Source organism: Mycobacterium sp. 1164966.3 (genome assembly GCF_001665395.1).
Taxonomy (GTDB): Bacteria; Actinomycetota; Actinomycetes; order Mycobacteriales; family Mycobacteriaceae; genus Mycobacterium.
The window spans coordinates 340512-396348 of the sequence record NZ_LZSG01000044.1 but is presented as its reverse complement, the minus strand read 5'-3'; the positions used below and the strand labels follow the sequence as shown (position 1 = coordinate 396348).

Sequence of the window (55837 nt, the reverse complement as noted above, 5' to 3'; positions counted from 1 at the left end):
TGGCTCACGGTCATCTTCTGCAGCCACCTACGGGTGTAGTGGAACACCTCGACTTCGATGGGTTCGACGTACTGGCGCAGCATTTCGTCGATATCGCGAACCGAGACCTGCTGGCCGCGCTGGATGAACCCGACCTTCTCCATGGTCGGCAACAGCAGGTCGTAGTTCTTGTCCCGGGCCAGGCGAATGGTCATCCCGAGTTCGATCGGATAACCGCCGGGCAACGGTGCGACGGCGCCGAAGTCGATGACGCCCATCCTGCCGTCGGGCAGCAGCATGAAGTTTCCGGGGTGGGCGTCGCCGTGCAGCATTTCCAGCCGGCGTGGCGCATCGAACGTGAGCTCTAGCAACAGCGTGCCGACACGGTCACGCTGCTCGCGGGTTCCGTCGCGGATGATGTGGGCCATCGGGATGCCGTCGATCCATTCCTGGATCACCACCTTGGGCGCGCTGGCCACGATGTGCGGCACCAGGAAGTGCGGGTCTCCTTCGTAGGCCTTCGCGAAAGCGCGTTGGTTGTCGGCCTCCAGCCGGTAGTCGAGTTCCATCTCGGTGCGCTCGATCAGCTCGTCGACCACACCTTGCACGTCGGCGCCGGGGGCGAGCTGCTTGAGCACCCCGACCAGGCGCTGCATGGTTTTCAGGTCGGCGCGCAGCGCCTCGTCGGCGCCGGGGTATTGGATCTTGACGGCCACCTGGCGGCCGTCTGACCACACCGCTTTGTGCACCTGGCCGATGCTGGCCGAGGCCACCGGCGTGTCGTCGAACGAGCTGAACCGGTCCCGCCATTTGGTGCCCAGCTGTCCGTCGAGCACCCGGTGCACCTTGTGGGCCGGCAGCGGCGGCGCATCCTTCTGCAGCTTGGTCAGCGCTTCGCGGTAGGGCTCGCCGAACTGCTCGGGAATCGCGGCTTCCATCACCGACAGCGCCTGGCCGACCTTCATGGCCCCGCCCTTGAGCTCACCCAGGACGGTGAACAGCTGATTGGCGGCCTTCTCCATCAGCTCGGCGTTGACCTCGTCTTTCGACTTGCCGGTCAGCCGCTTGCCGAACCCCAGGGCAGCGCGGCCGGCCATGCCGACCGGGATACTGGCCAGCTTCGCATTGCGGGCAGCGCCGCCACGTTTGATATCTGACACACACCCATCATCCATTACGGCCGGCGCCGGATGGCCGCAAGTACGGCCGGCAGACGCATAAGCACCCGCAAGCCCGGCGTGTCGGGTGCTTTCGCGTCTGCTCGGCATACAATCCTGCAACTCAATCGACCCGGAGGGTGGTACCGCAGAAAACCATGTCAGCCAAGCAAACTCAGCACGACGCCGCCGACGCACTGTTCAGAGCGATCATCGAGACGCTGGACAAACATCGCAACGAGCACACCCTCACGGAGATGGTGCTGGACGACCTGGCCAGGGCGTATGCGTCGATCTCCACGAACGTCCCGGAACAGGGGCGCCAGGGTTGACCCGCAGGCGCGCACCCGCCTCAACATGAGCACAAGGGGTGCCTGGTCCAGCGCCGGGCGACGATCGAGCCGGCGTTGAGGTCGAACTCCAGCGTCGCGTTCAGCGCCGACGGCGGCCCGGGATCGGGCACACCCGGCTGTCCGCGCACCGCGGCGATCACGCGGTTCACCTGGCTCAGCGCCAGCGCCGCGGTCGCCAGCAGCGTGGCCCGGTCCGCCACGCCAACGGTGTCGCGCAATTGAGCGGCGATAGCAGGCCACGCTGCGTCTCGATCGCTACGGTGCAGGTCCGCGCAGTTCAGGCAACTTGTCTCGCCCGGGATGACCAGCGGCCCCACCAGGCCGGTGCCGTCACGCACCCGCACGGGCAGATGCGGGACGCCCTCGCTGTGCAGATCGCGGACCATGCGCGGGTCGGCGATTAGGTAGTCCGTCAACACCACCAGGTCCACCTCGGCCGGGGTCACCGCGGCATGCGGCTGGCTGGTGTGCCTGATTCGGGCCCCGGAGCAGCGCAGCGCCTCGACCAGCAGGTCGGACAGCGGCCCGCGGCCGTGTACCCGGATCGAGGCCGCCCGGCCGTGCCGGCCAACCGGGCTTCCCTGAGTGGCGACACCGGCGTCGACCAGCTGCGCGACCAGGCCGGTCAGGCCGTCGGTGTCCACCGAGGCGCCACCGGCGGCCCGCCGTCGCAACTCGGTTATCGCCATGGGTGAACGCATGGACCGCAGCAGGCTGGCCAACTCCGGCGCGGTCAGGCCGCACGGTGGACGAACCAGCACCGCGCGGCGGGGATCCCAGCCCACCTGCACAGCGCCGTCCGGTCGAAGTAGCACCGGCATCGCCGGGTTGAGCGCATAAAGCGAGGGCACCGGCCGCGGCATGACTCGAGACTTTGCCACGGCCGGCCGCGCGAGCCGCTCAGCTATCCACAGGACCGCCGGGCTCGGGGTTGTCGCGGTCGCCTTCGCGCTCGAGTTGGGCGATCGCCTCGTCGATACCGCTGGTGTCGCCGCCGACGATCCGGTCGATGAACCCGGCCGGCTCGTCGAGGTCTTCCGCGGTGGGTAGTAGATCCGGGTGTTGCCAGACGCCGTCGCGGGTATCCGCGCCGACGGCCTGTGTCAGGCGGTCCCACAACTCGGCGGCTTCGCGCAGCTTGCGTGGCCGCAGCTCCAGCCCGACGAGGGTGGCGAAGGTCTGCTCGGCCGGGCCGCCGCTGGCCCGACGCCGGCGCAGCGTCTCGCTGAGCGCGGCGGCGCCGGGAATCCGGTCGCCCAACGCCGCGGTCACGACCACCTGCACCCACCCCTCGATCAGCGCGAGCAGTGTCTCGAGCCGTTCCAGCGCCTGCGTCTGCGCCGGGGTTGCCTTGGGCTCGAACACGCCCTGACCCAGCAAATGCTCGATCGCCGCGGGATCGGTCAGCGACGACGGATCGAAGTCGCGGGCCAGCTCTTCGATTCCGCTCATGTCGATCTGCATGCCCTTGGCGTATGCCTCCACCGCGCCCAGCAACTGACTTGACAGCCAGGGCACATGGCTGAACAGCCGGTGATGAGCGGCCTCGCGGGCGGCCAGGAATGTCAGCACCTCGCTGCGCGGCCGCTCCAGGCCCGTGGCGAACGATTCGACGGCGTCCGGCATGATCCCGGCCACGCCTTTGGGGCCCAGGGGCAGACCGATCTCGGTGGACGTCAAAACTTCGCGGGACAACCGGGCCAGCGCCTGACCCAGCTGCGAGCCGAAGGCCATGCCACCCATCTGCGACATCATCGACATCAGCGGCCCGGCCATGCTCTTGGCTTCCTCGGGCAACGACGACGCCCACACCGTGGAGATCTGTTCGGCCATCGGATCGCACAGCCGTTTCCAGGTCTCCAGGGTGTTGTCGACCCAGTCGCTGGGACTCCACCCGACGGCTGTCGTGGTGCCCGCGGGCAATGCGGTGGCCCCGTCCAGCCAGGTTTCGGCGAGCCGTACCGCATCGCCGATCGCCGAGTTCGTCGTGGCAGATATGGGCGCGACGAACCCGATCGAGCTGGTGGCGACTCGTCGCGCCAGGTCGTAGTTGACCGGTCCCGACGCCTGTCCCCCGGCCATCACGGTGCCGGCGTTGCTGAACATCTGCCCCAGCTGGGTGAAGATCTGGCCCAGGTCGCCCATGCCGAAGTCCCCGCTGAATCCGAACGCGGCCAAGGGGTCCTGGGCGCCGGAACCGGAATCGGGATCTTTCTTCCGGTGTTCCCCTGACTCGTCTTTTGACGAGTCGTCTCCAGAGGAGAAGCCGAAAGGCGGGTCAGCCATAACGTCAACGGTACTCAAGGGTCGCCCGGAAAGCGCGACGCCGGGTCTGCTTGTAGCTGAACGACCGTCCGGCGGCGCCGTCTAGTCTTGGCGGCGTGAACAGGCGGATTCTGACCTTGATCGTCGCGCTGGTGCCGATTGTGGTCTTCGGCGTCTTGCTCGCGGTGGTGACGGTGCCCTTCGTGTCGCTGGGTCCGGGCCCCACGTTCGACACGCTCGGTGAGTACGACGGCAAGCAGATAGTCCACATCGAAGGCACCCAAACTCACCCCACTTCCGGGCACCTGAACATGACGACGGTGTCCCAGCGTGACGATCTGACCCTGGGCGAAGCCCTCACCTTGTGGCTCTCGGGAGACGAACAGCTGGTACCGCGCGATCTGATCTACCCGCCGGGCAAGTCGCGTGACGAAGTCGACAAGGCGAACAACGCCGATTTCAAGCAGTCCGAGGACAGCGCCGCGTACGCCGCTCTGGGCTACCTGAAGTACCCGTCCGCAGTGACCATCGCCAAGATCACCGATTCCAGTCCGTCGGCGGGCAAGCTGAAAACCGGCGATGCCATCGACATGGTCGACGGCACCCCGGTGGCAAACGTCGAGCAGTTCACCACGTTGCTGAAGAGCACCAAGCCCGGCCAGGTGGTGACGATCGACTACCGGCGCAAGAACGAGCCGGCCGGCGTCACGCAGATCACCCTGGGAACCAACAAGGATCGCGACTATGGCTTCCTGGGTGTCTCGGTGCTGGATGCGCCGTGGGCGCCGTTCGTGGTGGATTTCAACCTCGCCAACGTCGGCGGACCGTCGGCCGGTCTGATGTTCAGCCTGGCCGTCGTCGACAAGCTCACCAACGGCGATTTGGCCGGGTCGATGTTCGTCGCTGGAACCGGCACCATCTCCGCCGACGGCAAGGTGGGGCAGATCGGCGGCATCACGCACAAGATGGTCGCGGCCCGCGCCGCCGGAGCCACGGTGTTTCTGGTACCGGCAAAGAACTGTTACGAGGCCGCCTCGGACAACCCGTCCGGCTTGCGCCTGGTGAAGGTGGAAACCCTCGGCCAGGCGGTGGACGCACTGCATGCGATGACGTCGGGCGGCCAGCCCCCGAGTTGCTAGCGCGCCGACGATGCAGACCGCGTAGCGGTCTGAGGAGAAGGCGGGCAATCAGGTCGAGCCCATCAGCACAGGACTCGTGGTGCGTAGAGTTGTGACCGTCTGGAAAATTCTCTAGCAACCGGCCGGGGAAGAGCAGGGAGCGTAGCCAGTGGGAATGCGGCCCGCCGCACGGATGCCGAAATTGACTCGTCGTAGCCGGATTCTAATCGTGATCGCGTTCGGCGTGATCGTGTTGCTGCTGGCGGGGCCGCGGTTGATCGACGCGTATGTGGACTGGCTGTGGTTCGGTGAGCTTGGCTATCGCTCGGTGTTCACCACCGTGCTGGTGACGCGCTTGGTGGTTTTCCTGGTGGCCGGTCTGCTGGTCGGCGGCATCGTGTTCGGCGGCCTTGCGCTGGCCTATCGCACCCGCCCGGTCTTCGTCCCGAGTAACGAGAACGATCCGGTGGCGCGCTACCGCACTTTCGTGCTGTCCCGGCTGCGGCTGGTGGGAATCGGAATCCCGGCGGCGATCGGGCTGCTGGCCGGCATCATCGCGCAAAGCTACTGGGTTCGTATCCAGCTGTTCCTGCACGGCGGCGACTTCGGCATCAGAGATCCGCAGTTCGGCAAGGACCTCGGTTTCTACGCCTTCGAATTGCCGTTCTACCGGCTGGTGCTCAGCTACCTGTTCGTCGCGGTGTTTCTGGCTTTTGTGGCGAACCTGTTGGCGCACTACATCTTCGGCGGTATCCGGCTGGCCGGGCGTACCGGCGCGCTGAGTCGCTCGACGCGTATCCAGTTGGTCAGCCTGGTCGGGGTGCTGGTAGTCCTCAAAGCCCTCGCCTATTGGCTGGACCGCTATGAGCTGCTCTCGCACACCCGTAGCGGCAAGCCCTTCACCGGTGCGGGGTACACCGACATCAACGCCGTGTTGCCGGCCAAGCTGATTTTGATGACGATCGCGCTTATCTGCGCGGCCGCGGTTTTCTCCGCGATTACGTTGCGGGACTTGAGGATTCCCGCGATCGGTCTGGTGTTGCTGCTGCTGTCGTCGCTGATCGTGGGCGCCGGCTGGCCTCTGGTGGTCGAGCAGCTCATCGCCAAGCCGGACGCTGTGCGCAAGGAAAGCGAGTACATCAGCCGAAGTATCACCGCGACTCGACAGGCCTACGGCCTGACCGACGACGTGGTCAGCTACCGCAGCTATAGCGGTGACGCTGCCGCAACGCCTCAGCAGGTCGCCGCCGACCGCGCCACCACCTCCAACATCCGACTGCTCGACCCGACGATTGTGAGCCAGACGTTCACCCAGTTCCAGCGAGGCAAGAACAACTTCTATTACTTCCCCGAGCAGTTGTCCATCGACCGCTACCTGGACCGCAACGGCGCCCTGCGCGACTATGTAGTGGCGGCCCGCGAACTCAACCCGGACCGCTTGGTCGACAACCAGCGGGACTGGATCAACCGGCATACCGTATTCACCCACGGCAACGGCTTCGTGGCGTCGCCGGCCAACACGGTGCGTGGCATCGCCAACGACCCCACTCAGAACGGCGGTTATCCCCAGTTCCTGGTCAACGTCGTGGGTCCCAACGCGGCGCCCACCGGGCCGGTCCCGCTGGACCAGCCGCGGGTCTACTTCGGCCCGGTGATCTCCAACACCGCCGCCGACTACGCGATTGTCGGGAAGAACGGCGATGACCGCGAATACGACTATGACACCAACACCGACACCAAGAGATACACCTACACGGGGGCTGGTGGCGTCCCGATCGGCAGCTGGATATCGCGCAGCGTTTTCGCGGCGAAGTTCGCCGAGCGAAACTTCTTGTTCTCCAGCGTAATTGGGTCCAACAGCAGGATCCTGTTCAACCGTGACCCCGCGCAGCGGGTAGAGGCGGTGGCGCCGTGGCTGACGGCTGACAGCGCGGTGTACCCGGCGATCGTCAACAAGCGGCTGGTGTGGATCATCGACGGGTACACCACGCTGGACAACTACCCGTACTCCGAACTCACCTCGCTGTCGTCGGCGACGGCGGATTCCACCGAGGTGGCCTTCAACCGGCTGGCCCCCGACAAGCAGGTGTCCTACATCCGCAATTCGGTGAAGGCCACGGTGGACGCCTATGACGGCACCGTGACGCTTTATCAACAAGACGAGCAAGACCCGGTGCTCAAGGCCTGGATGAAGGTCTTCCCCGGAACGGTCAAGCCGAAGAGCGAGATCACACCCGAGCTCAGGGATCATCTGCGCTATCCCGAAGATCTGTTCAAGGTGCAGCGGATGCTGCTGGCCAAATATCATGTGCCGCCCGATCGTCCGGGGACGTTCTTCAACTCGTCGGATTTCTGGGACGTGCCGCTGGATCCGAATCCGACCGCCAGCAGTTATCAGCCGCCCTATTACATCGTCGCGAAAAACATTCTGAAGAACGACAATTCGCCGTCCTATCAGCTGACCAGTGCGATGAACCGGTTCAAGCAGGACTTCCTGGCCGCCTACATCAGCGCCAGTTGCGATCCCGCGACGTACGGGAAGATCACGGTGCTGACCATCCCGGGCAATGTCAACGGTCCCAAGCTGGCCAACAACGCCATCACCACCGATACTGCTGTGTCCCAAGATCTCGGCGTGATCGGGCGGGACAACCAGAACCGGATCAAGTGGGGCAATCTGCTCACATTGCCGGTAGCCCAGGGTGGGCTGCTGTACGTCGAACCGGTCTATGCCTCCCCGGGCAGCAGCGACGCCGCCTCGTCGTATCCACGCCTGATCCGGGTGGCGATGATGTACAACGACAAGATCGGGTACGGACCCACCGTGGGCGAGGCCCTGGACAGATTGTTTGGGCCGGGAGCGGGTGCCGCCGCGACCGGAATCGAACCCACCGAGGGCGCCCCTCCAAAGCCGCCGGCGAATGTTCCGGCGCCGGCGGCTGGGCCGGGTCCACCCGCGCCGCCGACGGCAGTACCGCCTGCTCCTGAGGGAACAGTGACGTTGTCTGCAGCCAAAGCCGCTGCGCTGCAAGAGGTTGAGGCAGCCATGAGTGCGGCGCGGGAGGCGCAGAAGAAGGGTGACTTCGGTGCGTACGGGGCGGCGCTGCAACGGCTCGACGACGCGATCAACAAGTTCAACAACGCCAAGTAGCCTCTGTCGCGAGCGTGCGTGTTTGTACACCGACACGCCGTAAACCGCGGCAATTTGCGCACGCTCGCGGCAGGCTACCGCTGCATTCGGCGGGCAACCTCGCCATAGCGTTCAAAGCGCTCGCGATCGCCCAGCGCGTTGTACAGCACCAGACGGGTGGCGATGCCGGCGTACTTGTCGGTGAGCGCGTCGGCGAGGCCGTCCCAGGTGGACTCGGTGGCGAAGACGGCGATGTGTTCGTCGGTGATCTGTGCGGCCATGCCGGCGAAGTCCCCGGCCTTCTGCTTTTCCCGAATTCGTGCGGTCGTGCCCTCGAAACCGGCCTCTTCCCAGATGAACGAATAGTTTGGAGTGCTGCCGTAGAAGCTCATGCTGGCCCGCACCAGCTCTCGTTGGTTGGCGCGCTCTTCGTCGCTGTCGCCGACGATCGTCATCACCGGCACTATCATCGCGATGTCCGACGGCGAGCGCCCCGCTTTCGCCGCGCCCTCTGCGACCTCCGGCACCACATGCCGAGTGAGATAGCCGGGCTCGCCGAGCGGGTGGACATGCACCCCGTCGGCGACTTCGCCCGCCATCCGCAGCATCCACGAATTCACCGCTGCGACATCGACTTTGGGATCAGGCGCGTCAATGGGGCCGGCACTCCATTGCGGAGTGATGTAGTCGAGATCGTAGAACTGCCCGTGGTGGTCGAGCGATCCGGTTCGGAATGCGTCAAAACACGCTTTCACGGCACGCACATAGTCGCGCAACCGCGGACCCGGGTGCTCGAACGGCACGCCGTATCGCCGCACGACGTGCGTGCGCACCTGCGTGCCCAGACCGAGCCGGAACTTCCCGCCGGTAGCTTCCTGCAGCTCCCATGCCGCGGCCGCCGTGACGAACGGGCTGCGCGGAAATGCCACCGCGACGCCGGTGGACAGCTCCAGACCCGGCGCGGCCTGCGAGGCGACGGCGGCGTTCAAATAGGCCGTACGGCCGGTTTCGGTGAACAGCAGGCCGGAGAAGCCGGCGGCCAGCGTTCGACGGGCCAGTTCACCGATCCTGCCCAGCGGCTGTGGAATCGTCATCATGTCGACCTGCACGGGGGAACAGTATGCCTGAAACGGTTGCCGAGCGGAGCGGACCCATGCGTGCTCTATGAAAAGCGTTGGGCGGCCGGGAATAACGGCGACCGCGCGGTGCGGGCGGAGGGCCGATGTCGGATTCTGTGGGAAAGACGGCCGCAAACCCGGCGGTGGGATGGCTGCACACCGCGCAGACTTGGCCATAGCGGAAAGGAGCAGAAAAATGGACATCTATGAAGCGCTGTACACCACCAGGATGATGCGTCGGCTGCACCCGGATCCGATTCCGCTGGACGTGCAGGCGCGCATCCTCGATGCGGCCGTTCGCGCACCCAACGGCGGTAACACCCAACGCTGGCACTTTGTGGCCGTTGACGATCCAGAACTCATTCGTGAGTTTGCCCAGCTGTTCCGGCAGGCCCGCGCCCTCGAATACGAGAAGTTCCGGACTGGGACGGGACCGATGGTCGCGGCTGCACCCGGTGCCGATCCGGCCGCTCACGCCGAAACGATGCGCCGCATCAAAGGCTCGGGGGACTACCTGGCCGACCACTTCGAAGAAGTTCCCCTGTTGCTTTTCGTCTTCGCCATCGACGACCTCGGCGGCGCCAACATCTATCCGGCGATCTGGAGTGTGTTGCTTGCCGCCCGTGCGGAGGGCGTCGGAGGTGTAATGACGATGGTGCTCAACAATTTCCGGGACAGGGTCAACGAGTTGCTGGGCGTGCCGGTTGAGGAAGGCTGGAAGATGTCGGCCATGCTGACCCTCGGGTACCCACGGGGGAAGTGGGGTGTCGCCGCCAATCGCCGTCCCGTGCACGAGGTTTCATCTCGCAACCACTGGGATTCGCCGTTCGGTGTGGACGTACCGGAGCCGCTGTGGCCGCCTCATGGCGACACGACGACCGGTTTGGCCGCGGCGGGTTAAACGGTCACTGGAACAGGAGGTATGTGACATGGCAGACCCGACTGGAGTCGGAGTCAGCGTCGTGCAGCCCGGCGACGGCGACTATGCCGCCTTGCCGGGCTTCGGGGCGATCTTCAAGTTGTCCAGCAAGACCAACGGGGGCGAGGTGTCCATCGTCGAGCATCCATTCGAGGTGGGCTTCATTACCGCGGCGCATCGGCATACCCGCGAGGACGAACATTCGTTCGTGCTGACCGGTGAGATCGGGTTTCGCTCCGACGACAGCGAAGTGGTCCTAGGCCCCGGTGGCTATATCACCAAGCCTCGCGGACAAATGCACGCGATGTGGAACGCGGGCAACGAACCCGGTCGAATCGTCGAGATCATCACGCCGGGGGGATTCGAGAATTACTTCAGAGAACTCAGCGAACTGCTCGGTGACAGCATTGGCGGCCCGGTCGGCAGGCCGCTTCATGAGCTGCCCGAGTTCGGCGAGCTCGCGGAGAAGTACGGGCTGACCTACGGCGACCCGGAATGGATGGACGACATCGTCCGCCGCTACCGGCTCAATCCGCCGTCGCACTGAAGCCGCCGAGCCGCGATTTGGTAGCCCGCCTAGCGTTGGGTAACCTTGCGTTTACCGACGCGGGGTGGAGCAGCTCGGTAGCTCGCTGGGCTCATAACCCAGAGGTCGCAGGTTCGAATCCTGTCCCCGCTACCAGCGGAAATGGCCCCCGGAGACTTCTCCGGGGGCCATTTTCATGCTGGTGTGCACGGGTTTGGGAACGTCAGCTTGGGCAGGGTGCCCAGTTCGGTGTGCGACAGGTCTCCGCTTTCGAGCTTTGACCCCGAGCCTGTGAGACGCCCATGATGGCAGCGACGTCGGCCTAGCGGGCATGCCCTTGCGCCTTGCGGATGTCGGCAGGGCGCTGCGCCTGCCCGGCGTCATGCATTTCCTTTCGCGCCGCATCGGCGCGGGCTGGATCCAGGAGCCCCTGCGCGATGGCCTCCGCGCGAATCTCACGCCAGTTGCGTGCCATGCTCAATCACCTCCCTCAGACACCATCCAGTTCTCGTATCGCTGTTTGCGACCGGAATTTTTTTCGTACGGCCCCCCTGTGGGTGTGTTTCAAACTCCCTTCAAGCCCGAATTTGGGCGGCAGGTCGCTAAAACCTAGCGGAGACAATCACGGGGAACACGTCATCAGCATCGCCAATAGCCATTGACGTGAGTCCCGTTTTTCTTCGTATAACCGTTGACCCACGTGCAGCCGATGTTGGGGGCATTCACATTAGGGGGATTCGGCGTAGCAATACCGACGGGCGGGGGCGAAACACCCGGCGGGGGCACAACGGGCGCAGGACTGGCGGAAGCAGACGAAGTGGGCGTCACCGCCGTGCAGTACTACGACTGCCGATAATCGACGCATAGTTGCCGGTCGACGTGTGTCCATTGGCCGCCGGTGCATAGGGAATAGGTTCCGCCCGGTTCCGAGCTGATTGCACGTTCTGGACAGTCGGCGCGAGCAGTCGGAGCACCGAAGCAGGCAGGAACGCCGCACGCCAGAACGACACAAACCTGAACCATCGCAGCGATACGCATGGCCGAAAACTACCCGTCACGTCCGAAAACTACCCATACACGGTGCGACATCTGAGAAACCAAGAAAGTTGGAAACGAGACTTGACGGTCAAGCCGATCATTCCTGCGACTTGAACGAGCGGCAGCGGGCATTGATGCTCATGGGCCGCGGACGGCGGCGATCGGGTCCTATGACCGCCGGTTCAGCGGCCTCAGCGGTCCTAACCAGCGGGGCTTATCGGACCATTTTCCGCGGATCCGGGAACCCCATTTTGATGTAGCCAGGTGCGCGCTTTCGTAGAGAAGAGGCGAGTACCGGCGTGAGTTCGTCGTAGTAGTCGTGCACAGTCGCGGTGGTCTTTGCGACGTGGGGGCGGGTGATGCGCCCGACGTACTGAACGAGCCTGTTCTTGAAGGTGATCGGGGCGGCTAGAAACAGCGTGTCCAAGACCGGGCAATCAAATCCCTCACCGATGAATGAGCCTGTGCCAATTATCAGCAAGGGCTCGGTGTCGGCGGTGTGGTTGGCGAGTTGTTCGGAGATCTCCCGGCGCTCCCGCGCCTTCATTTGGCCGCTGAGTACGACGACCGACTTGCCGGCTGCGCGGAGACGCTCGGCGATTGCTTTCAGGTGGTCGATCCATGTGGTGAGTACAAGGATGTTGGCACCATCGCGGTGAGCGGCGAGGACGTCGGTGACGATCTGCTCGAGCCGGGCGTCATCGGCGATCAATGCTCGATAGATCTCGGCCATTCCGCCCGGCGCGTTGGGATCGGCTTCGCCGGTGTAGCGGAACCCAGTCCGGTGAAGCTGGAGGACCGGGTGTGGTGCAATCAGGCCGGTGTCCGCTGAGGGGAGCTGGCCGGCGGCATGAGCCTCAAGAGTCACGTGATGTGATCCGAGTTGGTGGTAGATCAGACCCTCAAGCCCATCGCGGCGCTCGGGTGTGGCGGTGAGTCCGAGCCAGTATTTTGCAGGTATTCGATTGAGTACCTGGAAGAATGCGCTCGCGGCGATGTGATGGCATTCGTCGACAATCACGAAACCGTAATTCGCCGTAAGGTTTTCGATGTTATCACGACGGGCAAGTGTAGGTAAGAGAGCGACGTCGATGATGCCGGTGGTTTTGGATCGGCCGCCGCCGATCTGTCCGCACTTGAATCCGAGATGCTTCTGCAGCCGATCACGCCATTGGTCGGCGAGTGCTTTGCGGTCCACCAGGATGAGGGTCGAAGTGGCACGGGAGGCGATCGCGGCGCAGGCAATCACGGTTTTACCTGAGCCAGGGGGTGCGATAAGCACACTGGAGTCTTCTTCGACGAGCTCTCCGGCGGCGGCGGCCTGTTCGGTCCTGAGCGGCGTCGCGCAGCTGAATTCGTGAGTATCGCCGACAGCGCGGTTGTCGTCGATGCGCAACGTGCTGTCGGCTGAGTCAACCAGGTCCGATAACAGCGCGTACAGCCCGCGCGGCAAGACGAGATTGCCCTCGGCCGTCTCGTCATAGCTGTGCAGAAAACGCGGCGTGTCCCAAGTACTGCGTCGGGCCCTCTGCCGGGCATCGAACTCCGGATTTCGAATGGAGGCTGCGTGTTTGACGGCCGCAATCATGGCTGGACCCAGGTCATTGGCGGTAAGGATCAGCCGAGATGCGAAGGTTGCGTGGATGATCGGCGCTGGCCTCGGCACGATTTTCGAAGAGGTGGGTAGTTGCAGCCGGCGTACTTGATGGCCGAATTGAGGATCGGGCAGAGTTCGAGCTAGTGCCGCCACGTCTTTGTGCGACAGCCGCGCAATGCTCGACAGGTAGGCCCATTGGTCGTCGAAGGGTTCCAAGGTGGCGGGGTCAAGAAACAAGGTTGTGCCGTGCTGGCGGCGTTTGCCATTGAGCGGTGCGGCGATGAGATTTCCCATGCCGCGGCCGCTGTGGACGTCTTGAGAAGGGAACAGCCGGTCATAGCTGCTGAGACGCATACTGCCGCGCAGTTGGAAAGCCTCGCTGAGCAGGCTGGTAGCGATACTGCGCGCTGTTGCCGCCGAGACGGCCTGAGCGAAAAAGATCCACACGTGAGCTCCGCGCCCCGACTGCGACACCTCCAACGCAGCCGGAACATTATGGGCGCGTGCGGCTTTCATATAGGCCAGTGCATCGAGCATCGCGGCCTCCTTGTCAAAGTCGGCCACAACCCACCAGCAAGTGTCATCGTCGCCCAGTGGATACAGGCCGACGTGGATTTCGCCCCGTAGATGCTGGTCGATCACGTCGGCGCTAAGGGGAAGATAATTCGCATCCGAGCGCTTCATGCCTTTTCTCCAATAGCCGCGGATAGCCGGCATCCAACCGGATCGGCCGTCCCGCCGGTTCTCCCAACGCAGAGCGTAAATATCAGAGCGACAACGAAATAGATCGAGATAGAACCGAATCTTGTCCTCGGGTGCCGAGGCCATGTTCACCGGCGACTCCGGTGCACCGGAGAGGGTGGCTTGATCCGGGGCCGCCGCCCGAGCCTGCTCTTCACTCAGTTTCAGCAGGCGACGCAGACGGAGATTGTCTGCGCGCAACGTCTCGAGCTCACCTGGAAACGGTTCTTCCACAACCACAGTCTGCCTCGCTCGCTGCATGGGTCATGCAGGTCGCACATGCTCAGCGAGACGCGTTAGCTGACGGCTCGGATGAGCTCAACCGCTTCGGTCATCGCGTATCGCTGAGCCAGCCGACTCAAGATCTCCTCAGGTGTCAGCGGTGGCTCGGAAAACCTGGCGGCCATGCTCTGGACGGCTCGGAGCGCAACGTCTGGTGAAACCGATACGGTGTCGGCTGCAAATTCGGCGGGGGATACGACCTTGATGTGCGTGGGGATCTTCGCAATCGGGAAGTCCTTGAGATTGTCGGTGACGATGGCGCCCGCTCCACCAACGAGCGCTGCTGCTGCGACGTGTTCATCGTCGGGGTCTGGCAGATTGAACGTGCCGTCGTGTGGTTCCCAATTTTCGACCAGAGCATCGTCGAAAGCGGTTGACATCTGCTCGATCAGGTGACGGGCTCGTGCGGCGGCGGCGCGCGGTTGTTCTCCTCGGTTGATCAACTTCTGCGTCTCGTGATATTCGAGTTCAGCCAGAATTTCGCTAGACCACAGTGGTCGATACAATCCTTCGATTGCGAGCGAAAGCAGGAAATCGCGCTGCAAACTCGGCCATAACACCGAGGTGTCGAGGAATGCGGCGAACATCGCCGCTCATGGTGTCAGCTCCGCCGCGGCGCCGTCTTTCGGCGCGCCGCCACAGCCCGGCGCGCTTCACGCAGTTGCTTTCGGATCGTTTCCGGCTCGTCATTGCTGTCGATGTCAGCGGTCGCAGCCAGCGCGTTGTATTGACGCTTCCGGCGCTCCGCACGATACGACAGCACATCGTCGAGCAGGAGTCGATGCCGGTTGCCGATTCGTTCGGCAGGCAAAACATCGTCATTGATCAGGCGTACTACGGTTGGGCGACTCACGCCGAGTAGATCGGCCGCTTGCTGCGTGGTCAGTGTCATAGTTTGCGGCGCGATGGTCACCGCCTTGCCCGCGTGGAGCGCAACCACCACCTTCGTTAAGGCCCGATGGACTGCTTCGGGCAGCTCGATTCGGTCATGCTCGTCGATGCCGATCAAGGCGTAATTCGGAGACACTGCGGTACCGCGACGACGCTCGTGAGCTGCCAGAAACCCGATCACCGGCGCGAGTTCCTCAGGGTGATCAGGCAAAAACGTCGCGGTCTCGACCATCTCAGCGCCCACTGGACTTACCAGCCTTTCGAACAAAACGAAACTGCTTTCGCAACGTTCGAATAATACCTCAATCATCAGCTAGCACCTACTCACTTCATCGAGTAGTAGCCGCACTTGTCATATCAATGCCGAGGTTTCGCGCCTGGAAGCGCAGCGACGTATCCGACCCCCACCAGCTCCGGCAAAGCTTTGTGGACGCATTTCTGAACGATGGCGGCAATGAAGATGCGCACACAGCCACTAGCGCGCTGTACCTGCGTCGAGTGTGACCGACTTCAACCGGGAACAGTGACGCAGTTCATAGCCTCCTGAGCCTCGATTGGGTCATCCTGAGCATTCGTTTGCATATCTATCTAATGGCTGGGAGCGCGATGGCCAACCATGACTTTGTCTATGACCTGACCCTTGACGAGGCGCGTCGACGCAGCGCAGTGCTTGAAGCGATAGGTGGCCATTGGGACCCCGTCGTCGTGCTGGCCGAGGAACAGAAGGCCTACGACATGCTGTACTCGGACCTGGACGAGGAGCAGCAAAGGGTCTACGGCGAGTTGGTCCGCGCCGGCGTCCTGCCCGATCGGACGACTGATCGTGTTTCCGATTGATCCGACCGCCGAGCGCAACCGCCGCGCCTGGCTGCCCTGTCCGTGTTGCGATCACGGCGCCAAATGTCGCGATTGTCGGGGCTTCCAAAACTGCGCTACCCACTGGCAATACCTGCTGAGCAATCAGGGGACGTTGGTGCACTTGCAATGTTCGGATTGCGGCCATCTCTGGTCCACTGACACGCATCGCCACGCGCGCGGCCTCGGCCGCTAGGGCTTTCGGCCCGGGGCGGTTGGGGATCAGCGAAGGGCGGCGTTGCTTTCGATACCGAATTGTCCGAGTCGTGCGCCGCGCAGAGCTTCCCGCGTTAGTCTTTGCCGATGATCGCGGGCGATATGGCGCCTGACTTCACTTTGTACGATCACACCGGTCGGCCTCGGACACTTTCCGCGCTGCTTTCGGAAGGGCCGGTTGTCCTGTTCTTCTTCCCATTGGCGTCCTCACCGATCTGTACGGCTCAGGCCTGTCATTTCCGGGACCTGAGCAACGAATTCGCGACGGTGGGCGCCCACCGGGTGGGCATCAGCACCGACACCGTCGACAAGCAGGCCCACTTCGCCCAGCAGCGCAAGTTCGACTATCCGCTGCTCTCCGACGCGGACGGCGTGGTGTCCGAGCTCTTCGGGGTGCGCCGCGGCAGGCTCGCCAAGCTGCGTAGATCCGCTGTGGCGCGTGAGGCGACCAGGCGAGGCCGGCATGCTCGGCGCCGCGGCCTGCTGGCCCGGCTGCTGCCGGTCAGACGGACCACCTTCGTCATCGACACCGACCGCACCATACTCAAGGTCGTCTCCAGCGAGCTGCGCGCATCTGTGCATGCCGACCAGGCATTGTGGTTCTTGGAGAACCGCAACATCCCGCACCAGCGCACCGACGCGTATCAGCAGTCGGAGGGCACGGGTGAACCGATCGGCGACTTGTTCACAGAACCGGAAACCGCGGACGGGCCGAGCCTCGTCCGGCCGTACACGCTGACGGCAGGGCGTACCGACTCCGGTGTCGAACTGGCACTCGAGGCGCCGGTTGAGGCGCTCAATGACCCAGCGAAGCCGCCGCGCTGGCCGAGAAATGATGTGCGGCGCCAAATCTTGACGTTGTGCGTACTCAGCCCTTCGGTCGCAGAGATCGCCGCTCGGCTGTCCTTGCCGCTCGGTGCGACGCGCTTCCTGGTCGGCGATCTGGTGACACAGGGGTTTTTGCGGGTGCACGCCCCCCCGGGTGACTCGATGACAATCGACGACCGACGTGAGCTGATAAGCAGGACCCTGCGTGGCCTACGAGCGCTATGAGGGCGCCGCCTCGACGACGCGACGGGGTAGCTACAGGCCAAAATGACCCTCGGATGTGTCGGCGCCGTCAGTCCGCCCCGAGCACGCGCTGCTCGAAGAGGTCGGCACCGCGCTTCACCCCGCCGGTGGCGGCGAAACCCGCCGCCACCCGTCGTGCGCCAGCGGTCATCGTCATCGCTTCTCGCACCTTTGTACGGAGACGTTCGGCCGAAAGTTTCTTCGCGGGCAGACGAGTGCCGCACCGGGCAACCTCGACGCGCCGCGCGGTTTCGAATTGGTCGCGGCCGTAGGGCACCACACACACGGGTACGCCACGGGCCAGTGCCTTTTGAGTCGCGCCCATACCGCCATGCGTTACCGCACAAACGGCACGGTCGAGCAACGGGCCGTGCGGGACAAAGTGGCAGACCGTCGCATTAGAGATCGTCGAAACTTCGGCTGGTTGTCCGGCCGGGACGGTCGCGACCACATGTACCGGCTCATCCGCCAGCGCGGCTATCGCGGTCGGCACCAGCTTTTCGTCGCCCTGTTTCTCGGAGGACGTCGTGACAAGCACGATGGGACGGTCGATCGAGGCCAGCCAGTCGGGCGCGGTGCCGGGTCCCGGATCAAACGGGCATGGGCCAATCATTTGCACCGCGTCGCCCCAATCGGCCTGCGGATACTCGAATGGCTTGCCGCTCGCGACCAGCATCAGCGGCGCGCGACGCCAGAACTCATCCATAGAACCGACCCGCCGCAGCTGCAGTTCGTCGCGAATCTTGTTGAGGGGCGGCAATCCACTGTTCACCGGACCACTCACTGCTGCGCGGACAACTGCGTCGCGAATTCGTCCGAATCGGTTCGGCAACGGCTTCAGTCCCGGCCCGAAGGGGGGCATCCCATCGGCGCGCAGCAGGGGCGTGAACGGCGAAAAACAGGCCCACGGGATGTCTCCGGCCTCGGCGGCCGACAACGCACCCCAACACAGCACGTCGACAAGCAGTGCATCAGGGCCAACGCGCGCAACCGCTTCCGCGAGATCGGCGACTTCGTGCGGAGCCCGGCGGCCGAACACGGCGAACGCCCGCTTTAGCCCGGCTCCGGGGCTCTTGGCCTTCCAGTCGTCGTGCTCGATCCCCTCGATCCGGGAATCGATTGCGTCCGTGCTGAAGCCGAGCCGCTGCCCGATCTCCACACCGACGGCAAGCGTGCGCAGATGAACCGCGTGGCCACGGCTAGCCAGTTCTGACAGCAGCGCGCTCATCGGCAGCAGGTGACCAAGTGCGGGCGAGGTGTAGGCCAAGATTGTTGACATCTACGCCAGCCCTTCTGCGTTTGCTGTGCCGGCCATCAGGCGGGCTTCGGCGAGACGCCCACGGGCGTCGAGCTTTTCGCAGAGCGCGAGGTATTGCGCCGCCAACTCCGCATACCCGTCCGAGTCGGCCTCAGCTTGGGCCAATAGGGCCCGCGATTTCAGCCACCACAGGTCTGCCGCGGGAATGCCGGGGCGCCGGACTTGCCAGTCGTCGACGATGCGGTGCGCTTCGGCGAGGTCGGCGGCGGCTCCTCGTTCGATGAGCAGCGTGACGAAAGCCTCACTGCAACAGCATGTTTCGATCAGAACGCCGTCGTCGATGTGGAGTGCGAACAGAGCGCGCAGATCCGCGATTCCGTCGTCCAGGCGCCCTCTGGCTGCGGCGTCCAATGCGAGATCAGCACCCACGGCCGTCATCGTGTTGGTCATCACGTGGTGCTTCGCGTGGCCGGTTCGAGCTCGCTCGAGTACATCGATAGCCTCAGCACGTGACGCGGGGCGCGCGCGTAATAAGGCAGTGCCGTAGGCGAACTGCGCTGCGATGATGCCGCTGATGTCTCCGAAAGACTCGGCGCGATGCAACGCCGCGCGCATTTCGTCAACCAGCTCATCAGGCTGGTACAGACCCAGCGCAATCATCTGAGCACCGAACGAGAGGATGATTGCGTAGCTGACCGGTGGCAGTACTCGAGCTCGCTCGATCGACTCTCGAAGATCTTTTCGGCCTTTCGCGTAGTCGCCGCGACAAATCTCTATGACACCCCGAAAGGTGAGAGCTCCCACAAATTCGATTGTGGGTTCGTCATGGGGACGTGCCCGGATCGCGTCACTCACTGCGAGGGCGGCATCGAAGTTTCCACAGCCGTAGTACGCCCACTCCACGGCAGTGAGAATAATGTCGATCTCGGGCACGTCGTCCCAGTCGATGCCGCCAAGCATGTCCTCGACTTCCGACGCCAGCGCGACAGCTTCCGGAATTCGGATGTCGTTGTGGCAGAACGATATAATTCGGCCGGCAGTGGCGATGGCGAAGGACCTCAGGTCGCCGGCCGGTAATGAGAGTTCACGGAATTCCCGATACTGCTCGTCGGCATCACGGTCGCTGCCGACGAAGAGCGCCGTCGAGATCAGCATCGTGCGCGGGGCAATCCGCATGCCGACGATGTCCCTGTGGTCCTCGGGCAGCCGGTCGGCGAGATCGCGCGCGCATTGCCATTGGGCGCGCGCAGCCAGCATGTCGCGCGGACGAAGCCATTCTGCCGCACGCATGTGCCACTGGTATGCGTTGGCGAGTTCTCCTGCTGCTTCGAGGTTTGTTGCGATCAGCGCTGCGTTTTCGTCGGCGGCGGTGGGGTCGCGCGCCTCAATGGCGGCGGCCAAGCGGCGATGGGCCTGCGCGCGAGTTGAGCTCAACTGTGATTCGTAAGCCACCGTGCGCACCAGCGGGTGGCGAAAGCAATAATGTTGGCGCGGAACGAATTCCGTCTGATCGATCAACTCCGCCGACACCAAGTCGGCCAATGCGGACGACACCGCGTCGGGAAGCAGAGCGTGCAGCGTATCGACGTCAAACCGGGTGCCGATCACCGCCGCGGCATTCACCACCGCCTTCGCCTCTGCCGGCAGCCGATCGATGCGTGCCGCCAGCACTGCTTGCACCGTGGCTGGAACAGCGATCTCGTCCACACCTCCGGTCAGTCGATAGCTGCCCCGGTTGCCGGAGATCACTCCGCGGTCAGCCAGATCACGGACGATCTCCTCGATAAAGAACGGGTTGCCGACGGCGGCCGCGGCGATTCGTTCCGCCAACGTAGCCAGCGATGCGTCATTACCGAGCAGTTGGTACACCAGTCGCACCGCCACCGCATCGCTCAGCGGCTGCAGGGCGATCGTCTCATCCGCACGCTGCCGTAATGCACCGCGAAACTCCGGCCGATACGTCGTGACGAACAGCGACGACGTGGCGGTGAGCGCACTGGCGAATTCGGAAAGAACCTCGTCGCTGGGCGCATCGACCCAATGCGCATCCTCCAGCACGAACAGGATCCGCTCAGTTTGAGCCAGTACCGCCGCAGACATCACCCGCACCAGCCGGCGCCGACGACCGTCCACGCTGACCTGTAACGGCGGTGCACCCCGATCGGCGATGCCCATCACATCGAACAGAATCTGCGCCTCCGCGGAATCCGATGTCAGCCGCCCGTCGTATTGGGTCAAAACTTGAGCTCGGGCCTCGTCTTCACTGACGCCGTCCACGGAAAACAACGCGCGCAACAGTCGCGATAACGCACGAAACGCAACCGTGGTGGTATGAGCCTCACATCGGGCCACTACGACGTGGGCGCCCCGCCGGGCCGCGGACGCGCTGAACTCAGCGATCAGTCGACTCTTGCCCACACCCGGCGCGCCCACTACTCCTACCAGGTGGCTGCGAGCCGCATCGAAAATGCCATGTAGGCGACCCAAATCGGTATCTCGGCCCACCATCGCGCCTTCGTTGCGGCCCATCACCGTCCGGCCCCACTCCACCTCGAGCAACTGCCGTGCGGGTACCGGCACGTCGGCGCCCTTGATCGCAACATTCTCGACCGGACCAAGCCACGCGACGCGTTCCACCAGCCGCGCAGTGGACAACGAGCACAACACGCCACCTGACGGTGCGGCCGCCTCCATGCGCTGTGCCATCCCAACCGGATGACCCACCGCCGTGTACCTGCCGGGACCTAAACCGATCGAACCGGCGATCACTTCGCCAGAATTGAGCCCGACACGAAGCTGCAAGCGAACGCGGTCACGGCTGAACACCTCGTCAGCGAACTCCCGGACGACCGACTGGATCTCCATGGCCGAAATACACGCACGTAGCGCATGATCTTCCAGCGCCACCGGAGCGCCGAAAAGCGCCATCAACCCGTCACCGGTGAATTTGTCGACCGTGCCCTGATAGCGCTGTACCACCGCGGCCGCACGATTGAACAACTCGTGCATGACCTCCCGTAGCCGCTCGGTCTGCAGTACCGCGGCGAGCTTCATCGAACCGACCACATCCGCGAACAGCACCGTCACTTGCTTGTACTCCGCTACCTGGACGGCCGGTGTCAGCCGCGCACCGCACTCGCTACAAAACTTCGCGGTGGGGCGTGACTGCGCGCCGCAGGAACCGCAGGACAGCGTCATCGCGGTCGGCCCACCGCCACAATCGCCCCCGGGATCCACGTCATCATCGTTTCACTGCTGGTCAACGATGTCTTTCATATCGCCGCCCCAGTTGCGACACCCAGCCGGACACGGTCGGGCCGGGCCGCGTCAGGGCCAGGGCCATTCCCGCGAGCAGACGCATAAGTACTTTTGCTTCTGCTGGCGTGCCGGGGTTTAGCTTGGACTATGGAATACCCAGCTCGGTCGCACTGGCGCAAACGCGTGGTAATTCGGCTGATCGTCGCACTGCTGGCCGGTGTCGTCATCGCGCTGGCGCTCGGGTTCACGACGGGATGGCGGTACGCGCCCGCCGCGGGATGGATTGCCGCAGCCGGTGTGTATCTCGGCTGGACCTGGATCGTCGTCTTGCCGATGGACGCCGAACAGACGCGTGCCCATGTACGTCCCGAGGACCCACCGAGAGGGTGGGTCACCGACGGCATCATCCTGGCCGCGAGCGTGGCCAGTCTGGCGGGTGTGGCGCATCTGCTTGCCGCCGGCTCGAAGTCCGGAGTCGAGAAGCAGGTCGCCGCAGCGGTAGGCGTGATCAGCATTGTCGCCGCCTGGTGCGTGGTCCACACCGTCTTCAGCGTCCGCTATGCCGACGTCTATTACTCGAACGAAAGCAGCGGGATCAACTTCAACGGAAAAGAGAAGCCACGGTTCGTGGATTTCTTCTACCTGGCGTTCACCGTCGGCATGACTTACCAGGTCTCAGACACCAGTCTGGAGAACGGACAATTCCGTGCTCTCGTGCTGTGCCAGGCGCTGCTGTCCTACCTTTTCGGGGCGGTCATTCTCGCGGTGACCATCAATCTGGTTGCCGGCCTTAGTAATTAAGCACGCTGACAACGCAGGCACGAGCCTCGGCCGGCCCGTCGAGCTGTGACATATTCCACACCGCTGTCTGTTGCAACGTCTAGACAGCAGTCCATTTTTGCCTGTAACGTTCCTGAGCAATCTCGGCTATTCCGCTGTGCACCGCGGTGACAAGACCTAAGCGTCGGCATCGACGGAGCGCAACAGCCGTGGCGAAATCGAAAATCTTTGTGCGAAGGATCAAGCAGTGAAACGACTTAGCGGTTCGGACGCGATGATGCTCTACAGCGAGGCCCCGAACGTGCCGATGCACACGGTCAAGATCGCGATCGTCGACGCACCGAACACCGACAGCTTCTCGGTGGACGCCGTCCGCAACGTTCTGCAACGGCGCCTGCACCGATTCGAGCCCATGCGCCGCATACTTGTCGAGACTCCCTATGCGTTTCACCGCCCGATGTGGCGGCAGAACTGTTCCGTCGACCTCACATATCACGTCCGGCCACTGCAGCTACGGGCCCCGGGCGGGCGGCGGGAACTCGACGAGGCGATTGCCCGATTAATCGAGGAGCCGCTGGACCGCACCCGGCCGTTGTGGGAGATCTATGTCGTCGACGGTCTGGCGGACGGGCGGATCGCCGTCGTCACCAAGATTCACCACGCACTCGCCGACGGTGTCGCGTCGGCGAATCTTCTTGCCGGTGCGCTCGACCGGCCGGAAGCCTTCCAAGCTGCCGAGTTCGACCCGCTTCCGAGCAGGACACGGCTGCTATGGGACGCCGTCCGAGACCACATGAGGCAAATCGCCGAATTGCCAAGCCTTTTACGCTATACCGGGGCAAGCGTGCGGCGCACCAGACGAAACGGGTCAGAAGGACGCATCAAAGCCCCCGAGTGTTTCACGAATCACCGGCTCACCACTAGGCGCCAGTTCGCCACGGCCAGCGTGCCGTTCGCCGACGCCAAGCAGGTCACCCGTGAATTAGGTTGCACGATAAACGATTTGATTTTGGCTATGAGTGCGGGCGCGGTCCGAGAGCTTCGGCTACGGTACGACGGCCGGTCGGACACTCCGCTGCTGGCGATGGTTCCGGTGTGCCTCGACTCGTCGCCGGGAAGGTCTGCCGGCAACAACTTCACCCAGATCGCGGTCGCGCTACCCGCGGATATCGCCGACCCGCTGCACCGCGTCAAACACAGCCACGAGGCAGCCATCGCCGCCAAGCGACTGCATACCATCCAAGGACCGGAGCTTTGGACGCGATGGTTCGACTACATGCCGCCCGGTTTGGCGCGGCTGCTCACCGGCTGGATGGCGCGGACGAACGCGCACAACAAAATGCAGAATCTGGTGGTCTCCAATGTGCCTGGGCCGCGCGAACTTGTGACGGTCGCCGGTACGCAGGTCACCGAGTTCTACTCCGTGGGTCCACTTGTGGCAGGGAGCGGTCTGAACATCACCGTGTGGAGCTATGCGAATCAGCTGAACATCTCCGTGCTGGCCGACGCCGCGACACTCAACGACGCCCACGAAGTCACCGAGGCGATGATCCACGAATTCGCTCAAATCAGTTCTGCAGCAGGATGTTTCATCAGCTCCGCCGAAGCCGGCCAGCGCCAGTACCAGGCCGTCGTAGCCTAAATCGAAAGGACGCCGTGACTACCACCGATATAGCCGAACCCGAGATCGCGAAATGGGACCCGGTTCTCACCGAGTGGGTCATCGGCACCATCCGGCCAATGCTCAAGCGCTACTTCCGATCCGAGGTGTACGGACTCGACAACGTCCCCGCCGGCGGAGCGCTGCTGGTCTCCAACCACTCCGGCGGTCAGCTGGCATTCGACGTGCCGATCTTCGCCATCGATTGGTATGCCGAGCACGGCTACGACCGTCCTATCTACACGCTCAGCCATGACATGATCATGGTCGGGCCCGTCGGGAACTTTCTGCAGAAGATCGGGTTCATCCGGGCAAATCACGACAACGCCGCCAGGGCGCTGCGCAGCGACGGTCTCGTGGTCGTGTTTCCAGGTGGCGACTATGACGCCTACCGCCCGACGTCCGCACAGAACGTCATCGACTTCGACGGCCGGACCGGCTACGTGCGGGCCGCGATCGAGGCCGGGGTACCCATCGTCCCGATGGTCTCCATCGGCGGGCAAGAGACGCAGTTCTTCCTCACCCGCGGCACCTCGCTGGCGCAGCGCCTCGGTCCCGTCGCTCGCTGGGCACGCGCCAAGATCGTGCCGATCACGGTGGGTTTCCCGTTCGGCGTGAGCCTGTTTGTGCTGCCACCGAACCTTCCGCTGCCCGCCAAGATCGTGACCCGAGTCCTCGAACCGATCCACATCCGCAAGAAGTTCGGTAAGAACCCGGACGTCGCCGACGTCGACGCCTACGTGCGCGAGGTCATGCAGGCCGGACTCGACGAGCTCGCCGCGGCCCGTCGTTTCCCGATACTGGGCTGACGCGGCTGCCTCTGGAATGAGGTGAGGGCGTGGATGTAGTAGCGTCTAGACACATGTCCAACGGTATGTCGGTCGAGTCAGCGCGTCGCCGCTTCACCGGCAAGCGCGCCGACACCGTCTTGAAACTCGGGCGGGCCACTCTCGAGGTGCTCCGCGACGTCGGCTACCAAGAGCTCACGCTGCAGGCGGTGGCCGCACAGGCCGGACTGGCCCGCGCAACCGCCTACACGTACTTCTCCTCCAAAGAACACCTGATCGCCGAGGTCTTCTGGCGGCGGATGTCGAGCATCGAGCCGGCCCGCGATGAATCCGACGTGGTCGAGCGGGTGGCGGCCGTTTTGCGCGATCTGGCGTTCATCGTCGGTGACGAGCCGGCATTGGCCCACGCCGTGGCGGTCACCATGAACAGTGGTGATCCGGACGTGGAACTCCTTCGCATGCAGATGGGCCGCTTCGTGCGCGACCTGCTCGCCTCCGCCGTCGGCGAGGACGGAGATCCGGAATCCGTCGTGCTCCTCGAGCTGATCTATGTCGGCGTAATGGTCCGCGCCGCCAGTGGCACGATGTCCTACCGCGAGGTCGCCGACCATCTGGAAGCTGCCGTACGGCGTATCCTTTGCACTGATTCGAGACGACAAACCAAGACGCGCCGCAGCCGCTAGGCATTGTTCCTGCTTCGAATCATCTTGGCGGCCAACGGTTCCCGGACCACCTCGAAAGTGGGCTCTGAGCTGGTGTTTTCGTCGCGCGAACGGCGGGTATGGGTTCGGGATGGCCGATGAGACGAAGTTGCCCCTGCGCGCGCTCGGACTGGTGTGCAGCCTGAAACCCAGTCCCGCCCCGTCCAGCAGCGCCCTGATGGCCGAGCACGTGGCCAAGGAACTGAGGGACGCCGACGTTGAATGCGAGCTGATTCGTTGCGTCGACCATGCCATCGCACCGGGTGTCGAAGACGACATGGGTCCCGGCGATGAGTGGCCACAGATCCGGCGCAAGGCGCTGAGCGCTGACATCCTGCTGATCAGCACACCGATCTGGCTGGGCCATGCGTCGAGCGTCACGCAACGTGTCCTGGAGCGCCTCGATGCAGAACTGTCCAACACCGATGACGATGGCACACCCGCCATGGTCGGCAAGGTGGCGATTGTCAGCGTCGTCGGCAACGAGGACGGTGCCCACAAGGTGGTCGCCGACCTGTTTCAAAGCCTGAATGACATCGGGTACAGCATTCCGGCGCAGGGCTGCACCTATTGGAACGGTGCGGCAATGGAATCCACCGACTACAACGATCTGGACGAAGTGCCAGAGCAGATCGCGTCCGCCACCGCGGCCGCTGCCCGCAATGCCGCGCATCTGGCACGGGTTCTGCAGCAACGGCAATACCCTCCATACGACACGTAAGCAAATGTGTCCGAAGCCATTTCGAGCACAGCGAAGGCGACGCGAGCTGGTTCGGACGAAACATGTTGGTCGCCAAGCATTCAACTGTAGGTACCGTCCGAAGGAGTTGCGATGGGAGACGTCACAGATGCCGGCGCCGAGATGGTCGACGGCGCACGGCACGAAGCCCAGGTGTATCGCGGCGACAATCCCCGCCCGCTGGTCGGCTATCTGGTGGTGCTGGTCGTCTACGGCCTTTTGGTAACCGTCACGACGGTGATCGCCGCCCTCACCGGTCGCAGGCTGCCCGACCGCTGGCCGGTGCAAGACCTGATAACGGTGACTTTGGGCACCCACAAGCTGTCACGAACGCTGACCAAGGACGCCGTGACGAGCCCGCTGCGAGCAGCATTCACCCAGTACGCCGGCACCGGCGGCCCGGCGGAGGTGAATGAAGAAGCAAGACAGTCGGGCCAGCTGCGGCACAGCTTGGGTGAGCTGCTGACCTGTCCCTTCTGTCTCGACATGTGGGTTGCCACCGGATTCGTCATCGGCCTGGTTTTTGTCCCGAGGTTCACCCGGTTGGTCGCGGGCACCTTCACCGCACTGGCCGGGGCGGACTTCCTTCAGCTCGCTTATGCGATGGCTCAACGCTCGGCCGAAGGTTGAGGAACTCCCCCTCAGGTTTTCAGTCCACCCAGCACGGGTAGGCGACCCGCATGGTGAGTCTGGATCGAGATCCGCAAGCCCAACCACCCGAGAGTGACGACCGCAGTCGGCGGCGGCGTGCCTGGGTGAACTGGGTGCTGGCGCTGCTGACGGTGCCATTGGCGGCGCTGGTGATGATCTTCGGTATCGGCGCGGCGATGAGCGTGGCGGCGTGCAGCGGCGCACAATGCCCCAAGCTGGGACCTAGCGGACTGCTCTACGGTGTCCTGCTGTACGGCGCGCCCGTCGTTGCCGCACTGACGATCGCACTCTCCTTCTTAACCGCCACGCTCCGACGGGGCTTCATCATTCCGCTGTGCGGATTGTTGCTGTTGCTGGCCGACGTCGCGGTGATGGTTACGTTGTTCAGAAGATAGCGATGTAAATGGCCCCAGCCCGATTTCGGGCTGGGGCCATTTCTCGCTGCTGGCTACTGGTTGGCCCGCTCGCGCTCTTCTGCGGTGCTCGCCGCACCGCGGGCGGCCTCCGCCTCGGCTTCCTTCTTGGCTGCGTCGCGCTGGGCGTCGGCCTTATCCTGCTGGGCCTGGCCCTCACGCTTGACATCGTCACGGCCGGTCACGGCACCGATGACTTCCTTCGCCTTGCCCTTGACGCCTTCGACGACGCCTTCGACGGCTTCCTGGGGGCCACTCTTCTCGCCCATGAATTCCTCCCTCTCATCGCTTGTTTCGTTGGCTGCGCGCCGCCACTCTTCGACGTCGCACACCCTGCGGACCCGGCCCGGAGCGCGAACCAACCACGTCTTCCGTCCGATGCCGCTTCGCGCAGTGTTTCCGGATGGCCGGAATCCGAAACATGTGGCGTGGCTCACCGAGCGCGGCCAGTCACCACGGATAACGGTTTGGTCACGATGGGACGTAACGGATTCCGCAAGAACCCCTAAGAATCGCGCCGCAATTCTGAGAATTCTCAACTTCGAGCCCGCAGTCTAGTTGCCCGCTTAATGAAAACGCGCGGTTTGTGTGGTCTTGTGTGGTCTACGCCACTGTGTCGCCTGCTCACCCGGGTGCGGACGCATTCGTCGTGGGCGAACGCCAGGTTCGCGCGGTTTGTGTTCGGCTACTTTGAATTTCGGGGCATCGGGAACCTCAAGGGATCAAGTCGCAACATCCGAAGGAACAAATCATGAAAATCAGCAGTGTGCCCGCACGCCGGCGGTTGGCCGGCATCAGCGCTGGGTGTCTGCTCGGGGGACTGGCCGTCGGAATCGTCGGTGCCCCCTCGGCGGCGGCAGCGCCCGACTGCAGCGCGGAGGGCGTGAACGCCACCGTGTCATCGGTGACCGGCGCCGCGCAGCAGTACCTGGGTAGCCACCCGGGAGCCAACCAGGTGGTGACGGCCGCATACGGTCAACCGCGTCCGGAGGCGGCTGCCAACCTGCGCAGCTACTTCACCGCGCACCCGCAGGAGTACTACGAGCTGCGCGGCATTCTGGCGCCGATCGGGGACACCGAGCGTCAGTGCAACGTGACGGCGCTGTCGCCTGGTCTGGAGTCCGCCTACCACGAGTTCATGGCCGGCTGATACGCAGGGCAAGGTCCGTTCCAGGTTCATGCCTGCGCGCCGGACGCGGCGTGCAGGCATGAACTTCCGCTTGCGCGGGTAACTTCTGGTAAGCCAACGGAAGTGGAGAAGGGTCATGCGTCTGCGTCGTAGCGTGGTGAGCAAACCGGGTATCGCCCGGAAGCGCCGCGGGAAGGGTTTCGCCTACTACGGCCCCGAGGGTGATCCGGTCTCCGATCCTGAGACTTTGCAGCGCATAAAGGATCTCGTCATCCCGCCGGCGTGGAAGAAGGTGTGGATCAGCCCATACCCCAACGGGCATATCCAGGCTGTAGGCACCGATGCGGCCGGCCGTCGCCAGTACCTCTACCACGTGGCCTGGCAGCAGGAGCGTTCCGAGGAGAAGTTCGACCGCGTACTGGAGTTGTCCAAGGAACTGCCGGCGTGGCGGCAGCAGATTGCGCGCGATCTGGCGGGCCGCGGGCTGGCTCGTGACCGTGTGCTGGCGCTGGCGCTGTATCTGCTTGACAGAGGCTACTTTCGCGCGGGCGGTGACCGGTACGCGGAGGAGAACGAGTCCTACGGCATCGCCACGCTGCAATGTCAGCACGTGACCATCCGCGGTGACACAGTGCGATTCGACTATCCCGCCAAAAGCGGAGTGCGGCGCGAGCTCGAGATCCAGGACGCCCAGGTGGTCCGCGCGGTGCGGTCATTGCAGCGCCACGGCGAGCGTTCACGTCGACTGCTGGTGTGCCGGGCGGGATCCCAGTGGACGGAAGTCCGGGCCGAAGACCTCAACACCCGGTTCAAGGAGCTGGTGGGCGACGAATACAGCGTCAAAGACCTGCGGACCTGGCACGGGACGGTGCTCGCCGCGGCGGCCTTCGCCGACGCGGACCCGGCCGTGTCACGGCGGGTGGCCAAACGAGTCCAGACCGCCGTGATGAAAGAGGTTGCCGAGGAGCTCGGCAACACCCCGGCAGTGGCGCGCGGGTCGTATGTAGACCCACGGGTCGTCACCGGCTACGAACAGGGCATCACCATCGGCGCGGCGACGCGACGGGCGGCGCGCACGCGCAGGCCCGACATCGCGCAGGAGATTCTGGAAAAGGCCACTCGATTGATGATCCGGCGAATCGCCAAGGGCGGCAATGTATCTGGACTGTCCACGCTGGCCAAGACCGCATGAGCGACCTCAGCTAGGCTGCGACGGGCTTGCGCGGAGCGATGACTTCAGCGATGAACTCGCCGAGGTAGCGTATCGCTTGGCGTCCCTCGGGCAAAATGTCTGCGGCTAAAGGAAAGTCGTGGATCTGTCCCTGCCACACGTGCAGGTCGCACCGAATGCCGGCCTCGGTCAGCCGCTGCGCCATCAACTCCGCGTCGTGCAGCAACAATTCGTCGCCGCCGGCGTGAATCGCGACCGGAGGCATCCGCGACAGGTCAGCATCGACGGGTGGCACCAGCACGCAAGGGGATCCGCCGGAGCTGAGCCGCTCATGACACTGTTCGACGTATTTCGCGAACACCGGTAGAACCCGGCCGCTGAACATCGAGCAGCGGCGCGCATTGGGATGGGCCAGCCTTCGCGACGAACCCAAGTCGGTCAGCGGTGAAACCGTGGCAATTCCAGCGGGCGTGCCGTCGCCGCGCTCAATCATGTTCAGCGCAAGCATGAAAGCCAGCATGCCGCCCGCGGAGTCACCCGCGACCACCACGCTGTCCGGTGGATACCCTTGGTGCCCAAGCCATTTCAGCGCGTCCACGCAATCGGCGAGGGCGTCAGTGACAGCATGCCTTGGCAGCATCCGATAGCCGACGTTGAGTACTACCGCATCGGCGGCGCGGGATAGGCGCGCCACCATCGAACGGTGCGTGTTCAATCCGCATGCCAGGAACCCACCGCCGTGCAGGTACAGCACTGCCCGTGCCGTGGAAACGCCTTGCGCAGAGATCAACTCGGCCCGGCAATGCGGAAGTCGCACGTGCTGAATCGTCGCCTGTCCGCGCCACGGCACAAGTCCGGCGAGAAAATCTATCGCAGCGAATGGCCAGTTGACGGTGGGCCGAAGCGCCCAGATCCGCATGGCATTCTTCACAAAAGCACGGCAACCTGCGGCTACGGCGACGGATTGCACGCTGCGGCGCCGGTGAATTTTACGCGGAATCAAGTCTGCGGAGACCGCTTCACCTGCGGTTTCTCTATACATTTGGTCAACTTTCTTAACGTTATTGGAATGCATACCCGGCTAAGTCCGCCATAAACGTCATGGGGTAGCCACGCTTTTACCTGCGTCTGAAGACGAGGATGTGACGTGGGGCTTAAGTGATTTGAGTGGTATTGAGCCGGAGCAGCATTCGACCGGCAGCGCCGTTAACGCTCGATGTTGAAGAAGGATTCGCCGTCTTCCGGAGTTCCGTCTATCTGACCGTAATCACGGCCGTGCCGGTCGGGATCGATATGGTCCAAGTCGTCGTCGCTGACTACGTTGAAAGCGCCCCCCGCCCGCGAGTCGTGAGCCTCGCTTGCGGGTGTTTCGGCCTCCGGGGCCTCCGGTTGGTCCGGCGTCTCGGCCGCCAGCTTGTCGTCCAGCGACTCGTATTCCTCCGCGGTGATCCACTCGTCGGGCGGATCGACCACCTCGTCGCCGTCGTCGTTGCGTACCTCGTCGGAGTCCAGGCTCTCAGACTGATCCAACATATCGTCGGAGTTGTCGGAATTAACGGTTTCCACGACGGCCGGTTGCCCGCCATGGCGGCAGATTAAACCGGTGCAGGGCGACTCTCGGCAATCAACTGCTCGCCCAGGTCGTAGTCATCGTCGGCGTTGTAAGTGAGGACGCCGACCACTGCATTTTCGGATTCATACCAAACGGTGAAACCATCGGGATGCTCGAGCATGCGGCTGCGCTCGTAGCCATCGCCCCAGGCATGGTACTTCACTGTGGCATCACCGATCGAAGTCCAAAACCCCGGTATTTCAGCCCACTTCGCGCGTTGGCCTGCCGCACAGGCCCCAGCCACCGCGCCCTGGTCGGTCGCGTCCTGCCAGTGTTCGATGGCCAGGTGGCGGCCGGCCACCTCGTGCCATGCCAGCGCGACGTCACCAGCGGCATATACGCCGGGCGTCGAGGTACTCATGTCGGCGCCTACGACAACTCGGGAGTCACGGAGCTGCAGACCGGCTTCGGCGGCGATGCGACTCTGTGGCGCGACTCCGGTCGCGGCGAGCACAAGCTCGCCGTCGACGGCTACACCGTTGTCCAGTCGTACCCCCGTGTCAGTGATTTCCTCGACCGCGACCCCGCCGACGTGGCGCGCGCCGGTTTCGGTGACCAGGTCGCGCAGCCGTCCGGCGGCCTGACGGCCAAGCCGCTTCTCTTGCGGAAGTTCTTCTGGGGCAATCAAAGTCACAGCCAAACCACGCAGTGCCAGTGACGCGGCCGCCTCGCAGCCGATAAAACCGGAGCCGATCACCACGGCGGAGCTTGCGGTTTCGGCGGCATCACGGAGCGCCGCCGCGTCGGCCAGCGAGCGCAGCAGCAGGGCGTGTTGGCCGCCCGGCACCCGCGGGGCCGCGGGCGCTGCACCGCACGCCACAATCAGGACGTCATACGGATGGCGCTGGTCGCCGGCGTAAACGGTCCGCGTGCTGAGGTCCATGCGGTCGACCGGCGCACCGAGGATGAGCTCAATCCCCTGATCACCGAACCAGGACGCGGGATGCAGGGCGACGTCGTCGGTCTGGCCACGCAAGTACTCCTTGCTCAACGGCGGCCGTGCGTAGGGCACGTCGATGTCGGCACTCATCATCCGCACCGGCGTTTGCGGATTGTGTTCGCGGAACGACGCTGCGGCGGCCACACCGGCCGGCCCGCTGCCCATGATGATCAGTCCGGCTTCGGTCACCACCAAGTCTTACCCGGGATGAACCAGATCAACCGTTTCGGAGGCCGACACGAGGGTATGTGCCAAAGCGTCTAAGCAGGAGTCCACATGAAAGCTGTTACCTGGCACGGCAAGCGTGACGTGCGCGTTGACACGGTCCCCGACCCGCGGATCGAGCAGCCCAGCGACGCCATCATCGAAGTCACCTCGACGAATATCTGCGGGTCGGACCTTCACCTGTACGAAGTGCTCGGCGCCTTCATGAAACCGGGGGACATCCTCGGTCATGAGGCCATGGGAGTTGTCCGCGAGGTCGGCAAAGACGTAGGCGACCTGCGCGTCGGCGACCGGGTCGTCATCCCCTTCCAGATCTCGTGCGGCAACTGTCACATGTGCGGCAAGCAGCTCTATACCCAATGTGAAACCACTCAGGTCCGCGACCAGGGGATGGGAGCCGCGCTCTTCGGCTATTCGGAGCTCTATGGTGAAGTCCCCGGTGGGCAGGCCGAATTGCTGCGCGTCCCGCAAGCCCAGTTCACCCACATCAAAGTCCCTGTCGTACAGCCGGATTCGCGGTTCGTCTACTTGTCTGACGTGCTACCGACGGCCTGGCAGGCAGTAGCCTACGCCGACATCCCACCGGGCGGCTCGGTGACCGTGCTCGGCCTCGGCCCGATCGGCGACATGGCCGCTCGCATCGCCGACCACCTCGGCTACCGGGTGTTCGCCGTCGACCTGGTGCCCGAGCGGCTCGCCCGCGCCGCGCAGCGCGGCATCCATACCATCGACCTGAGCCGCCTCGACGTCACCCTGGGCGAGCAGATCCGGGATCTGACCGACGGGCGGGGCACGGACTCGGTGATCGACGCCGTCGGGATGGAGGCGCACGGCTCCCCGGCGGCCCGGCTGGCGCAGCAGGCCACCGGCATATTGCCGGATGCGCTTGCCAAGCGGTTGATGCAAACCGCCGGCGTGGACCGGCTCAGTGCGCTGTACTCCGCCATCGATGTGGTGCGCCGCGGCGGGACGATATCGTTGGCCGGGGTCTACGGCGGGATGGCCGATCCGCTGCCGATGCTCACTCTCTTCGACAAGCAGATCACCTTGCGGATGGGGCAGGCCAACGTCAAGAGGTGGGTGGACGACATCATGCCGCTGCTCATCGACGGCGATCCGCTGGGCGTCGACTCCTTCGCCAGCCACGTGCTGCCTCTCGACGAGGCTCCGCATGCCTACGAGATATTCCAGAAGAAGCAGGACGGCGCGGTGAAGGTGATGCTGAAGCCGTGAATTCTGGCCCTTTACGCGGGCCAAAAGTGGTGGCGTTCAGGGCTGTTCGCGAATCGGGCAGCCGGTGCCGACCACGGCGCGCGGTTTGACGTGCCCCACGGTAGGGTATGAACGCGCCATGACCAGCACAGCCAACCCCGCCCCCACACCCAGCGGTGAAGTGTGGCCGGGTAAGGCATACCCATTGGGTGCGACGTACGACGGCGCGGGTACCAATTTCGCGTTGTTCAGCGAAGTGGCCGAACGCGTCGAGCTCTGCCTGTTTGACGCCGACGGGACCGAGAGCCGCATACCGCTGCCCGAGGTTGACAGCTTCGTCTGGCACGGGTTCGTGCCGGCCATCGAGCCGGGCCAGCGCTACGGCTACCGCGTCTACGGTCCGTACGAGCCCGAAGCTGGGCTGCGGTGCAATCCAAACAAGCTGCTGCTCGACCCGTATTCGAAGGCCATCGACGGGACGTTCGACTGGAACCAGTCGCTGTTCAGCTACACGTTCGGTGACCCCGACAGCCGCAACGACGACGACTCCGCGGCCAGCATGCCCAAGTCGGTGGTGATCAACCCATACTTCGACTGGGCCAACGACCGTCCGCCGAACCACGAGTACGCCGACACTGTCGTCTACGAGGCCCATGTCAAGGGTCTGACGAGGACCCATCCCGATATCCCCGAACAGATACGCGGCACATATGCCGCGGTAGCCCACCCGGTGATCATCGAGCACCTCAAGAGCATCGGCATCACGGCGATCGAGCTGATGCCGGTGCACCACTTTGCCAACGACTCCACCCTGGTCGAAAAGAATCTGTCGAATTACTGGGGCTACAACACCATTTCGTTCTTCGCTCCCGACCCGAAATATTCCAGCGCCACGTCAGCAGGCGGCCAGGTGCAGGAGTTCAAGGCCATGGTGCGCACCCTGCACGAGGCCGGCATCGAGGTGATCCTCGACGTGGTCTACAACCACACCGCCGAAGGCAACCACCTGGGCCCGACGCTGTCGATGCGCGGTATCGACAACGCCGCCTACTACCGGCTCGTCGACGACGACAAGCGCTACTACATGGACTACACCGGCACCGGCAACAGCCTTAATGTCGGGCATCCGCACGCGCTGCAGTTGATCATGGACTCGCTGCGCTACTGGGTGACCGAGATGCACGTCGACGGCTTCCGATTCGACCTGGCCTCGACACTGGCGCGCGAGTTCTACGACGTCGACCGGTTGGCGACGTTCTTCGAACTCGTGCAACAGGATCCGACGGTCAGCCAGGTCAAGCTGATCGCCGAACCCTGGGACGTCGGGCCCGGCGGATATCAGGTGGGGAACTTCCCGCCGCAGTGGACAGAGTGGAACGGCAAGTACCGCGACACCGTACGCGACTTCTGGCGCGGTGAGCCTGCGATACTCGACGAGTTCGCCTACCGGCTGACCGGGTCGGCCGACCTCTACGAGCACACCGGTCGTAGGCCGGTGGCCTCCATCAACTTCGTGACCGCCCATGACGGATTCACGCTGCGCGACCTGGTTTCCTACAACGAGAAGCACAACGAGGCCAACGGCGAGGACAACAACGACGGCGAAAGCCACAACCGGTCGTGGAACTGCGGAGTCGAAGGGCCCACCGACGACGCCGGTGTCAACGAGCTGCGCGGGCGTCAACAGCGAAACTTCATCACCACCCTGCTGTTGTCACAGGGCGTGCCGATGATCTGTCACGGCGACGAGCTCGGCCGGACCCAGAACGGCAACAACAACGGCTACTGCCAGGACAACGAACTCGCCTGGATCGACTGGGACAAGGCCGATGCCGGACTGCTCGAGTTCACCGCGGCGGTGTCGGCACTACGTGCCGACCACCCGGTATTCCGCCGCCGCCGATTCTTCAGCGGCAAGCCGGTGGGCCGGCGCGGTCAGGACGGCCTGCCCGACATCGCCTGGTTCGCCCCCGACGGCACGGAGATGACCGAAGAGGACTGGGGGACGGGCTTCGCGAAATCGGTTGCCGTGTTCCTCAACGGCCACGGCATCCTCGACCGCGATCCGCGCGGCCAGCGGGTGCTGGATGACTCTTTCCTGCTGTGCTTCAATGCTCATTCCGAGTCGATCGAATTCACAGTTCCGCCAAAGGAATTCGGTGGCGGATGGCGAGCCGTGGTACACACCGGCGACGCGGAGGCTCCGCCTGCGGACGAACTCGGCCCAGCCGGGAAGCTTACCGTCGACGCCCACACCGCCGTGGTGCTGCAGGCCGTGCCCGCCGGCGAGGACCGCTGATCGGCGTCCTACGTCGGACTATCGGCCGTTCTGGTCGTCGTCGTTTGCCGTCGCCGGCTATGGCGAGCGTTACCGTTCAGCCCGGTATCTTGCCGAGAACGTAGTTGGCGATCCCCACCGCCGGCTTGGAGCGCTCAGTGGTGGTGCCCGTGGCGGCGAAGGACAGGGTCACGTCGAGGACGACGTTGGCTTTCGCCGCGATGGCCCGGATCGAGCGCCGCAGGCCCTTGGTCTCCACTTCAATGGTCGTGATGCCGTTGCCGGCGTCAGTTGGGGGACCGACCGAGAACGTCAGGATCTGACCCGACGGAAGGGTCACCTTCACTTCGCCGCCGCATTGGCGCCATCCGGAGAGCAACTGCGTCAGCTGCTTTGCGGCCGCGGCCGGCTCACGAAACGCCGCCACTGACGCAACCACCTGTTGGGAGTTGGCTGCGTTGCTGGTGTCGGTGAATTCTGCTGCGCGGTAACCGAATACGGCTTCGACCTGATACGCGTCCGAGTCGCCGGGGCCGATGCTTCCCCAGCACTCGGGGCGGTCGATGTGACCTTCTCGGCTGTTGCTGGCGATACGGTCCCAGGTTTTGCCGGTCGCGAGGTTTTGGTCGCCGGTGATTCTTTTGACGTCGGGCAGGCCGGGCAGCAACCCGGCCAGGTCGGCCGGCGCGACCGTCGGCTCAGGCGGTGGGGCGCTGGCGGCGCTCGGTGCTGCGTGCTGGTTCGACTTGATGGCGGCGACGGCGGCCCAACCGACCAGCGCGATCACGGCAAGGGTGATGAACACGTACGACAGCGCCATCCCCACCACGGCCCGGTCCCGGCCACGCTCGCCGGTACGACGGATCTGTGCAAGGCCCAGATGTCCCAGGATCGCCCCGGCGGGTGCGAACAGGAACGCGAACACCACCGACAACGTCGCAAACGTGTTCACCGGCGGTTCGACCGGCTCGGGGTAGTCCTCCGGCGGCCCACCGTACGGGCGGCCGCCAAACGGATCGTAGCCAAAGGGCTCGGAGCTAAAGGGGTTGCGCCCGAACGGATCTTGTGGGTTGCCCACGGAGTGGTCCTCCTCGACCCCGCATTGTGGGAAGCATGTCGTCGAGAATAGTCGCGACTTGGGCGGCCCGGTTTCGATCGCGGCGGTCTCGTTCGCGGGCGCCCTCATGTGACGTGGCGTACACTTACCGATTAAGTCCGTCCTGGACTCTCTTCGCCGTTTAGCCCAAAGCGGTCGGTAGCCGCACGGTTGCCGGGCTGCGTGGCTGCGGCGTCAACGTTCCCGGTCACCCAAGCCCGGTGGGCCGTGCGCCGCAGATAGCCCGATCCGTTCCGACGGATCCCGGTGCAGTGAGGGACCTTGCACAAGGTCCACCTCCGGGGGTGGCTGCTGCGTACGACTTACAGGAAGTGTGCCGGTGACGCAATACCTGGCGCTTACGCCGATCAACGACGTAATCGCTCCTTCCCGGCCCGCGCGGCCGGCCGACGCACGATCGCCCGGGGATTCCTATGACGACGTCGTCGATATGTTCCTGGCGCTTCGGGCGATGCCGCCCGAGTCGCGCGAATATGCGCGGCAGCGCGAATGCATTGTCGTGCGATGCCTACCCCTGGCGGACCACGTGGCCCGCCGCTATGCACGCCGCGGCGAAAATCTGGACGACTTGATTCAGGTTGCGCGAGTGGGCCTGATGAATGCCATCAACCGGTTCGATCCCGCCAAGGGGCCGAGCTTCATCGGGTTCGCCGTCCCCACCATGATGGGCGAGGTCAGGCGGCATTTCCGCGACCACACCTGGAGCATGCGGGTGCCGCGGCGGCTGCGTGAACTGCACGTCCAGATCGGCAAGGCCACGCCGGCGTTGATCCAGCGGCTGGGGCGAGCGCCGACGGCCAGCGAGATATCAGAGATGCTCGGGATCTCGCGCGAGGAGGTGGTCGAATGCCTGGTCGCGGGGGAGACGTATCGGCTCGAGTCGCTCGATGCGCCCGTGGGCGCCGCGAGCTCGGGCGACGACAGGATGGTCGCTGAGTCGGTCGGTGAGCTGGACCCGCAGATCGACCACATCACCAACCGTGAGGCGGTACGCGCCTTTGTTGCCGTGCTGCCGCAGCGCGAACGTGAAATTCTGCAGATGCGGTTCTTCGAGTCGATGACCCAAAGTCAGATCGCCCAGCGAATCGGCTGCTCGCAGATGCAGATCTCCCGCATCCTGTCCAGCACTTTGCAGCGCCTGCGCGACCAGCTCGAGTAGCCCCGGGGGCTCGGCTCGCGCTGGTTTGAGCGGGGCGCCGCCGGGTACCTAGCCACGGTGGGCCTTCTCGTCGAGACGTGGCCAGAGAGCTGGCATCGCAGTCGCCTGTTTCGATTACTCAGCCTTGGCGGTTACGTCGCGTTCGACCTTCCGAGGGTGGTGACCGGGTTGGGCGCGGTGCTGCTGTTGGGCATCGCGACGGCCCATGGGTACATCTTGGCCAGTGAGCCGCTGCTTCCCGGGTATTTCGTGGCTTATGCCGTCGTTATGATCGCCGGCTGTCTGGCGGTGGCCGGCAGTATCGGGTTTGGCAGGAATCCTGGTGTGGCACAGGCCGGCTGGTATTTCGGTGACCTACTTTCGGTTGTCTTCCTCGGGGTTGCCGTCGGCACCCGGATAGTGAGTCTGCCCGGTCTGGCCGCGCTGACCGGACGATGGGACTTCGTACCCGTCACGTTTGCGCTTGCGTTCGCGGCGGCTTTCATCGCAGTGCACGGGTCGGTGCTGGTGGGCATCAATGTCGCCTATCCGCAGCGGCAGCAGTGGAGCGACTGAACCTGGGACAACGAGCCGCCGCGAAAGTGCAACTACCCACGCTCGCTCTCGGGAAATGGGTTGACAGTTGCACTTTCGCGACACAAGGCGGCGCGTGGAGCTGGTGGCAGGTGGGCGTCAGGTGGGCATAGCGGAGCGTTTGCAGCGCGTGGCGGCGCTGACGGCCTGGGCATACGGCGTATGGATCCTTCTCACTTGGACCGCCACCCTGGAAGACCTGCTGGTCGGGGCGGTAGTGGCAGTCGGGTGCGGCATCGCGTTCGCGCCGCTGGGCGCCGTGGTGGGGCCGTGGGCCGCGTTGCCGCCCCGGCGCATCGTCGCGCTGGTGAAGCTTGTCGCAGAGTGCGCGAGACGCATTGTGACGGCAAATCTGACGCTGAGCCGGCGCATCTTGTCGCCGTCCCGGCCGCTGCGCTCCGGGATGGTCATCGTCGCGACCGACGCGCGCTCCGACGGTGAGCTGGCCACGACGGGCGTGCTGACCTCGCTGGTGGTGGACAACCAACTCGTCGATCTCGACCGCGTCCGGCACCGCCTGCAGTATCACGCGATGGCAGTCCCCCAAGGGCCCGCGCGTGAATCCGTCAACGCGCCGCTGGAACGACGTGTCCTCGCGGTGTCGCGGTCAGACGGGAGGAAACCGACATGAACGACGTGCTGGCCGCAGCGTGCATCGCGCCGCTGGTGGTGGCGGCCATCGTGCTCGTCCGCCTGGCGCGCGGGCCTTCGGTGTCGGATCGGGTGGTCGCGCTGAACACCATTTCGACCCAATGCGCGCTGGTGGTGCTGTTCTACGCGGCCGTCGCCGACCGGACCATCTACCTCGACGCCGCCCTCTGGCTGGCTTCGTTCAGCTACCTCGGCGCACTGGTGTGGGCCCGATATCTGGACCGGGGGCTGCTGTGACCGCTATGACCATTGTGGTTGCCGTGCTGTGCGTGCTGGGCGTGTTCTTCTCGCTCAGCGGGGCCATCGGCATCCTGCGCATGCCCGACGTGTACACCCGCATCCAGTGCTCGTCGAAGACCATCACCGCCGGTGCGTTGCCCCTGCTGGCCGGGCTGGCACTGGCCAAGGGCCCCTTCACCGCCTACGGCTCGCGCGCCCTGCTGGTCGCTTTGCTGCTGCTGTTGGTCAACCCGATCGCCTCGCACGCCCTGGTGCGGGCGGCCTACAAGACGGGCGTGCCGATGTGGCGCGGCGCCGTCACCGACCAGCCCGGACGGCTGGAGCCACCGTCCGGAAACCGCCGATGACACCGTTCTGGGTGCTGGACTACATGTGCCTGGGCCTGGTCCTGGGCAGCGCGGTCCTGGTGGTGTTCCTGCGCAGTCTCACCGGCGCGGTGATGGCGCTCTCGGCGATGGGCACCGTGCTGGGTAGCTTGTTCGTCGTGCTGGCCGCGCCGGACGTCGCGCTGGCCACGGTGGTGGTGGGCGCAATCGCGCAGCCGGTGCTCTATCTGATCGCCATCGGCAAACTTCGTACCGACGTCGTCGACACCGGTGATCTCGGCGAGAGCCTCGACGACACGGCCGGCGGGTCGGGCGGACGCGATGGCTGACTCGCCGCGCGGCCCGCGCTGGCATCGCCCCTGGCTGGCCTGTCCGCTGATGGCGTTGTTCGCAGGAATCGTGCTGAGCGCGATCACTGGGCTGCCCAATGGTGCAAATCCCTTGCCCGGCATCGCAAGACACGCAATGGCGATCGCCCTGCCGCGCTGGGGAACGACGGAGGTGGTCAGCGAGGTGGTGTACGGCAGCCGGGCGTTCGACACCTTCGGCGAGACCTTCCTGTTGCTGGCGGCCGTGGTCGCGGTCCTGGTCCTGTCGCGGGGCCGCGAACCGCGTTCGGAATATGTCGGCGAGGCCAGCGCGGGGCGGGTCGAGCAGGACGAAGCCGACCCCGACGAAGGCGCCGACGCCCAGGAGTCGGAGGCGCGTGAGGCCGAAGCGCAGGAGAGCGAGGACGCCCCGGCGCCCGTGCACGCCGACGACGATCCGCTGGGCGCTGCTGCGCCCGAACGAGCCGTTGCGATGACGGTGGTGGTGCGCGTCGGCGCACGAGTCGCGGCGGTCGTCCTGGCCGTCGCCGGAATTTACCTCGCCGCGTGGGGTTACACCCCCGGAGGCGGCTTCCCGGCAGGTGTGGTCCTGGCCGGAGTGGTCATCCTGCTCTACGCGGCGCTGGGGCACCGGGCGATGCGTGCGGTAGTACGCCCGCAAGTGCTGGAGGTCGCCGAAATGCTCGGTGCCGCAGCCATTATCGCGATCGGGGCGATCGGACTGTGGTTAGCCGGCTCGTTCATGGACAACTGGCTGCCGCTGGCACCGCAGCAGACAATCAGGTCCGGTGGCACGCTGCAGGCGTTTTCGGCTGCCGAATTGCTGGAAGTTGCCACCGGCATCACGATCGCAGTGTTCGCGCTGCTGGGGATGGGCCACGATTGGACGCCCGACGAGGAACAGTCGTGATCGTCGCGAACTACGTCGTCGCAGGTCTGTTGTTCTGCCTGGCCTTGTTCGCGGTGCTCTCGCAGCGCAATCTGATCAAGATCGTCCTGGGTTTGTCGCTGATGGAGTCCTCGACGTATCTGCTGCTGGTATCGCTGGCCTACCGCAACGGGTCGACGGCTCCGGTGCTGGCGGGACTGGCCGAGGGACACAGGCAGGACGACTTGGTCAACGGGAATGTGTCCGACCCGGTACTGCAGAACTTCTGCATCACCGCGGTGGTTATCGGTGTGGCGGTGACCGCTGTGTTCCTGACGGTCGTGGTGCGGGCCGCCCAGCATTACCGCAGCGTCGATTCCGCCGACCTGACCGAGCTGCAAGGTTGATCCGGCATGACGGCCGCGCAGTTGCTTCCCCTGCCGGTGGTGCTGCCGCTGGCGGGCGCGGTGCTGGCCCCGCTGGCAGCCCGCCGGGCCGCCCGCGCGCCCTTGCTGGTGGCGGTGCTGGTGCTGAGCGCGTCGCTGACCCTGCTGCTGGTGGTGGGTGCACAGGTGTTCGCCGGTTCCGGCCGGCTGTTGACTCATTTCTTGTCCAACGAGCACCCGGTGGGGCAGACCGTCCTGGGCATCGCTCTGGTGGCCGACCCCTTCGGTGTCACGTTCGCCCTGCTGGCCACCGGCGTCGGCATTCTGCTGGTCGTCAGCGCGCTCTCCGAGCTGGGCCATCTGGGCCCCAAGGAACTGGGTGGCCTGGCCGGGCTGATGCAGCTGCTGCTGGCCGCCCTGGTCGGCGCGGCGCTCACCGCGGACACGGTGAACCTGTTCGTGTGGTTCGAGGTGGCCGCCCTGGCCAGCTACGGCCTTACCGGATTCTTTCTGGAGCGACCCATCGCACTGGAGGCGGCATTCAAGAACCTGGTACTCACCAGCATCGCCGGGTTCGCCGTGTTTGTCGGCAGCGCGATGCTTTACGCGATGACCGGCGCGCTCAACTTCGGGCAACTGCACCACGCGATGGTCTCGGGCACGTCGCGGGCAACGCTGCTCGCGGTGGCCTTCCTGGTGGCGGGCTTTGCCACCAAAGCCGGGCTGGTGCCCTTTCACGCCTGGCTTCCCGATGCCCACACCCCTGTACCGGGTGCGGTCTCGGCGCTGTTCTCCGCGCTGATGGTCGACCTCGGGGTGATCGCGCTGGGCCGCGTCGCGTTGCAGGTCTTCACCTCTGTGCGGCCCCTGCCCGTATTGCTGATGGGCCTCGGCTTGGCGTCGGCGCTACTGGGGTCGGCGATGGCGCTGGTCCAGGACGACCTCAAGCGATTGCTGGCCTGGGACACCGTCTCCCAAACCGGGGTCCTGGTAGCCGGATTCGCTGCCCGCACCGCCGACAGCGTTGCGGGCGCCGTCTATCACCTGGTCAATCACGGTCTGTTCAAGGCGCTGATGTTCCTGTGTGCCGGCGCGATTGTGCACTCCACCGGCGTGACCAAACTCGCCGACATGGGCGGGTTGGCCCGCCGGCGCCCGCTGCTGACAGCGGCCTTCACGGTGGGCGTGCTGTCGATCGCGGGCTTGCCGCCGTTCAACGGGTATGCCTCGCTCGGGCTCATCCACGGGGGGTTGTCTGGGCAACCGATACTGGGCGCCGCACTGCTCGCGCAGGTGCTCACCGTCGCCGCCCTCGGGCGCGCCGCCTACCTGGGCTTCTACCGGCGCCGGACCGAGGCCTACGAACGCTTCGAACCCATCCGGGCGGGGATGAAGGTCAGCCTGGCCGTGTTGAGTGCCGGCTGTGTCGCATTCGGCGCGCTGGCCGGACCGTTCGTCGCACATGTCGCCGGGCCCGCCGCGGCGGGGCTGCTCGACCCGGCCGGCTACCCGGCCGCAGCACTAGGAGCACCGGTCAGCCTCCCCAGGGCTGGCGTCAGCTTCGCCTACGTCGACCCGCATACTCTGGGCCTCTTCGCCGGTGAACTCGTTCTGGGTTTGGCGGTCCTGGTGCTGGCGGTGCGGACCGACAGCGTTTCCCGGCTGCTTGGCCGGCTGCGGCGATTACACACCGGCAACGTCAATGACTACGCCGCCTTCCTCACCGGCGGAATGGTCGTGGTCTGTTTGGTGCTGCTGCAATTCGGCTGAATCAGGCGACGACGCGGAAGTGCTGCACGCTTTGATCGGCCGGGTCAGGCAGGGACATGCCCGCCTCGACACCGGAGCGCAGATACTCGATCACGGCGTCGTTCAGGCGCTCGCCCGGAACGACGGCCGGGATGCCCGGGGGATAGGGCGTGATCTGTTCGGCCGCAATGCGACCCGCGGCCTTTGCCGCGGACACCATCTCGGTCGGCCCGAAGAACGCGTCGCGGGGCAGGAGCACGGTTTCCAGTTGCAACTCCTCGGGGGAAAGCAGTCTTATTTGCGGCGGTTTGTCGAAATCTTCTACGGCACTGCGCCATTGGGTCATCGCGGCTACCAGCCGGTCCGCCGTGCGTTTGTCGTCGGCGAAGGACATGGTGGCCAGGATGCGCCGGTGATCGCTCATGCCGAGATCGAGCTGGCAGTTTTCGCGGAGCCAGTCCGCGGCCTGGTATCCCGACGTTCCAGTAGCTGAGACATCCATCAGGACCTGTGTCACGTCGAGGTCGCAGGACGCCTCCTTGCCGAGCAGCTCGTCCTCGAGCACACGCAGATCGGGGATCTCCGCAAGCCGGGCCCGCACCTCGCCGGCCAGCTCCAGCTCCGCCGTCAGCAGCTCGCGTCCGTGCTCCACCATCTGGCGCCGCCAACCGTCAAGTGCGGTATACACCATGACGTTTGGGCTGGTCGTCATCAACAGATCCGCGCACGCCGACAGCCGGTCCGGGTCCACCAGCTCGCCCTGCAAATGGAACACCGAACCCTGTTCGAACCCCGCGCCCATCTTGTGGACGCTGACGACGCACACGTCGGCACCCGCATCCATCGCCCACGTCGGCAGGTCCTCGTGGAACGGAAGGTGTGCGCCCCATGCCTCATCGACGATCAGTGGTTTGTTGCGGTCGTGACAGACCTCGGCGATGCCCTCGATGTCCGCGCAGGTGCCGTACGGGCTCGGGCTGACGATGAGAGCGCCGGCCGCATCGGGATTTTGCTCCCACGCCGCCTCCACCTGTTCGGGCGACGGCGGATGCGAGAAGTGCCGTTCGGAGTCCCAGCGCGGCGCGATCCACTCCGGCCGCACCCCGGAGAAGATCAGGCCGGCCACGACCGACTTGTGGCTGTCGCGGGCGACGAGCAGACCACCCTCTTTACCGCCCGCCACCGCCATCATCGCGGCCTTCACCGAAAGCGAGCTACCGCAGGTGGAAAAGAACGCCGTGTCCGCGCCGACGGCATCGGCCATCAGTTCCTCGGCACGCGCGAGAAACTTTCCGCGACTCAGCCGATCGTCTAGTCCGTTAGTGGCGAGTATGTCGTTGCGAAACGGTTCCTTGCCCAACACGGCGAGGACGCGCTCATCGACACCGATACCCTGGCGATGCCCCGGCGGCGTGAAGCCGTAGCGGTTGCTGCGGTGGTATTCGGCCAGCGCGTCCAACAGGGGAGTTTGGGACTGATCCATGGCCAACCGGGTACGCCCATGGCGAGGACATCAATCCAGACCGGCCGGCCACGCGGTTTGGATCGGACGTTGGCGGGTACGCAACAGCAATGCTAGTCGGGTTGTCGCCGATGGGCTTTCGGCGCAGGTTGCCCGGAACATGACAGTGCTCGACTACCCGGTGTGGCTGCGCGTCGACCACTGGCTCAACGTGTTGTTCCTGACGTTGTTGTTGCGCAGCGGCATTGAGATTCTCTCCACTCACCCGAAGTTGTACTGGCGCGAAGACAGCAAGCCCGGCACTGAGTGGGCACGCTTCACCACCAAGCAGATGCCGACCGACAAACTCTTCGACACACTCGACGAAGAAGAGGACTACAGCTCCATAGTTTCCCTGCCCGGCCACAAGAAGCTCGGCATGGGCCGGCACTGGCACTTCATCTCGGTGATCGGCTGGATTGCGGTGGGCTTTTCCTACTACGTGCTGCTGTTCGCGACCGGCCAATGGCACCGGTACTGGCCGTATTCGTGGTCGATCTTCCATGAGGCGTACAACGACATCGTCACCTACATGTCGTTCAATCTGCCGCCGTTGCTACCCGGCGAACCGCTGGATGCGATCCAGAAGCTCACCTACGCCGGTGTCATCTTCCTGCTCGCGCCGTTCCAGATCCTCACCGGCGCGGCGCAGTCACCGGCGTTCGAGGCCCGGTTCCCTTGGTACGTGCGGTTATTCGGCGGGCGGCAAGGTGCTCGCAGCCTCCACTTCGTCGGGTTGATGGCGTTCGTGGTCTTCATCGTCATCCACTTGTCGATGGTGTTCTTCTGGGGCTGGGGGCAACTCACCGCCTCGATGATCTTCGGCTCCGTTCGCAACATCAATTGGGCGACGGCCTTGTCGTTCGTGATCATCGGCACGATCGTCGCCATCCACATCGCGGCGACGGTGTGGAGTCTGCGCCGGCCCGTGCAGGTGCGCAGGGTGTTGGGCGCGGTGGTCACGCGGGCGCGGCTCATCCTGCTACGCCCACTGAACTCGCGACAGGACTATCCGAAAGAGATGCTGTCGGAGGAACATCGGGTCAACGGCAAGCCGCCCTGCTCGAACGAGTACAAGGTGATGGCGGTACACAACTTCGTCGACTGGCGGCTGCGAGTCGGCGGACTGGTCGAACGGCCGGTGACCTTGGACCTGGCCGCGCTGCGGGCGCTGGCGGAACCGGAAAGCCAACGGGTGCTGCACAACTGCGTGCAGGGCTGGTCGAGCATCGGCGAATGGAAGGGCCTGCCGTTGGCGCGCCTCGCCGAGCTGGTGGGCCCGCTGCCCCAGGCACGGTACGTGTGCTGTTTGAGCATGCAGGACACCGGCCGTGACGAACCAAGTGCGGAGGGGGAGGGGCAGTTCTACGAGGTGATGGATCTCGAACTTGTCTACAAGCCGCAAACCATACTGGCCTACGAGATGAACGGGAAGCCGTTGCCAATCAAGCACGGTGCGCCATTACGGCTGCGGGTGGAGACGCAGGTGGGGTTCAAAATGGTCAAGTGGATCAACCAGATCGAGTTCATCGAGGACCACCGCGGCATCGGATACGGGTTGGGCGGTTGGCGAGAGGACAACGTGCACTACGACAAGGACGTGGAGATCTGAGATGAGCGCCTATGCTCGGCACACCGACGATGTCATGTTGCGTCCCGAACTCGTCCCGCTCGACCAGGGCGCGCGTGAACGCGTGCTGAGCCACATTGCCGCGAAGGGCGGCTCCTGCGAATGCTGTGGCGGAACGGAATTCGACGTCGGCTGCGCGCTATACCTTGGATTCCTTTTTCTCGACGAGGATCTCGACGCCTACATGGTCGCGCTTACCTGTCGCAACCCGGATTGTGCTAAGCCGAGAACCGCAATCAGGTTGCCGGAGAAGGACTTTCTGGACGACGGGGACTACCGCGCCAAGAGCTGGACTGCCGGGGCGCCCGGTAGCGCTTAGCCTTGGCGGGGTTCCCTTCGGTGAAGACCGGCTGAGCGAGCCGGAACCGGTCGATCAATCCGGACAGCGAGCGCAATTCGATGCACAGTTCCTGAAATCTGCGTTCATCCGCATCGGTAAGCATGTCCAACGCGCTGTAGTGCACCAGCCGTCGTAACCGCCCGGCCTGTATCGTTCCCCATCGGACACTGAAGTCGTAGCGCTGGCCTTCGCTGACCTGACCCTGGCTGCCAAGCTCTTTGAGCGCCCTGATCTGTTCGGTGAGCAATTCGACGTCGGCGTTGATGTCGACGACCCCGGTGTTTTCCGCGTCAGTGCGGTGCTGCGTCACACTCATCGGTTTCTCCTCGCGCCTCGTCGTAAGTTTGGTCGGGCTCATAAGCGGGATTTGGCGACACCGACTACATCGCCGGTATCTGCCAGTGTGAGATAGACACGGTGCGGCCCGATCGCCATACCGGACACGCGTGCGGTTTTCACCGCCCCACCGGGCGGGGCCGCACGATAGTCGATGACCCGGACGACTGGAATGGTGTGCTGCGGAAAGCCGGTGAAACTCGCGGTCTCGAGGACCACCAACTCGCGGTCGGTAGCCGCGTAAATCCGGGTGTCATCGGTTCCCAGCGCGCGAATCGGCGCCGGCAGGCGGGTGCTGGCCAGTACTGTCATCCCGTGTCCGCCGCGGCGCGCGTCGAGAGCATAGAGCACGTTGTCGTCGTGTCCGGCAACGTAACTGCGGCCCACCGAGGTGCCGTCACCCGCGGCGACCGCAACATCGATGCGCAGTGAACCACGTTCCTCCGGCGGTGACGAGGAACCCTTGTAGTGCCGAACACCCGATGATCCGAAGAGGTGGTAGTCGATGTCGCGACTCCGGTTTGCGCCGTCGATGGTGTCGGCGGGATCGCCGCTGACTTTGGCGGTCGGCAGTTTGCGCAACCCATACTGATCAACCGGTGTCACCGACTTTCCATCGGCGGACAGCGCCAACAACACGCGCAGGCCCGCGTCTTCGGAAAGGTAGGCGGGAGCCGGGCCGGCGTCGAAATCGTCGACCTGCCGCAGACTTTCCAGGTCCACGCTGGCCACCCTGCCGCGCTCCGGCTGCGGCACGAACACGATCCCGTCGTCCTTCTGGCTGATCTGCAAATTGCGTCCGGCAGCCAGCGGGGCTGAAATCTTAGTTCTGGCATGTTCGGGACGGTCGGCGGGGCTGATCTCGGCCACCCGGTGATCTCCGGTGAGCGCGACGAGGGCGTGCATGCGATATGACCAGACCGGGCTGTGCAGCGACGTGCCGACCGACCAGGTGATGACCTCCGGGGCTGCTTCCAACGTCGCCCCGGGAGCAGCACACCCGTTCGCCGCCATGACTGCGCCGCAGGTACCCAGATGCAGCAGCCACGGCCAACCGCCCACGATCTCACCGTCCTTTCGCGATGCCGTTATCTGGATGCAGTACCCCTGGATGGGGGCTGCTACACCCGTTTCGGGTTGACAGCCAGGGGTATGCCCAGGGACATGACATCACCGGGCTACTACCTGTCCTGCGGAGAATTTCCTCCGGATGAGCAGGACCGCTTCGTCGCTGCCTGACATCGGATCATGCCTACGACCAAGCCCCCCGGGGCGCAAACCTACCTTCCCGAAGATCATTCGCTGGAGTCGTTGCAGGCGGCGGCCGAATCTTGCCGGGGTTGCCCGCTTTTCGAGAACGCCACGCAAACGGTCTTCGGTCATGGAAAGGCCGGGGCGGCCATGATGTTGGTGGGCGAGCAGCCGGGCGATCAGGAAGACCGCGCGGGCATGCCCTTCGTCGGGCCTGCGGGTCGCCTGCTCGCGCGTGCGCTTGACGATGCCGGAATTGATCCGGCGTCGACGTATCAGACCAACGCGGTCAAGCATTTCAAGTTCACTCGCAAAGGCGGTAAACGCCGGATCCACCAGAAGCCGGGCCGTACCGAAGTCGTCGCGTGTCAGCCCTGGCTGATCGCCGAGATCGAGGCGGTGCAACCGGAGGTGATCGTGTGCCTCGGTGCCACCGCCGCTCAATCGTTGCTGGGGACGGCATTTCGGGTGTCCGCCCACCGCGGCGAGGCCATGCGGCTACCCACCGACATCGACGTGCGACTGCCGGCCGAGCCTGTCGTGGTGGCTACGGTTCACCCGTCCGCGGTGCTGCGTGATCGCAGCGGCGACCGCGACGAGGTCTACAAGTCGTTCGTCGAGGACCTGCGCTGCGCCGACGGCCAGCGTCGCTGATCGGCTATTTCTTCTTGTGCGGCAAGAACTCCTGCGCCTTGGTTTTCAGGCCCACCTTGACGAAGCCCGCCGTGTTCTCATCGCCGGCCAGCACCGCGGCGGTGGCCGCCTTGAACTGTTCCCAGGTGGCGTGCGGGGGGATCGGAGGCATGTCGGGGTCGGTGTAGACGTCCAGCACGGTCGGCCGGTCCGCCGACAACGCCTCGCGCCAGGCATTGCCGAGTTCCTCGGGATCCTTGACGGACACCGCGTTGAGGCCCAGGCCGGCGGCGAACCCGGCGAAGTCGACATCCGGAAGTGCTTGGGATTCCACGAATTTCGGCGCCCCCGCCATGGCCCGCATCTCCCAGGTGACCTGGTTCAGGTCGTTGTTGTGCAGGATGGCCACGATCAGGCGCGGGTCGTCCCATTCCTGCCAGTACCGTTTGATCGTGATCAGCTCGGCCATGCCGTTCATCTGCATGGCGCCGTCTCCGGCGAAAGCGATGACGGGCCGTTGCGGGTGAGCGAATTTCGCACCGATCGCGTACGGCACGCCGGGCCCCATGGTCGCCAGGTTCCCCGACAGCGAACCGCGAATATTGCCGCGGAACCGCAAGATTCGCGCGTACCAGTTGGCTGCCGACCCGGAGTCTGCGGTGATGATCGCGTTGTCGGGCAGCTGGGGGGACAACTCGGAGAACAACCGCAGCGGGTTGACCGGGTGGGCGCTGACACCCGCCTCCATCTCCATGGTTTCCCACCAGCGCGCCACATTGGCCTGGATGCCCTCGCGCCATGACCTGTCTTCCTTGCGGTGCAGATGGGGAATCAGGGCTTTCAGTGCGGCCTTCGCATCGGCGACCACGTTGATCGCGTACGGGTAGCGCATCCCGATCATCCGCGCGTCGACGTCGATCTGCACCGCTTTGCACTGCCCGAACTCCGGCAGGAACTGGGTGTAGGGAAAGCTGGATCCCACGGTCAGCAAGGTGTCGCAGTCGCGCATCATCTCATAGCTCGGCCGGGTGCCCAGCAGGCCGATCGAGCCGGTGACCCAAGGCAATTCGTCGGACAGCACGTCCTTGCCCAAGAGCGCCTTGGCGGCGCCGGCGCCCAGCAGCTCGGCAACCTGGACGAGTTCGTCCCGGGCTTCGCGCGCGCCGGTACCCACCAGCATGGCGACTTTCTTGCCCTCGTTGAGAACCTGCGCGGCGCGCGCGATGGCGGCGTCGTCGGGGGCGATGGCCGGCCATTCGACGCCCAAGCTCGACGGCACCATCTTGAAGGCGTGCGTGGGAGCGGAGTACGGCAACTCCTGGACATCGGCCGGGATGATCAGTGCAGTCGGGGCGCGCTGGGTCAGCGCCACCCGGATGGCGCGGTCCAGGACGTTGGGCAATTGTTCTGGGACGGTGACCATTTGGACGTAGTCGCTGGCGACGTCCTTATACAGGCTCATCAGGTCGATCTCCTGCTGGTAGGACCCGCCCATGGCGCTGCGATTGGTCTGCCCGACGATGGCGACTACCGGCACGTGGTCGAGTTTGGCGTCGTACAGACCGTTGAGCAGGTGCACCGCGCCGGGTCCCGACGTAGCCATGCACACGCCGACCCGGTTGGTGAACTTCGCGTAGCCGACGGCTTCGAACGCGCTCATCTCCTCATGGCGTGACTGGATGAACATTGGCTGATTGTCGGCCCGCCCCCAGGCGGCGAGGATGCCGTTGATTCCGTCACCGGGATAGGCGAAGACGTGCTGGACATCCCAGGCGCGCAACCGCTCCAGCAGGTAGTCGCTGACTTCTTGTTTGGACATTGATTTCCCTCCTAGGCTGAGCGGTTTACACGTTGGATCGGCGAGCGCGCGCAGTCAACGGCGCCATCGTCGCAACTGCCGCGCAGCCATCCCGGCCGCGGCGGCAAGGGCCGCCGCCCCGGCGCCACCGAGCAGGCCGTGATGCTGAGAGGCCCACTGCTGGACACTGCGGCCGGTGGACTGGTCGTCGAAGATGCCGTGCGCGCCGAAGTCGCGACCCGCACTGCCGTCGGCGGGTTCCCAGAGGTTGGCGGGCTGGTCGAGAGGGCGCGGATCCTCGGTCTGTTGCGAGTCGAAGCCGGTTCGGGCGAGGTAGCGATCGAGCAGGCCGGGGGCTATTGCGTTGGCAGCCAACGTCCCAACGGTGCTGCCCCCCACCCAATACTCGCGCCGCCTGGGATGGTCTGCGGCGTACAGCACTGCGCGCGCGGCGATTTCGGGCTGGTAGATCGGCGGAACCGGCTGGGCCTGGTGCGGCAGCCGCGAGAGCACCCAGGAGAATTGCGGGGTGTTGACCGCCGGCATCTGCACCATGGTGACGCGAACTTTGCTGCCCTCGTGCAGCAACTCGCATCGCAGGGCCTCGTTGAAACCCTGAATCGCGTGCTTGGCACCGCAGTACGCGCTTTGCAGTGGAATTCCCCGGTAGGCGAGCGCGGAGCCGACCTGCACGATGGTGCCCGCGTTCCGGGGTTTCATTCGTCGCAATGCCGCCATGGTGGAGTACACATAGCCGAGGTAGCTCACCTCGGTGACACGGCGGAATTCCGCGGGGGTGATCTCCCAGAACGGCGAAAAGACCGAAGTGAACGCGACATTGACCCATACGTCGATGGGCCCGAACGCCCGTTCGGCTTCCTCGGCGGCCGCTTCGCAGTGCTCAGGATCGGCTACGTCGGTAGGTATCACGAGGGCTTTGCCGCCGGCCGCCTCGATCTCGCTGGCCGCGGCGGCCAGCCCTTTCTCGCCCCGGGCGACCAGGCCGACCTGTGCGCCGCGTGCGCCGAACGCTCTGGCCGTAGCGCGCCCGATTCCGCCGCTGGCACCGGTGACAACCACAGTTTGACCCGAGCGCGTAGCTTCCCCACTCACGTAGGTCGTGATACCCGAATTTTGCGTGCTTATACGTTCCGGCAACAATTTCCTACGAGAACGATTGTGAAATCACGTGGTTTCCGTGATCACCCGCTCATGGGCGGCGCGGTGCCCGTCGCCGTCCGGTGGGAACGTGCCCAGCCAGCCGTCCAGATCAGGGCCCAGGACTATCGCGTGGCCGGGAGCACGCAGTGCCCCCGCTCCGAAGGCGGGCAAGGCGGGTTCCACCGCGCGTACCCGGCGGTCATCGCCATAGCGACTGAGCACTTTCGACGTCAGCTCCGGCAACCGGAGATCGCGCGGACCGGTGACGGTCAGTGGGGCATGCGTCTGGCCCAGAGCTGTCTCCACCAAGACGTCGGCGACGGTATCGGCCGCAATGGGCTGAATCAGCCAGTCCTCGACGAGGACGTCGCGCTTGTTGAACGTCACTGCGAGCGGATTGGTGGCGAACTCGAACCACTGGGTGGACGACACCATGGTCGCCGGGACCGGACTGGACAGCGTTATCTCCTTGGCCGCGCGTTTGGCCACGTAGTAAGGGAATTCGTCGAAGGCGGGATCTTCGATGCAGGCGATGGTCAGCGCAACCACACGCTGGACTCCCTGCGCGGCGCACGACCCGAGCAGGTTGCGAGTGGCCGTCGTGACAGTGTCGACAATGTCGCAATGGCCGTCGGCCGGCATCGGGTTCGAGACATCGATCACGACGTCTACACCCTCCAGGGCCTCGGTCAAGCCGTCGCCGCTGACCAGGTCGACGCCGAACGCGCGGGCGATCCGGACCACGGCGACATCGCGGCCCTTCAGCCTGGCAACGACGCGGGTTCCGGCTGTGCCGCTGGCTCCGATGACAGCGATCGTGATCGTGGGGGACCCCCTTTCGCAGCTCTTTCGAGCGCCCCTGCGCGCCGGGCCGGCCAAGCCCGCCGAGATTTGCAGATACCCAGGAAATCGCCGTCCAAACGAAACCGGCCTGATGGCCCTGGGTCACCCCGCTGACCAGGAAGAACTCGCCTCGTGAGTGGAAATTGTTTGACAGGCCCGGCCGCGGGAAGTCGGTACCTGCGACCGATTCGATATCGGCCGCACTGTGCCGGAAACAGCGGCCAACGAATACAAGCTCGATACCACGAGGGAGGACAAACCCATGGGAGATGACAAGAGCGGCCCGGCCGAGGGCGTCTCGGGAGTCGTCGAGGGCGTCAAGGGCAAGGTCAAGGAGGTCGGCGGAGCCGTGACCGGCAGCGACGACCTTAAAAAGGAAGGGCAGGCGCAGCAGGACAAGGCCGATGCGCAGCGCGATGCGGCCAAGAAAGAGGCCGAGGCTGAATCTGCGCGGGGTGGCGCGGAGGCCGCCGAAGAGCGTCAAAAAGGCCACCAGTAGTTCGACGGGGTCCGGTCCTAGCCGTTCGCGATCCCATCGTGGATCGCGAACGGCCGGACTGGACCACGAATCTCGTTGCGCCTCAGCCGATTTCGGGGAGGTTGTGCGATGGGCATGGTCGAGCGCGTACGTAGCGCTGTGGCCTTCCTGCGGGCCGGTCAGCCGACGGGCATGCCGGTCACCGGCTACGTGCCGCTGTTTGCGTTGTTGCCGCGCCGAGTCTCCGAAGACGAAATCACCGCGATCGTATGGCAACTCATCGCCAACGGCCGGCGACGGGTCGACGCCGCCGACGTGGGGGTGGAGATCACCCGCATCACTCAAGCGATGCCGTTACCGGATGACGTCGAGCGGGTCCGCAGACGACTCGCCGGGGCAGGCTAGGGCGCAGCTTGTACCGTGCGCCCGCGACAAAACCTAGGCAGAAGCGAGCAACCCGATGAATCACCCCGCCGCGGACCCTGCGCCGCAGCAGAACCCCAACCACGGCGTCCCTGCCGTCCTGTTCGATGTCGACGGAACGCTCGTTGATTCCAACTACCTCCATGTCCACGCCTGGCAGCGGGCTTTCGACGACGAAGGCATCGCGGTTGCGGCTTGGCGCATCCACCGCAGCATCGGTATGGATGGCTCGAAGCTGGTCGACACCCTGTCCGGCAGTGCGCCCGACGCTGTGCAAGAGCGGCTCAGCAACGCGCACAGCCGCTACTACCGTGAGCTCACCTCGTTGCTGGCGCCGTTGCCCGGCGCACGCGATTTGCTGCGCCGTGTAGCCGATCTCGGTTTGCAGGTCGTGCTGGCCAGCTCGGCCCCCGAAGACGAGTTGGAGGTGCTGCGCAAGGTGCTCAACTGCGAGGAGGTCGTCTCGGTGACGACGTCGTCGCACGATGTGGATGCCGCCAAGCCAGAACCCGGCATCATGCAAGTCGCATTGGACCGGGCCGGCGTGACCGCAGAACAGGCTGTGTTCGTCGGGGATGCCGTCTGGGACGCGCGAGCCGCGCTCGCCGCGGGGTTGGGCTGCATCGGCTTGTTGAGTGGCGGCATTTCCGGCGCAGAGTTGCAAACAGCCGGTGCCGCAGCGATATTCGCTGATCCGCAGGACCTGCTGGACAACTTGGACGTCACTCGCATCGCCGAGTTGGCATCGAATATCTAGGGACTGAGCGGCTCACACTCGCTCGAGGTCCACCGCGAGCGGCCGGTGATCCGAAATCGACATCGGCTCGGCCTCGGCGGCACTGCCGCGCAGACGGCGGTCATCGGTCAGGATGTGGTCGAGTTGACGGTCGGGATTGACCGCGGGAAAGGTCGCGGCCACCGCGAGCGGTCGCATGCCCGACCAGCGGCGCACCGCCGGAAGTGTGAGATTGAGATCGCCGGTCAACAGTCGCGGGCCCGGGAAGCCGCGCAGGTCGTGGATCAACCGTCGCAGCTGGCGTCTATTCCAGCCGGGCACGAACGACAAATGGGTGTTTGCCACCGTGAGCGCGCCCAGCGGGGTCCGCAGCCGCGCGATGACCGCTGCCCGCGGTTCCTCGTCGACGATCATCACCCGGTTGGGTCCGGGCAGATACATGGGAAAGCGCAACGGAATTCGCGGCAGTCGCACCACCTGCCAACTGTCCACCGGAAACCGCGACAGCAGCGCGATCCCGTAGGCGGCCGTGCCGGGCTGCTCGTCGCCGGTGGCGGCCATCCAGGTGGCCCCCGGTGTTCCGGAGATCGCGGCCACGAACCGGTGCGCCACGGCGCCCATGGCGTCGGCCGCGAGTGCGGTGAGGTCGGCCCGTTCGGACCGGGGCTGGTCACAATCCACTTCTTGCAGGGCGAGTATGTCGGGATCAAGGCGGCGCACGCAGTCGCGCAGCCGCGCCGGGTCCACCCCGTCGCCGACGGTGCGGCCGTGCAGGATGTTGAAGGTCGCCACCCGCATGGCTAACCGAGGGCCCCCGGCACTCCGTCGCGGGCGGCCACCGAAAGCCCGTCGCCGGTGTCGAAAACCTCGATGACGACGTCGCTGTCGCGGTAACACCCCATCGAGGTCAGTCCGGGTGTGGCCGCGATGATGGTGTGGGCCTTGTCCCCGGTGAGCGGATAGTCAGGTACCGCGTGCCGCCAGTGCGCGGCGATGACGGTAGCGCCGGGCAGCAGCCGGGGGCACTCCCGCCGCAACACCGCGGCCAAGGTGTCGGCGTCCAGATAGTAGGCGACCTCGCTGAGCACCACCAGGTCGAACGGTCCGGGGGGCCACTCTGCGTCCAGCGAGGCCCTCGCCAGGGTCACCTGGCCGCGCAGCCTGGCGGCGCGCAGCCGCTCATTGGCGACGCTGACCGCAGCACCGGCTACATCCACCGCCGTGATGTGATCACAGCG

General features: G+C 64.8%; 54 protein-coding genes, 1 tRNA gene and 2 pseudogenes (2 of these 57 only partly in view). 34 read left to right on the top strand and 23 right to left on the bottom strand.

The window, feature by feature from the left end; translation table 11 throughout:
- Positions 1 to 1154 carry the 5' portion of an AarF/ABC1/UbiB kinase family protein gene (locus A9W99_RS17635; protein WP_067380637.1) on the bottom strand. It extends 190 nt beyond the left edge of the window, so 1154 of the gene's 1344 nt are visible here — the first part of the coding sequence; the start codon lies at positions 1152 to 1154; its stop codon lies beyond the left edge, outside the window.
- A 140-nt stretch (positions 1155 to 1294) separates the two neighbouring features.
- On the opposite strand from A9W99_RS17635, the gene A9W99_RS26655 reads away from it, so the two are divergent.
- Positions 1295 to 1468 carry a hypothetical protein gene (locus A9W99_RS26655; protein ID WP_156623151.1) on the top strand — a complete coding sequence of 58 codons (174 nt, stop codon included), beginning with the start codon at positions 1295 to 1297 and terminating at the stop codon, positions 1466 to 1468.
- A gap of 20 nt (positions 1469 to 1488) precedes the next feature.
- Here the strand turns inward: A9W99_RS26655 and A9W99_RS17630 are convergent, their stop codons facing one another.
- Positions 1489 to 2352 (bottom strand): cyclodehydratase, encoded by an 864-nt coding sequence (locus tag A9W99_RS17630; RefSeq protein ID WP_067380634.1) that lies wholly within the window; start codon positions 2350 to 2352, stop codon positions 1489 to 1491.
- 37 nt (positions 2353 to 2389) lie between these two features.
- Entirely contained in the window at positions 2390 to 3793 is a 1404-nt protein-coding gene (locus tag A9W99_RS17625) for a zinc-dependent metalloprotease (protein WP_172828894.1), read from the bottom strand.
- Between the two features lie 77 nt (positions 3794 to 3870).
- Between A9W99_RS17625 and A9W99_RS17620 the strand changes: the two genes are divergently transcribed.
- Both A9W99_RS17620 and A9W99_RS17615 read left to right on the top strand, forming a co-directional pair.
- On the top strand, positions 3871 to 4893 hold the full coding sequence (locus A9W99_RS17620) for a PDZ domain-containing protein (RefSeq protein WP_067380628.1): 1023 nt from the start codon (positions 3871 to 3873) through the stop codon (positions 4891 to 4893).
- Between the two features lie 148 nt (positions 4894 to 5041).
- Positions 5042 to 8023: a UPF0182 family protein gene (locus tag A9W99_RS17615; protein ID WP_067380625.1), complete on the top strand. Its 2982-nt coding sequence runs from the start codon at positions 5042 to 5044 to the stop codon at positions 8021 to 8023.
- Between the two features lie 74 nt (positions 8024 to 8097).
- Here the strand turns inward: A9W99_RS17615 and A9W99_RS17610 are convergent, their stop codons facing one another.
- Positions 8098 to 9111: a TIGR03617 family F420-dependent LLM class oxidoreductase gene (locus tag A9W99_RS17610; RefSeq protein WP_067380622.1), complete on the bottom strand. Its 1014-nt coding sequence runs from the start codon at positions 9109 to 9111 to the stop codon at positions 8098 to 8100.
- 205 nt (positions 9112 to 9316) lie between these two features.
- On the opposite strand from A9W99_RS17610, the gene A9W99_RS17605 reads away from it, so the two are divergent.
- The 3 genes from A9W99_RS17605 (at position 9317) to A9W99_RS17595 (ending at position 10721) form a co-directional block, all read left to right on the top strand.
- Positions 9317 to 10021 (top strand): nitroreductase family protein, encoded by a 705-nt coding sequence (locus A9W99_RS17605; protein WP_067380619.1) that lies wholly within the window; start codon positions 9317 to 9319, stop codon positions 10019 to 10021.
- Positions 10022 to 10049: 28 nt separating this feature from the next.
- On the top strand, positions 10050 to 10586 hold the full coding sequence (locus tag A9W99_RS17600; RefSeq protein ID WP_067380616.1) for a cupin domain-containing protein: 537 nt from the start codon (positions 10050 to 10052) through the stop codon (positions 10584 to 10586).
- 58 nt (positions 10587 to 10644) lie between these two features.
- Positions 10645 to 10721, top strand: a tRNA-Met gene (locus tag A9W99_RS17595).
- A gap of 77 nt (positions 10722 to 10798) precedes the next feature.
- Here A9W99_RS17595 and A9W99_RS17590 read toward each other — a convergent pair.
- From A9W99_RS17590 to A9W99_RS17575, 4 genes and pseudogenes are all read right to left on the bottom strand, one after another.
- Positions 10799 to 11046, bottom strand: a pseudogene (locus A9W99_RS17590) (transcriptional regulator); the annotation flags it as partial.
- 771 nt (positions 11047 to 11817) lie between these two features.
- Positions 11818 to 14175 carry a DEAD/DEAH box helicase gene (locus A9W99_RS17585; protein WP_082930071.1) on the bottom strand — a complete coding sequence of 786 codons (2358 nt, stop codon included), beginning with the start codon at positions 14173 to 14175 and terminating at the stop codon, positions 11818 to 11820.
- 62 nt (positions 14176 to 14237) lie between these two features.
- Positions 14238 to 14810, bottom strand: coding sequence for a PIN domain-containing protein (locus A9W99_RS17580; protein WP_067380610.1), 573 nt, complete (start codon positions 14808 to 14810; stop codon positions 14238 to 14240).
- 14 nt (positions 14811 to 14824) lie between these two features.
- Positions 14825 to 15346, bottom strand: coding sequence for a helix-turn-helix domain-containing protein (locus A9W99_RS17575; RefSeq protein WP_067380958.1), 522 nt, complete (start codon positions 15344 to 15346; stop codon positions 14825 to 14827).
- 374 nt (positions 15347 to 15720) lie between these two features.
- Here A9W99_RS17575 and A9W99_RS17570 point away from each other — a divergent pair, with 374 nt between their 5' ends.
- The 3 genes and pseudogenes from A9W99_RS17570 (at position 15721) to A9W99_RS27830 (ending at position 17238) form a co-directional block, all read left to right on the top strand.
- The gene (locus A9W99_RS17570; RefSeq protein ID WP_067380608.1) at positions 15721 to 15951 is read left to right on the top strand and encodes a DUF6400 family protein; all 231 of its coding nucleotides are present in this window, start codon (positions 15721 to 15723) and stop codon (positions 15949 to 15951) included.
- Positions 15952 to 16272: 321 nt separating this feature from the next.
- Positions 16273 to 16800 (top strand): annotated as a pseudogene (locus tag A9W99_RS27835) (peroxiredoxin); the annotation flags it as partial.
- Positions 16780 to 17238 carry a DUF742 domain-containing protein gene (locus A9W99_RS27830; protein WP_371514970.1) on the top strand — a complete coding sequence of 153 codons (459 nt, stop codon included), beginning with the start codon at positions 16780 to 16782 and terminating at the stop codon, positions 17236 to 17238. The pseudogene A9W99_RS27835 and the gene A9W99_RS27830, both read left to right, overlap by 21 nt.
- Before the next feature lie 67 nt (positions 17239 to 17305).
- On the opposite strand, the gene A9W99_RS17560 is transcribed toward A9W99_RS27830, so the two are convergent.
- Both A9W99_RS17560 and A9W99_RS17555 read right to left on the bottom strand, forming a co-directional pair.
- On the bottom strand, positions 17306 to 18535 hold the full coding sequence (locus A9W99_RS17560; protein ID WP_067380602.1) for a glycosyltransferase: 1230 nt from the start codon (positions 18533 to 18535) through the stop codon (positions 17306 to 17308).
- Positions 18536 to 21751, bottom strand: a complete 3216-nt coding sequence (locus A9W99_RS17555; protein WP_253869961.1) for an adenylate/guanylate cyclase domain-containing protein — start codon at positions 21749 to 21751, stop codon at positions 18536 to 18538.
- Positions 21752 to 21919: 168 nt separating this feature from the next.
- Between A9W99_RS17555 and A9W99_RS17550 the strand changes: the two genes are divergently transcribed.
- From A9W99_RS17550 to A9W99_RS17520, 7 genes are all read left to right on the top strand, one after another.
- Positions 21920 to 22573: a DUF1345 domain-containing protein gene (locus tag A9W99_RS17550; protein WP_067380595.1), complete on the top strand. Its 654-nt coding sequence runs from the start codon at positions 21920 to 21922 to the stop codon at positions 22571 to 22573.
- 226 nt (positions 22574 to 22799) lie between these two features.
- Complete coding sequence (locus A9W99_RS17545) at positions 22800 to 24194, top strand: wax ester/triacylglycerol synthase family O-acyltransferase (RefSeq protein WP_067380592.1); 1395 nt, start codon at positions 22800 to 22802, stop codon at positions 24192 to 24194.
- A gap of 14 nt (positions 24195 to 24208) precedes the next feature.
- A complete protein-coding gene (locus A9W99_RS17540) occupies positions 24209 to 25021 on the top strand; it encodes a lysophospholipid acyltransferase family protein (RefSeq protein WP_067380590.1) in 813 nt (270 codons plus the stop codon).
- Between the two features lie 53 nt (positions 25022 to 25074).
- Entirely contained in the window at positions 25075 to 25683 is a 609-nt protein-coding gene (locus tag A9W99_RS17535) for a TetR/AcrR family transcriptional regulator (protein WP_067380587.1), read from the top strand.
- Between the two features lie 109 nt (positions 25684 to 25792).
- Complete coding sequence (locus tag A9W99_RS17530) at positions 25793 to 26422, top strand: flavodoxin family protein (protein ID WP_067380584.1); 630 nt, start codon at positions 25793 to 25795, stop codon at positions 26420 to 26422.
- Positions 26423 to 26533: 111 nt separating this feature from the next.
- Positions 26534 to 27070, top strand: a complete 537-nt coding sequence (locus A9W99_RS17525) for a DUF1360 domain-containing protein (RefSeq protein WP_067380581.1) — start codon at positions 26534 to 26536, stop codon at positions 27068 to 27070.
- A gap of 50 nt (positions 27071 to 27120) precedes the next feature.
- Positions 27121 to 27486 (top strand): hypothetical protein, encoded by a 366-nt coding sequence (locus tag A9W99_RS17520; RefSeq protein WP_067380578.1) that lies wholly within the window; start codon positions 27121 to 27123, stop codon positions 27484 to 27486.
- A 53-nt stretch (positions 27487 to 27539) separates the two neighbouring features.
- On the opposite strand, the gene A9W99_RS17515 is transcribed toward A9W99_RS17520, so the two are convergent.
- On the bottom strand, positions 27540 to 27773 hold the full coding sequence (locus A9W99_RS17515) for a CsbD family protein (RefSeq protein WP_067380955.1): 234 nt from the start codon (positions 27771 to 27773) through the stop codon (positions 27540 to 27542).
- Positions 27774 to 28255: 482 nt separating this feature from the next.
- On the opposite strand from A9W99_RS17515, the gene A9W99_RS17510 reads away from it, so the two are divergent.
- Both A9W99_RS17510 and A9W99_RS17505 read left to right on the top strand, forming a co-directional pair.
- Entirely contained in the window at positions 28256 to 28654 is a 399-nt protein-coding gene (locus A9W99_RS17510; protein ID WP_067380575.1) for a heme-binding protein, read from the top strand.
- 115 nt (positions 28655 to 28769) lie between these two features.
- Positions 28770 to 29825: a DNA topoisomerase IB gene (locus tag A9W99_RS17505; RefSeq protein ID WP_067380573.1), complete on the top strand. Its 1056-nt coding sequence runs from the start codon at positions 28770 to 28772 to the stop codon at positions 29823 to 29825.
- Positions 29826 to 29835: 10 nt separating this feature from the next.
- Here A9W99_RS17505 and A9W99_RS17500 read toward each other — a convergent pair whose 3' ends face one another.
- The 3 genes from A9W99_RS17500 to A9W99_RS17490 form a co-directional block, all read right to left on the bottom strand.
- Positions 29836 to 30846, bottom strand: a complete 1011-nt coding sequence (locus A9W99_RS17500; protein WP_067380570.1) for an alpha/beta hydrolase — start codon at positions 30844 to 30846, stop codon at positions 29836 to 29838.
- 164 nt (positions 30847 to 31010) lie between these two features.
- Positions 31011 to 31337 (bottom strand): hypothetical protein, encoded by a 327-nt coding sequence (locus tag A9W99_RS17495; RefSeq protein ID WP_067380952.1) that lies wholly within the window; start codon positions 31335 to 31337, stop codon positions 31011 to 31013.
- A 62-nt stretch (positions 31338 to 31399) separates the two neighbouring features.
- Positions 31400 to 32545 carry an NAD(P)/FAD-dependent oxidoreductase gene (locus tag A9W99_RS17490; RefSeq protein WP_253869958.1) on the bottom strand — a complete coding sequence of 382 codons (1146 nt, stop codon included), beginning with the start codon at positions 32543 to 32545 and terminating at the stop codon, positions 31400 to 31402.
- An 87-nt stretch (positions 32546 to 32632) separates the two neighbouring features.
- Between A9W99_RS17490 and A9W99_RS17485 the strand changes: the two genes are divergently transcribed.
- Together A9W99_RS17485 and glgX are read left to right on the top strand one after the other, a co-directional pair.
- Complete coding sequence (locus A9W99_RS17485; RefSeq protein ID WP_067380566.1) at positions 32633 to 33814, top strand: zinc-dependent alcohol dehydrogenase; 1182 nt, start codon at positions 32633 to 32635, stop codon at positions 33812 to 33814.
- A gap of 118 nt (positions 33815 to 33932) precedes the next feature.
- Positions 33933 to 36092 carry a glycogen debranching protein GlgX gene (glgX, locus tag A9W99_RS17480; protein ID WP_067380564.1) on the top strand — a complete coding sequence of 720 codons (2160 nt, stop codon included), beginning with the start codon at positions 33933 to 33935 and terminating at the stop codon, positions 36090 to 36092.
- Between the two features lie 76 nt (positions 36093 to 36168).
- On the opposite strand, the gene A9W99_RS17475 is transcribed toward glgX, so the two are convergent.
- Positions 36169 to 37149: a sensor domain-containing protein gene (locus A9W99_RS17475; protein WP_067380945.1), complete on the bottom strand. Its 981-nt coding sequence runs from the start codon at positions 37147 to 37149 to the stop codon at positions 36169 to 36171.
- Between the two features lie 385 nt (positions 37150 to 37534).
- Here A9W99_RS17475 and A9W99_RS17470 point away from each other — a divergent pair, with 385 nt between their 5' ends.
- The 9 genes from A9W99_RS17470 (at position 37535) to A9W99_RS17430 (ending at position 43490) form a co-directional block, all read left to right on the top strand.
- Positions 37535 to 38347, top strand: a complete 813-nt coding sequence (locus tag A9W99_RS17470) for a SigB/SigF/SigG family RNA polymerase sigma factor (protein WP_067380943.1) — start codon at positions 37535 to 37537, stop codon at positions 38345 to 38347.
- Between the two features lie 57 nt (positions 38348 to 38404).
- Entirely contained in the window at positions 38405 to 38902 is a 498-nt protein-coding gene (locus A9W99_RS17465; protein WP_067380561.1) for an oxidoreductase, read from the top strand.
- A gap of 94 nt (positions 38903 to 38996) precedes the next feature.
- Positions 38997 to 39551, top strand: a complete 555-nt coding sequence (locus tag A9W99_RS17460) for a Na+/H+ antiporter subunit E (protein ID WP_253869955.1) — start codon at positions 38997 to 38999, stop codon at positions 39549 to 39551.
- Positions 39548 to 39808: a monovalent cation/H+ antiporter complex subunit F gene (locus tag A9W99_RS17455; RefSeq protein ID WP_067380558.1), complete on the top strand. Its 261-nt coding sequence runs from the start codon at positions 39548 to 39550 to the stop codon at positions 39806 to 39808. The genes A9W99_RS17460 and A9W99_RS17455 overlap by 4 nt, the downstream gene beginning before the upstream one ends.
- A gap of 5 nt (positions 39809 to 39813) precedes the next feature.
- Positions 39814 to 40158: a monovalent cation/H(+) antiporter subunit G gene (mnhG, locus tag A9W99_RS17450; RefSeq protein ID WP_253869951.1), complete on the top strand. Its 345-nt coding sequence runs from the start codon at positions 39814 to 39816 to the stop codon at positions 40156 to 40158.
- Positions 40155 to 40466, top strand: coding sequence for a DUF4040 domain-containing protein (locus tag A9W99_RS17445; protein WP_067380556.1), 312 nt, complete (start codon positions 40155 to 40157; stop codon positions 40464 to 40466). The genes mnhG and A9W99_RS17445 overlap by 4 nt, the downstream gene beginning before the upstream one ends.
- Entirely contained in the window at positions 40459 to 41376 is a 918-nt protein-coding gene (locus tag A9W99_RS17440; protein WP_067380553.1) for an MnhB domain-containing protein, read from the top strand. Before A9W99_RS17445 ends, A9W99_RS17440 begins: the two co-directional genes overlap by 8 nt.
- A complete protein-coding gene (locus A9W99_RS17435; protein ID WP_067380550.1) occupies positions 41373 to 41741 on the top strand; it encodes a sodium:proton antiporter in 369 nt (122 codons plus the stop codon). The genes A9W99_RS17440 and A9W99_RS17435 overlap by 4 nt, the downstream gene beginning before the upstream one ends.
- Positions 41742 to 41747: 6 nt before the next feature.
- Positions 41748 to 43490 carry a complex I subunit 5 family protein gene (locus A9W99_RS17430; RefSeq protein WP_067380547.1) on the top strand — a complete coding sequence of 581 codons (1743 nt, stop codon included), beginning with the start codon at positions 41748 to 41750 and terminating at the stop codon, positions 43488 to 43490.
- A gap of 1 nt (position 43491) precedes the next feature.
- On the opposite strand, the gene A9W99_RS17425 is transcribed toward A9W99_RS17430, so the two are convergent.
- Positions 43492 to 44952, bottom strand: coding sequence for an aminotransferase class I/II-fold pyridoxal phosphate-dependent enzyme (locus tag A9W99_RS17425; protein WP_067380544.1), 1461 nt, complete (start codon positions 44950 to 44952; stop codon positions 43492 to 43494).
- A gap of 139 nt (positions 44953 to 45091) precedes the next feature.
- Here A9W99_RS17425 and A9W99_RS17420 point away from each other — a divergent pair, with 139 nt between their 5' ends.
- The gene (locus A9W99_RS17420; protein ID WP_067380541.1) at positions 45092 to 46582 is read left to right on the top strand and encodes a molybdopterin-dependent oxidoreductase; all 1491 of its coding nucleotides are present in this window, start codon (positions 45092 to 45094) and stop codon (positions 46580 to 46582) included.
- Positions 46583 to 46836: 254 nt separating this feature from the next.
- On the opposite strand, the gene A9W99_RS17415 is transcribed toward A9W99_RS17420, so the two are convergent.
- Both A9W99_RS17415 and A9W99_RS17410 read right to left on the bottom strand, forming a co-directional pair.
- Entirely contained in the window at positions 46837 to 47256 is a 420-nt protein-coding gene (locus tag A9W99_RS17415) for a hypothetical protein (RefSeq protein ID WP_067380935.1), read from the bottom strand.
- Positions 47257 to 47294: 38 nt separating this feature from the next.
- The gene (locus A9W99_RS17410) at positions 47295 to 48290 is read right to left on the bottom strand and encodes a hypothetical protein (RefSeq protein WP_082930070.1); all 996 of its coding nucleotides are present in this window, start codon (positions 48288 to 48290) and stop codon (positions 47295 to 47297) included.
- Between the two features lie 234 nt (positions 48291 to 48524).
- Here A9W99_RS17410 and A9W99_RS17405 point away from each other — a divergent pair, with 234 nt between their 5' ends.
- Entirely contained in the window at positions 48525 to 49181 is a 657-nt protein-coding gene (locus A9W99_RS17405) for a UdgX family uracil-DNA binding protein (RefSeq protein WP_067380538.1), read from the top strand.
- 4 nt (positions 49182 to 49185) lie between these two features.
- Here the strand turns inward: A9W99_RS17405 and A9W99_RS17400 are convergent, their stop codons facing one another.
- From A9W99_RS17400 to A9W99_RS17390, 3 genes are all read right to left on the bottom strand, one after another.
- Positions 49186 to 50979, bottom strand: a complete 1794-nt coding sequence (locus tag A9W99_RS17400; protein ID WP_067380535.1) for a thiamine pyrophosphate-requiring protein — start codon at positions 50977 to 50979, stop codon at positions 49186 to 49188.
- A 54-nt stretch (positions 50980 to 51033) separates the two neighbouring features.
- Entirely contained in the window at positions 51034 to 52071 is a 1038-nt protein-coding gene (locus tag A9W99_RS17395; protein WP_256389952.1) for an SDR family oxidoreductase, read from the bottom strand.
- 72 nt (positions 52072 to 52143) lie between these two features.
- On the bottom strand, positions 52144 to 52941 hold the full coding sequence (locus A9W99_RS17390) for an SDR family oxidoreductase (RefSeq protein WP_067380932.1): 798 nt from the start codon (positions 52939 to 52941) through the stop codon (positions 52144 to 52146).
- Between the two features lie 283 nt (positions 52942 to 53224).
- Here A9W99_RS17390 and A9W99_RS17385 point away from each other — a divergent pair, with 283 nt between their 5' ends.
- From A9W99_RS17385 to A9W99_RS17375, 3 genes are all read left to right on the top strand, one after another.
- Entirely contained in the window at positions 53225 to 53461 is a 237-nt protein-coding gene (locus A9W99_RS17385) for a general stress protein CsbD (protein ID WP_067380930.1), read from the top strand.
- A gap of 108 nt (positions 53462 to 53569) precedes the next feature.
- Positions 53570 to 53845 carry a DUF3349 domain-containing protein gene (locus tag A9W99_RS17380; RefSeq protein ID WP_067380531.1) on the top strand — a complete coding sequence of 92 codons (276 nt, stop codon included), beginning with the start codon at positions 53570 to 53572 and terminating at the stop codon, positions 53843 to 53845.
- Between the two features lie 55 nt (positions 53846 to 53900).
- The gene (locus A9W99_RS17375; RefSeq protein WP_067380529.1) at positions 53901 to 54620 is read left to right on the top strand and encodes an HAD family hydrolase; all 720 of its coding nucleotides are present in this window, start codon (positions 53901 to 53903) and stop codon (positions 54618 to 54620) included.
- A gap of 12 nt (positions 54621 to 54632) precedes the next feature.
- Here A9W99_RS17375 and A9W99_RS17370 read toward each other — a convergent pair whose 3' ends face one another.
- Both A9W99_RS17370 and A9W99_RS17365 read right to left on the bottom strand, forming a co-directional pair.
- Positions 54633 to 55397, bottom strand: a complete 765-nt coding sequence (locus A9W99_RS17370) for an endonuclease/exonuclease/phosphatase family protein (protein ID WP_067380527.1) — start codon at positions 55395 to 55397, stop codon at positions 54633 to 54635.
- Positions 55398 to 55399: 2 nt separating this feature from the next.
- Positions 55400 to 55837 carry the 3' portion of an SAM-dependent methyltransferase gene (locus A9W99_RS17365; RefSeq protein WP_067380525.1) on the bottom strand. 192 nt of this gene lie beyond the right edge of the window, so the window shows 438 of its 630 coding nt (coding positions 193–630); the start codon falls outside the window, past its right edge; the stop codon is at positions 55400 to 55402.

What these genes read in the sequence shown, in the direction of transcription:
- A9W99_RS17485 (WP_067380566.1), top strand. Translation starts at nt 32,633, where the DNA reads ATGAAAGCTGTTACCTGGCACGGCAAGCGTGACGTGCGCGTTGACACG.
- A9W99_RS17580 (WP_067380610.1), bottom strand. Translation starts at nt 14,810, where the DNA reads ATGTTCGCCGCATTCCTCGACACCTCGGTGTTATGGCCGAGTTTGCAG.
- A9W99_RS17455 (WP_067380558.1), top strand. Translation starts at nt 39,548, where the DNA reads ATGAACGACGTGCTGGCCGCAGCGTGCATCGCGCCGCTGGTGGTGGCG.
- A9W99_RS17560 (WP_067380602.1), bottom strand. Translation starts at nt 18,535, where the DNA reads ATGTCAACAATCTTGGCCTACACCTCGCCCGCACTTGGTCACCTGCTG.
- A9W99_RS17505 (WP_067380573.1), top strand. Translation starts at nt 28,770, where the DNA reads ATGCGTCTGCGTCGTAGCGTGGTGAGCAAACCGGGTATCGCCCGGAAG.
- glgX (WP_067380564.1), top strand. Translation starts at nt 33,933, where the DNA reads ATGACCAGCACAGCCAACCCCGCCCCCACACCCAGCGGTGAAGTGTGG.
- A9W99_RS17550 (WP_067380595.1), top strand. Translation starts at nt 21,920, where the DNA reads ATGGAATACCCAGCTCGGTCGCACTGGCGCAAACGCGTGGTAATTCGG.
- A9W99_RS17575 (WP_067380958.1), bottom strand. Translation starts at nt 15,346, where the DNA reads ATGGTCGAGACCGCGACGTTTTTGCCTGATCACCCTGAGGAACTCGCG.
- A9W99_RS17400 (WP_067380535.1), bottom strand. Translation starts at nt 50,979, where the DNA reads ATGTCCAAACAAGAAGTCAGCGACTACCTGCTGGAGCGGTTGCGCGCC.
- A9W99_RS17415 (WP_067380935.1), bottom strand. Translation starts at nt 47,256, where the DNA reads ATGAGTGTGACGCAGCACCGCACTGACGCGGAAAACACCGGGGTCGTC.
- A9W99_RS17535 (WP_067380587.1), top strand. Translation starts at nt 25,075, where the DNA reads ATGTCCAACGGTATGTCGGTCGAGTCAGCGCGTCGCCGCTTCACCGGC.
- A9W99_RS17375 (WP_067380529.1), top strand. Translation starts at nt 53,901, where the DNA reads ATGAATCACCCCGCCGCGGACCCTGCGCCGCAGCAGAACCCCAACCAC.
- A9W99_RS17605 (WP_067380619.1), top strand. Translation starts at nt 9,317, where the DNA reads ATGGACATCTATGAAGCGCTGTACACCACCAGGATGATGCGTCGGCTG.
- A9W99_RS17600 (WP_067380616.1), top strand. Translation starts at nt 10,050, where the DNA reads ATGGCAGACCCGACTGGAGTCGGAGTCAGCGTCGTGCAGCCCGGCGAC.
- A9W99_RS17530 (WP_067380584.1), top strand. Translation starts at nt 25,793, where the DNA reads ATGGCCGATGAGACGAAGTTGCCCCTGCGCGCGCTCGGACTGGTGTGC.
- A9W99_RS17420 (WP_067380541.1), top strand. Translation starts at nt 45,092, where the DNA reads ATGACAGTGCTCGACTACCCGGTGTGGCTGCGCGTCGACCACTGGCTC.
- A9W99_RS17570 (WP_067380608.1), top strand. Translation starts at nt 15,721, where the DNA reads ATGGCCAACCATGACTTTGTCTATGACCTGACCCTTGACGAGGCGCGT.
- A9W99_RS17525 (WP_067380581.1), top strand. Translation starts at nt 26,534, where the DNA reads ATGGGAGACGTCACAGATGCCGGCGCCGAGATGGTCGACGGCGCACGG.
- A9W99_RS17405 (WP_067380538.1), top strand. Translation starts at nt 48,525, where the DNA reads ATGCCTACGACCAAGCCCCCCGGGGCGCAAACCTACCTTCCCGAAGAT.
- A9W99_RS17370 (WP_067380527.1), bottom strand. Translation starts at nt 55,397, where the DNA reads ATGCGGGTGGCGACCTTCAACATCCTGCACGGCCGCACCGTCGGCGAC.
- A9W99_RS17520 (WP_067380578.1), top strand. Translation starts at nt 27,121, where the DNA reads ATGGTGAGTCTGGATCGAGATCCGCAAGCCCAACCACCCGAGAGTGAC.
- A9W99_RS17385 (WP_067380930.1), top strand. Translation starts at nt 53,225, where the DNA reads ATGGGAGATGACAAGAGCGGCCCGGCCGAGGGCGTCTCGGGAGTCGTC.
- A9W99_RS17410 (WP_082930070.1), bottom strand. Translation starts at nt 48,290, where the DNA reads ATGGCGGCGAACGGGTGTGCTGCTCCCGGGGCGACGTTGGAAGCAGCC.
- A9W99_RS17380 (WP_067380531.1), top strand. Translation starts at nt 53,570, where the DNA reads ATGGGCATGGTCGAGCGCGTACGTAGCGCTGTGGCCTTCCTGCGGGCC.
- A9W99_RS17510 (WP_067380575.1), top strand. Translation starts at nt 28,256, where the DNA reads ATGAAAATCAGCAGTGTGCCCGCACGCCGGCGGTTGGCCGGCATCAGC.
- A9W99_RS17515 (WP_067380955.1), bottom strand. Translation starts at nt 27,773, where the DNA reads ATGGGCGAGAAGAGTGGCCCCCAGGAAGCCGTCGAAGGCGTCGTCGAA.
- A9W99_RS17445 (WP_067380556.1), top strand. Translation starts at nt 40,155, where the DNA reads ATGACACCGTTCTGGGTGCTGGACTACATGTGCCTGGGCCTGGTCCTG.
- A9W99_RS17430 (WP_067380547.1), top strand. Translation starts at nt 41,748, where the DNA reads ATGACGGCCGCGCAGTTGCTTCCCCTGCCGGTGGTGCTGCCGCTGGCG.
- A9W99_RS17440 (WP_067380553.1), top strand. Translation starts at nt 40,459, where the DNA reads ATGGCTGACTCGCCGCGCGGCCCGCGCTGGCATCGCCCCTGGCTGGCC.
- mnhG (WP_253869951.1), top strand. Translation starts at nt 39,814, where the DNA reads ATGACCATTGTGGTTGCCGTGCTGTGCGTGCTGGGCGTGTTCTTCTCG.
- A9W99_RS17425 (WP_067380544.1), bottom strand. Translation starts at nt 44,952, where the DNA reads ATGGATCAGTCCCAAACTCCCCTGTTGGACGCGCTGGCCGAATACCAC.
- A9W99_RS17500 (WP_067380570.1), bottom strand. Translation starts at nt 30,846, where the DNA reads ATGTATAGAGAAACCGCAGGTGAAGCGGTCTCCGCAGACTTGATTCCG.
- A9W99_RS17495 (WP_067380952.1), bottom strand. Translation starts at nt 31,337, where the DNA reads ATGTTGGATCAGTCTGAGAGCCTGGACTCCGACGAGGTACGCAACGAC.
- A9W99_RS26655 (WP_156623151.1), top strand. Translation starts at nt 1,295, where the DNA reads ATGTCAGCCAAGCAAACTCAGCACGACGCCGCCGACGCACTGTTCAGA.
- A9W99_RS17630 (WP_067380634.1), bottom strand. Translation starts at nt 2,352, where the DNA reads ATGCCGCGGCCGGTGCCCTCGCTTTATGCGCTCAACCCGGCGATGCCG.